Raw genomic sequence first — 57,671 nt, forward strand, 5'->3', positions numbered from 1 at the left:
ATGCGGGAGATGTTGTAGTAGAGCATATAGATGAGAACGGAAATGTACCTTTAGAGAGCCCTGAGGTACTTGACGGAAGAGAGAAACTTGGAGAGAACTATACAACAAGTTCAAAGGTATTTGATAATTACGATCTGATAAGTGTACCAAGTAACGCAACAGGAACATTTATAAGCGGAAGTCAGACTGTAACATATGTGTACAGAAGAAGAGATGCAGGAGATGTAATCGCCCATTACGTAAATACTGCAGGAATACCGATAGAAAGTGATGAAATACTTGACGGAACGAGAAGCCTCGGCCTGCCATATGCAACAGCGGCAAAGGTAATAAACGGATATAGTTTATACCTTGTACAGGGAGCAGAGACAGGAGTATTCAGTTCAGGAAGAATAGAAGTAACATACATCTATAAGAAGGACCCAAGCGTGATAGTAATACCGGGACCGCTAACCCCTGTAACTCCTATAAACCCAAGCCCTATAAATCCGATAAACCCGATTAATCCGCTAACCCCTGTAACACCGGTAAATCCAAGTACACCGACAACACCTACCACACCGACTACCCCTACAACCCCGATAAGAGTGGCAACCCCAAGCCAGATCACAATACCGGGAAGAGATGAGGATGTAGTTATAAGACCTACAAGACCTTTAGCGACACCGTCAATAGCTACAAGCTCAAACACAAGCAGAGGTGGAAGCGGCAGTTCAGGTTCAAACACAACTTCAACTGTAAGACCGGGAAAGGCAACCGTAAACAATAATACAACATCAATGAATGCAATCGAGAAGCCGGTAATCGTAACAGATGAGCCGAAAACTCCACAGCCACAGAAGGCACAACTGAGCAAGGATACAACAAAATCCATTTCAGATACAAGAGTGGCGCTGTCAGTTCCAAAGACTGAAGACAAAGATGCAACTCCGGTTTACGGTTTGATGTTGATTATGTCAAGTGCACTTGCTGTACTATGTATCTTCAAAAAGAGAAGAACAGAATAGTTTTATTTAGATAACATAAGTTATCGGAAGATAAAATCAGGTCCGGAAGAAATACTTTGTATGACTTCCGGACTTTTTGATTGAAATATATTGAAAAAAATATATTTTGTATTATAATTTTAATATAAAGAAAATTCCTGAGGTGAGCGATAACTTTGCCAATTTTGAACCTACATTTTGATTTATGGGATTCCAAATAACCTTCGATGGATGTCAAGCTTCTATAGGTAGAAGGCAGATATCAAGGTGAGGTAACCCACCTAGCTTCGCTAGGCGTCAATAAGCAGAGCCGTCACTTTGGGGTTTAAAAAAGAGTAGTTTTTACTACTCTTTTGTTTTGTATAAAAAAGTATATGGATGGTTTTATGGCAGAGACGCTTACAAGAGATGATATTAAAAAGATAGAGGCTGAGATAGAAGAAAGAAAACTTGTGCTTAGACCGAAACTTATAGAGGCTGTAAAGGAAGCCAGAGCACATGGAGATTTATCTGAAAATTTTGAATATTATGCCGCAAAAAGAGAGAAAAACAAGAATGAGAGCAGAATCAATTATTTGGAGAGAATGCTTAGATTCTGTCATGTATATGAAGATAAGACAAAAGAAGATCAGGTCGGAATTGACAAGGTTGTAGAACTTTATTTTGAAGATGATGACGAGTGTGAAAAGTTCAAGATAGTTACTTCAATCAGAGGAGATTCACTGGAAGGCAGACTCAGTATAGAGTCACCGATAGGTAAGGCCATAATAGGTAAGAAAAAAGGTGACAGAGTACTTGTGCCTGTAGGTGACGGAGGATATTATGTAAAAATAATGTCCATAGAAATAAGCAATGAAGAAGACGAGATAAGATCGTTTTAGGAGGAAAGATGAAGCTTGTAATACAAAGAGTAAATCATGCAAATGTAAAAATAGACGGCGAAGAAGTAGGAAAGATAAATAAAGGTCTTTTGGTCCTGGTAGGTGTAGCTGCGGACGATGATGAAAGAATCGTTGAAAAGTATTTTAATAAACTTATCAAACTTAGAATATTTGAAGATGAAAACGGAAAGACAAACCTTTCATTAAAGGATGTGGGCGGTGAGCTTTTACTTGTATCACAGTTTACGCTGCTCGCAAATTGCAAAGAGGGAAACAGACCGAGTTTTATAGGTGCAGGCTCACCGGATGAGGCAAAGAGACTGTATGAGTATATGGTGGAACTTGGCAAGAAGTCGGATATTCATACAGAATGTGGGGTATTCGGTGCAGATATGAAGGTAAGCCTTGAAAATGACGGACCGTTTACTATAGTATTGGAACTTTAATATGAAAGAACTTTACAAAATTTTACTTGTGGATGATGAAGAAGAAGTCAGAAAAAGCATTATAAAAAAAATCAACTGGGAAGAGGAAGGATTTTTAGTTGTAGGAGATGCCGAAAACGGTGTTGAAGCACTGGAGAAAATAGAAAACTTAAATCCGGACCTGGTATTTACCGATATCAGAATGCCATATATGGACGGACTGGAGCTTATAAATGAAATAAATATAAGATATCCGCTTATAAAGTCAATTATTTTTTCGGGATTTGATGATTTTGACTATGCAAAAGAAGCCATTAAGATGGGCGTAATAGAGTATGTGCTTAAGCCTGTTTCAGCTGTTGAGCTTACTGAGATACTGAGAAAAGTACATAAAAGCATGGATGAGGAACTTGATAAAAAGAGAGATATTGAGAGACTCAGAAGAGGATATCAAGCCAGTATTCCTATACTTAGGGAGCAGTTTTTAAACGGTATTATACATGGAAGTATAAGTGCTTCAGAGATAGACTATGCTATGTCAGAGTACGATATAAATTTAAACAATGCAGACAGATATATGGTGGCAGCAGTTCATATAGATGATATGGACAGCCATATAGTTGATAAGGAACTTATCCCTATATCTGTAAAGGTGAACCTTCTTGAAAACCTGAAATATAAATTACAGGCGGAGGTCTTTTCCATGTATTCGGAAACCAGTATAGTTATATTGACAGGACTGCCGGAGAAGATGTCAAAAAACTATATAATGTCCATACTTACAGAGGCAATACGAGATGTAAACAGAGCCATAGGTGTAAATCTTACCATAGGTCTGGGCATCAGTGTAAAGGATATCACAAATCTCCACAGGTCATATACTCTGGCAAAGGAGGCTCTCGGATACAGAGGTATTGTAGGAAGCGGAGAAGTTATTTATATAAAAGATATGGAGCCTGTAAAGTCCGATAAGTTGAAGTTTGAAGACATTGAAGCAAAGGAATATATCAATATATTAAAATTCGGAAGTGATGAAAGTATAGAAGAGTATGTGGAAAAAATAGCTTCAAAGCTTAAAGAGTCTAAGGTACATTCAAGTCAGTATCAGTCCTATATGATAAATGTTATAAATATTATTATAAGTCTGGTGCAGGATTACGGACTTGAGCTTTCAGTACTTACAAAGACGGCTACAGATTATATAGATCTTTTGGATAAGATAAAGGATACAGGCGGTTTCAGAGAGTGGTTACTTGAGGCAAGCATAAATATTGCTCATAAGATAAGAGAAGATCGAGCCTTCACATCAAAGAAGGTACTTGAAGAGGCAAAGGTCTATATAGAAGAGAACTTTGCGGATATGGATTTGTCGCTTGAAAAACTTTGTAAACATTTACATGTCTCCGTTGCAAGGTTTTCCACAAACTTTAAAAAGGATATGGGGATATCCTATGTAAATTTCCTTACCAATGTCAGATTGCAAAAGGCTGTGGAGCTTTTAAAGACTACAGATGAAAAGACATATATTATAGCGGAAATGGTGGGTTATGCGGATCAGAATTATTTCAGTTATGTGTTCAAGAAAAAGTATGGGGTTTCACCTTCAAAGTACAGACAGCAAGGTTAGTATATGGAAAAAGGGAAATTCAGTTTAAAAAACTTGAGTATAAAAAATTTGAGTATACAAAGCTCTATTTTCATGTACTTTACAGTTACAGCGATTATAGCCATAGCACTTATAAGCCTTATAATATTTCAAAGATTTACAAACAGCTTAAATGCCACCATTATTGAGGAAAACTCAGGCATTGTAGGACAGCTCGGTGAGTCGGTTGATTCATATCTTAGAAATGCCATGAAGGTATCCGATTCCATTTATTATAATGTTATCAAAAATACCGATATATCAAATGATGATATAAAAAAGGGTATGAACCTTATCTATGTCAACAATGATAATATGATAGATGATATAGCTTTGATATCCGGAAAGGGCGAGCTTATAGAATCTATGCCGGCACTTAGATTAAAGGATAACATCAATGTTTTGGAAAAGGATTTTTTTAAAAAAAGTATGGCGGAAAGCGAGTATATTAACTTTTCCATGCCGCATATAAGAGATCTTTTTGACAGAAATGAAAACAGCTATTCTTGGGTGATTTCCCTTTCAAGAGCGGTGGAAGTGACTGATGAGGGTAAGGCTACTCAGGCACTTCTTTTGATAAACCTAAATTATAGGTATTTTGAAGAGATATTTTCAAATGTAAATTTGGGAAACGGAGGCTATGTGTATTTGACCAATGATAGGGGAGATATTATATGGCATCCGAAACAAAATGAGATATATTCGGGAAGATTTAATGAAGACAATAAATATGCCGCCACTTTAAAAGACGGAATAACAGTTGAAAATCTCAGAGGGAAAAATATTACACTCAATGTAAGGACAATAGGATATACCGGTTGGAAGCTTGTGGGAGTTACACCAAGTGCCGCACTTGGTATAGACGGAATCAAGTTCAGATTCTTTGTTCTTTTTGTTGCAGATTTGTTCTTATTTTTATTGGCTATGATAAATGCCTTTATTTCCGATAAGATATCAAATCCTATAAAGAGGCTGGATGGCAGTGTAAGAGAGATAGAGAGCGGAAATCTGGATGTGGAGATAGTACCGAGCGGTTCCTATGAGGTGGAACACCTTGGTAAATCAATTAAAAATATGCTTGGCAGGATAAAGGTGCTGATGTCGGATCTTGTGGCTGAGCATAACGCCAAGAGAAAGAGCGAGTTTGATACATTGCAGTCTCAGATAAATCCGCATTTCTTATACAATACTTTGGATATTATTGTCTGGATGATTGAAAACGAGAATTCCGACAAGGCCGTAAATATTGTAACAGCGCTGGCCAAGTTTTTTAGAATTTCACTAAGTAAAGGAAAGAATATAATCACTGTAAAAGATGAAGTGGAGCATGTAAGAAACTATCTGATGATACAGAATATGCGTTTTAAAAACAGATTTGAATACAGTATAGATGTGGATGAGAAAGTACTTTCTTATTCATCGCTAAAGCTTATGCTTCAGCCCCTGGTGGAAAATGCGATATATCACGGAATGGAGTTTATGGACGGTGACGGTGAGATAGATGTAAAAGTGTTTAAAGAGGATAACAGTCTTTATTTTACGATAACGGACAACGGACTTGGAATGAGTGAAGATATGGTTGAAACTTTGCTGAGTAAAGACTTTGTTCCAAGTAAAAAAGGATCCGGTATCGGTGTAAAAAATGTAAATGAAAGAATAAAGCTGTATTTTGGAAGTGAATACGGGTTGAAAGTTGAATCGGAACCTGATGAAGGTACAAAGATTACAATTCATTTGCCTGCTGTAGTATATGGAGAGAATGATGAAGACAGATAAAATATATATATGGATAATATGGTTTGTATCAATTCTATTACTCTTTGTAATTTCGCAGACAAATTTGATATTAAAAGAAGAAACACCGAGAGTTTATCAGGTATCTTTTATACTTGACGGTGAGGATGAAAGTAAATACGCCAATCTTAAAAAGGGTGTGGATGATGCCGCAAAGAAATACAATATAGACATAAACCTGATTACATTAAATAATATCAGTCAGAAGATGCTTATAGAGTCGGAGGAGGAAAACGGAGCCGACGGTATTATTGTGCTGGCAAAAAATGATTTAAAAATCAATCTTATAAAGTCACCGGTCGTTGTATTAAAGTCAATGGATACGGATGTATTTGACACGGTTAAGATGGGAAGTGCAAATCCAAGCATAAATATCTCAAAGAGGACTATAAATATTGACTATACAGATATGATTGAAAGGCTTTATGCGGCATTTGAAGAAAAGTATGACGGAAGTTCACCGGTTTATGTATTTGTAAATGATTTGAATCTTGCAGGTGTGGCAAAGGAAACAGATTTCTTGAAATCAAAACAATCTTCTAATATAATTCTTGTAGAGGGAGATGAAAAGGGGTTTCGAACGGCAATAGAAGATTTGGTGCACAGTAAGAAAAACGCCTACATATTCTCTCTTGATAAGATAAGCACTGACAATATATGTAAGATACTTGGAGGAAGCAGCGTTTATAAGGAACATATACAAGGGTTTTATTGTATAGGGTCCACCACATTCTTTTTGAATAAATTAAATGACGGTACGATAGATGCGATAGCTACTCTAAATGAGTATGACGAAGGATATTCGGCAGTGGAAATGCTTATGGCGGACTTAAAAAAGACAAATTATATGTCAAATATCGATATGGAAAATATGCTGGTGGATAAGGAAAGTCTGGAAAATGAGGATATAATAAAACAGCTGTTCCCAATCGACTAGCATTGTGGGAGGAAGATGAAAAAACATGGTTTTATAATAAGCATGGCGATTTTTGTAATTGTTCTTGTCGTCGGCTTTATATCTATGATGAGCAGGGTTGCATCGCCTAAGAAAAATGTCATCAAGATAGGACTTTGTCTGTATAGATTTGATGATACATTTATTTCAAATGTCAGACAGGAAATTGAAGAGTATGTAAAGGAATATGAGAAAGAACATGATATAAGGATAAATCTTGAGGTGGTGGATGCCAGAGACAATCAAAATACCCAAAATCACCAGGTGGAGAGATTTGTATCCCTTGACTATGATGTACTTCTTATAAATGTAGTTGACAGATTTGCCGCTTCAAATATGATTGAAACGGCGGTCGGTGCAAACATACCGATAGTATTCTTTAACAGAAAACCGGTGGATGATGATTTAAACAGAGCGGACAATATTTATTATGTAGGTGCAGGACCTAAGGCTGCAGGAATCGAGCAGGCCAAGATAATAATAAATGCATATAATGAAAATCCTTACAGCATAGATATAGACGGAGACGGTGTAATAAACTATGTACTCTTGGAGGGTGAACCGAGTCATCAGGATTCTCTTGTAAGGACAGAATGGGTTATAAAAACTTTGCAGGAGAATAATATTCCGATAAATAAGCTAAACGGCGCTATAGGAAACTGGGAAAGAGCACAGGGATCGGCACTTATGGAGGACTTTCTTAATAAGTACAGTAATATAGACCTCGTTATATCAAATAATGATGATATGGGACTTGGTGCCATAGATGCAATAGAGAGAGCAAATAATATAAAAGGTATAAAGGTTGTCGGTATAGACGGAACAAAGGAGGCCCTTGAAGCAATCAATGAAGGTAAGCTTTTGGGTACTATCGAAAGTGATAAAAAGGAATATGCCAAAGCTGTTGTAGAGATAGTTATGTATGCTATAGGAAAGTCTGAATTGCCTGAGGATATAAAGTCCAAATTAATGGAGAATAGAACCTATGATGTTGGGCAAATTCCCAGGATAAAATAAATTTTTGTATAAAATTCACATTTATTATATATATAAATTGTATATGAAATATTGAAAAGAGCATTGACTTTTATGCTCTTTTTTATTATTATTAAAGTCTAAAGATTAGAACACCTTTCTAACAGGTGTTTTGGGGACCTTTCTTTAAATAATTCTATAGGAGTTTTATGAGGCATATTATAGCGGTGATTGATACGGATATACGCTTTGCCTTAAAATTATCTGATTTTCTTTCTAAGGAGGATAGGATTCCTTTCAAAGCGGTCGCTTACACTTCATTCCAAATGTACAGTAATGAAAGCTCTTCTATGGAGGTAGTGGCATTTATCACAGATATTGACAATGTGGATGAATGTATGGATACAGGCCTTCCGGTCGTTCTCCTGTCAGATGATGCGATGGTAGAGTCTAAATATACCGGTTCTTCAGAACTTTTCTGTTCAATATTCAAATTTTGCGGTGTACATATAATAGTTGATGAACTGCTGGGATTTTTTTCGGGTAATAATTCTTTCGGACTTACTGCAGGTAATAAAAATACAAAAGTCTACGGCATTTATTCTCCGATAAACAGATGTGGCAGAACAAGTCTTTCGGTGGCATTTCATTCTTACTTCTGTTCGCAGGAAAACAGTTCTTTGCTTATTTCATTTGATGAATATGATTCTTTGTTTTCTGTTTTGAGAAAAGAAAACAGTAGAGATCTGTCTGATGTTTTTTACGGTTATAAAACCGGAGATTTAAATTTTGCAAAACTGGGAGAATGTATCAGTAGAGTTGAGGATCTGAATATTGTTCTACCTGCAAGGTACAACGAAGACTTGTTTTATTTATCCGATAATGAACTTACAAAATTTATGAATGATATTCTTTCGGCAAATCTGTTTGAAATTATTGTAATCGACTTTGGAAGTATAGGCCGCAGGTCCATGCAGATTTTGGATATGTGTGAAAAGATATTCTGCCCGGTGATTGGAGAGAATAACAGTCCGGAGATGACAAAGATAAGCGAATTTAAATCACTTCTTGGGCGAAACGGATATGCTGAGATCATTCACAAAATATATGAGATGAGATTGCCGAAGGAGGATATTTCCGCAGATATATTTAATTTTACAAGATTAAAGCGGCGTGAATATTTTTCACAGGTTTCAAAGACAGCTGAGGGCCTATGATTTATTATATAGTGGGCAGTATGTTATTTGCTGCGGCAGTGACGGATATACTTTGGAAGAAAGTTCCGAATATTATTATCTTCGGATATTTCCTTATCGGGGTATATACATTGCATTTAGAGTTTGTATTCAGAGTTTTTATTTCAATTATATTTTTTTCAATTCTTTACAGGCTTAGATTTTTTGGAGCCGGAGATATAAAGTTGTTTTCTTTGGTTATAGGATTTTTAGGTACATATGACGGGGTAAATGTGACTGTTACAGCATTGGTGCTGGCAGGAGCGGGTGCATTACTTTATATGATTTTCAGTAATCAGTTAACAATCAGAATTACAATGCTTATAAACTATTGTATGAGAGTGCTTGCTACCGGAAAAATTGAAAAATATTATGAATACAGAAAAAGTGACAAGCATTTGATACCTGTTTCTCCATATTTTTTGGCAGGCTTTATATTATGGAGGTGCTTTTGTTAAACAGAAAAATAACAGATGAAGAGATTTTTAGAATACAGGTGGTTAAACGTGAAGATGAGAGCGCAAATCAGGGCGAAAGCATTTATGAGCAGCTGAAAAGAGAAATAAGAGATGAGCTCTCAGACCTCAGAAATATAGAGGATGAAGAATTATATGAAATAATAGATCGTGAAATAGTACATAAGGAACATTCTTTTTATATTCCTCTTGAAGAAAAAATAAATATAAGAAATTCTCTTTTTGATTCGTTCAGAAGGCTGGATATACTGCAGGAGTTATTGGATTCCAAAGACATTACAGAGATAATGGTAAACGGGAAAGATGATATATTTGTGGAAAAATGTGGAAAAGTCATGAAATGGGATAAGAGCTTTGTGAGTAATGAGGTTTTGGAAGATATGATTCAGCAGATTGTAAGTAAGGTGAACAGAGTTGTAAATGTGTCTTCACCTATTGCAGATGCCAGACTCTCAGACGGTTCAAGAGTACATATTGTATTGCCGCCAATATCTCTGGACGGTCCGATTATTACAATCAGAAAGTTTCCGGAAGTTATAAGTATGGAGAGAATGATATCATACGGAACAATATCTGAAGAATGTGCAAATTTTTTGGAGATGCTGGTTTGCTCAGGATATAATATTTTTATTTCAGGTGGCACAAACTCGGGAAAAACCACATTTTTAAATGCACTCTCAAGCTATATACCAAAGGGGGAAAGAGTTATTACAATAGAGGATTCGGCGGAATTACAGCTGATGCATATAAAAAATATAGTAAGGCTTGAGACAAAAAATGCGACTTTAAGCGGTGACGGAAGTATCGGCATAGGAGATCTTATAAGGGCGTCACTTAGAATGAATCCCGACAGGATAATAGTCGGAGAAGTCAGAGGAAGAGAGGCGCTTGATATGCTGCAGGCTATGAATACCGGACATGACGGTTCACTCAGTACAGGACATGGTAACAGTGCAAAGGATATGCTCTCAAGACTTGAAACCATGGTGCTAAGCGGTGCGGATCTGCCACTGGCGGCTATCAGATCGCAGATAGCAAGTGCCTTGGATATTTTGATACATCTTGGAAGACTCAGAGAGGGAGAAAGAAGAATGCTTGAGATTTTGGAGGTTTTGCCCTATGAAAATGGGGAGATTGGGCTTAATAAGCTCTATGAGTTCGATATGGAAGAAAAGGTACATAAAAAAGTCGGAGAACTTAAAAACAAACAAAAATTGTTCGCAGCAGGCTATAGATTATAACAGCTACAGATTTAGTGTTTCGGAGTGGCTAAAATACAGCCTTTTAGCCGTATTGGCAGCAGCTATAGGCTCTTATATATTCTATAAAAGTATAATCATATTTTCTTGTCTTTTACCATTCTGTTTTTTATACCCCAATTTAAAAAGAAAAGAATTGATTGCAGCAAAAAAGCGCAGACTTGTAGTGGAGTTTAAGGAAGCGATAATGATACTTTCATCACTTTTAAATGCAGGATATTCATTGGAAAACTCCGTAAAGGAAGCTTTGGTGGAGTTAAGACTTTTATATGTTAAAGATAATCTGATAATAAAAGAATTTGAATATATAAATCAGCTTATTTATATGAATATCAGTGTTGAAAGGGCATTTGACGATCTGGCCTACAGAAGTCACAGCGAAGATATAAGAAGCTTTGCAAAGGTTTTAAGGATTGCAAAAAGAAGCGGCGGTGAACTTGAAAGTATTATCGCACATACGGTTGGTGTTATAGGTGATAAGGTGAGAATAAAGGAAGAGATAATAACCATGACAACTGCAAAGCGGTTTGAACAGAACGTTATGAATATATTTCCGCTTTTTATAGTTTTATATATTGATATAAGCTCACCGGGGTTTTTCAATATTATGTATACAACTATTATCGGAAGAGTCTGCATGAGTATAGGACTTATAGTCTATTTATTTGCGATTTATATCTCAAAGAGACTTTTAAATATAGAGGTAAGCCTATGAAAAAGTATTTGAGGTTAATCTTTTTAAATAATTTAAAATGTTGGCTGATTATAACAGCGAGTTTTGTGATTTTCGGTATCTGCAATTCTTTTTTAAAAGTAAATAAGGTAGAAGATAATTATATCAACAGACCGGGGGTAGATGAATATGATACCGAGATGGAAATAGAGGTTGAAGGTTTACTTGATAAGCCGCAAAGAATAGAGATACCTGTAACAAAGAGAACTTATTCAAAAGATGAGGCAAAGGAGGCTATAAAAAAAGGTCTGGAAGAGATACTTTTAACACTTCCGGGTGAAAATTCTTCATTGCAAAATATTACCTCAGATTTGAATTTGACAAATGAAATAAGCGATTTGGGCCTCAGTGTAAGATGGGATTTCGGCGAGAGTGAACTTATAGATATTTTGGGAAATGTACATAATGAAAATCTCAAAGAAAACAGAAATATTGATATAGAGGTGAGCTTAAGTTATGAAACTTACGAGGAAAGCTATATTATTCCCGTAACAGTATGTCCGAAAATATTATCAAATGATGAAAGGCTTTTAAAGGGGCTGATTGATAAGATAGCGATTGCCGATAAGGAATCAATTCAAAAAGACGGTTATACTCTGCCTGATACTTATGACGGTAAAAGTCTTATATATCACTATGGTGAAGCGTTTAACTTTAATATTATTCCGATTATGGGAATAATTATAGCGATACTTTTATATTTACAGGAAAAGGAGAAAGAAAGAAAAAGCACAGAAAAGAGAAAAAGGGAGCTTATGAAGGATTATCCGGATATAGTTTCAAAACTGATAGTATTTATAGGTGCCGGACTTTCTGTCAGACAGTCATGGGAAAGCATAGTTATAGATTATGAGAATGAGTGTAAAGAGAACAATGAAAGAAGATATGCCTATGAGGAAATGGTAAAGGCTCTGGCAAAACTGAAAACCGGAATATATGAGAATACGGTATACAAGGATTTCGGCAGGAGCTGTGCCCTTAGGCAATATATGAAATTGGCATCACTTTTAGAACAAAACAGAAGGAACGGACTTGCAAATCTGCACAGTCTCCTAAGTATGGAGTCACAAAGTGCATGGGATGAGAGGATAAATTTGGCAAGAAGAGAAGGCGAGGAGTTAAATACAAAGCTGCTTTTACCGCTTTTTATGATGTTACTTATAGTGATGATGATAATAATTGTACCTGCATTGTTGATATTTTATTGATTTGATAAAAGCAATGTGAATTTTATAAAAATAGAGAGGAGTAAGTATGTTGGAGTTTTGGAAAGATTTTATGGGAAATGAAGACGGTGTCGGTGTAGTGGAGATCGTTTTGGTTTTAGTGGTTTTGATAGGTCTGGTACTTATATTTAAAGGAAATATCAGTAAGCTTATGAACAATATCTTCAAGGAAATCAATAAGAAATCAAAAGAGGTATATAATTGAGAAAAAGCGGTTCCGTTACCGTCTTTATATGTCTGATATTTGTCTGTATCAGTGCTTTAATATGCGGGCTTTTGGAGTCTGCAAGGACATCGGGAGCAAGATTTTATTTACAGGTGGCAGGAGACTCCGCAATTGATTCGGTCTTCAGCAGATATCATAGAAAGCTTTGGGAGAATTACAGGATATTCGGTCTGGAAAGTTACAGTGATGAGAATGTAAAAGATATGATGCTTTTATATATGGACCCTTATATAAAAAACAGCGGAATGTACAGGATTCAAAATCCGCACGTGAATTTAAATAAGAAAATATATTTAAATGACAATGGTGGAATGTATCTCGAGCAGGAGATTGTTGATTATATGGGCCTTGGAACTTTTGAATCTATATTTGACAGTTCTCCCGATAAGCTTTGGAAAGATATAGAGGATGCTAAGAGTATGGAAAAGGTTACTTCCGACTATGGTCTTAGTTCAAGAGAAGCAATTGAAGTTGAGAAGGTTTTAAAAAGACTTTCTGAAAATATTTCAGAGCAGGAGAAAATAAGATCTGAAATGAAATCGTCACTTGGTGCAAGAAATCTCACAGAGATAAAAAAGCTTTGTAAGAATCTGAAAAAGGTATTAAAAAAAGTTCCGGATCTTATAAAAAAGTATGAAAATAAAGCCGATAAATTATCGAAGAAAATCGGAGAGATAAAAGAAAAAAATGCAGAAAGCATGTCAAAGCTCTCAGAGAACAACAGAGCATATATTGAAGGAGAAACGGAAAAGTTTAAAGACTACGCAGATAAGGACGGTGAAAGAAGACTTGAGGTGGTAGCACTTGGCGGACTTTCCGAGAGTATGATAAGGGAAATCGAGCATCTGGAAGGCGATATTGAAATACTTCAGGAAAGAATAGCTGAGGCGTCAGATGATGAAGAAGATGAGCACAGTAGTGAAATAAGCGAAGGCTGGGATAATGTGAGTGATGATATAAATTCACTTACAGAAATGAGAATGAACTTCAGGCATGGAATATCTGATGAAGTTAAGGAAGATCAGCTAAAGCAACTGAAAGAACTGATTTCCGACGGCATATTCTCTCTCGTGATTCCTGAAAACAGAGAGGTTTCAAATAAAAGTATAAACAGACTCGCTCTTCCTTCAAATGCTGTCACAGGAGGATATACAGGCAGAAATCTTGCAGAAAGACTTCTTATAAATGAGTATATCGGAACATACTTTGCCGACTTTACAGATGATATAAAGACACCTCTTTCATATGAGCTTGAGTATATATTAAACGGAAAAGACTCGGACAGGGAGAATCTTGAAAACATTGTGGCGGATCTTCTTGCAATAAGAGAGGGATTAAACTATATGCATATCATATCCGATGCCGATAAGATGCAAAGAGCCGGAGAGCTTGCCGAGGTAATCAGCGGTGTGATATGTCTGCCTGAAATAACATTTCTTATCAAGTTTTTGATAATAGCGGTATGGGCTTTGGTGGAATCGGCTATAGATATCAAATGCCTTTTATCAGGGGGCAAGGTACCTATAATAAAGACGAAAGATGATTGGAAGGCGGATCTTGACACGATATTTGAAGTTTTGGAAAACAGGGCTTTAGGCAATAAGGATTCCGAACGTGGTATCAACTATGAGGGATATTTGAAAATGCTTTTATATATAGAAGATCCCGTAAAAAGAAATTTCAGAATGATGGATATAATGCAGCTTGATATAGGTGTGAGCCAAAACGACTTTTTAATGCAGAATATGATATACGGTATTGATGCAAATATAAGCTGTGGAGCAAGAAGAGTATTCAGCGAAATATCATATTTTTCCAAAGAGTTTGCAGGTCTTAATTCAAGCTATGAGATGCAGGTTAAAGTGGAGAAAATATATTGAAGGGAGGTTTTGTATGTCCTCTTATAATGAAAATTTTAAAAATAAAAAAATGAAAGCTCTCCAAGCATGCAGGTATAAGAGGGCGCACAAAGCCTCTCTCAGTGTAGAGGCGGCCATGTGTTTCAGCCTGTTTATTATAGCTATGGCGGTACTTATAATGCCTTTTGATATGATGAACACCAATAGAAAAATCAGAGGAATTGCCGAAGCTGTATGTAAGGATTCCTGTCAGTATGCATATACATATTACCGATTTACGGGTAATGCAAGAGAAGAAGAAAATGAAAATTATGATCATGAAGCTATGGAAAATGTAAAGGGAGTATTTGCAGGTGGAGCAATAGGAAGCTTTGTGGTTGCAAAAATAAATACTGAGGTGAAAGATAAGAATATAAGTAATATTCACGGACTTTTATCAACCTGTATGTCTGACGGTGAGACCATATATATAAGAATAGATTACAAATATTCACTTCCGATAGGGATATTTAAAAATTCAATCAATCAGACTGTGGTAGCTTCAAGAAGAGCGTGGATAGGTGCGGATGGTGGAAAAGAATCCGGAAATTCGGATGATGAAGAATATGTTTATATAGGCAGGAACTCGACCAGGTATCATTTAGATCCAAGATGCCACTATCTTTATAATGATTTACGTTCCGTACCTTTGTCTGAAATAGCTGGTATAAGGAATGATAGCGGAGCAAGGTATCAACCATGTGAAAGATGTGGAAACAGAGCAGGAACAACAGTTTATATAATGCCTTCAGGCACGAGATATCACAGTGATCCGGATTGCAGTGCAATCATAGCTTATGTACAAAGAGTTAAGCTCTCGGATGTGGAGCATTTGGGAGTATGTTCTTACTGTGGAGGTAGACATTGAGTATTGAACTTGTGGAAAAGATGATTTTAATAATATTTTTGCTTATTTTTACATTTCAGGATATCAGAAAAAAAGAGATATACACCTTTGGAGTGGTTTTATTTTACATAATGATCATAGATATTCAGATATATAAGTTTATTATGGGGAGCAGTATAGATATTAAGAATACAGTATTTGGAATATTTAGCGGTTTTTTATTATTGCCACTTTCAAAGTTTAATATCTTGGGAGAGGGAGATGCTCTTGTCTTTATAGGCTGCGGAGCGATTCTGGGTTTAAAAGGAAATATACTTTTGTTTTTTGTATCGGTTTTTATAGTTTCAATATATGCTCTTTTTATGAGCCTATATTACATGGTAAAAAAGCGTAGAATAAAAGGAGTCAGAGTGGCAATGCTTCCTTTTATAACTATGGCAAATTGCATTATATGGTTATGTGTATGAAGAAGAGTTTGAGAGCAAGTTTTACAGTGGAGATAACTTATATTATATTTTTTATATTTATGGGTATCGCTTTTATAATAGGATACAGCATAGATAAACATACGGAAACAGTTGACAGTATTGAGATGCATCTACTGCTTGAGAGATTGGCACATGATGAGGAAAATATGGGATATGATACGGAAAGGTTAAAGTCTTTAGTTGAGTTAAAGGGCAATAAAGCTGTAAAAATAAAGGAACATAAATTTTCCGTAGAAGGAGAGCAGGGAAATCAGAGTATCAGAGTGGCTGTCTATGATCCCGAGGGCTATATAAGAGCGACTACAGCATTGGAGGGGATATATGAAAGACTTAAAGGTCAGTTATCAGAGGAATCTGAAGAGTAATCAGCTTATATTTGAGCCGGAGGAAAGTTTTTTGCTTGAGTTAAAAAGTAAATATGCCTTTGAACTGGGTATGATAGAGCATAACAATATCAAAAATTTCTTGAAGCCTTTTATAAAAAGGCTGAACTCTAAAATAGAGATTTGTTATGATATAAGCTCACTACAGCCGGTATCAAGAATTTTTGAAGTAAAAACATTGAATGCAGAAGAAATAAAATCATTTATTATCGAAATAATAACAGCCACAAAATCATTGGAAGAATTTTTACTTGAAGCATCATCAATAGTACTGGATCCGGAATATATTTTTTCGGATTTGGACCTTAAGAGATTCTCATTTCTATACATTCCAAGAAACGAAGATAATAAGGATGAGATGCAAGTATTATTGGAAAATATTTTAAATAACATCAATAAGGAAGATAAAGACTGTTTGATAACGGTATACGGGATGCTGAAGGAATGTCAAAAAAGAGATTTCACTATAAATGATTTAGAAGAAATTTTGGACTCTAATATAAAGAAAGCGGATAAGGAGCAGGTTACCTTTAAAGAAATAATTCCTGAGAATATTGATGAAAAAGAGAGGAATAAAAATAAATTCAATATCTTCGGAGGCATTTTTAAGAATCAAAAAGTGAAGTCTCAGGATGAGGAATCAAAATTCCTTGAAAAGGTATTTGAGGGTTATGAGTCAAATGTCAATGCCGCATATATAAATGAGGATAAGGCTTTATTTACAGTACCTGATGAAGAAATAGGAAGTACCGTACTGCTCACGGATATAAAGGTAAAAAGTTCGGGAAGATTTTTAAGAACGGTAAACGGAAAGGAAGATATAGAGCTTTCATATTTACCCTTTATTATAGGAAAACAGGAAAGAGTATGTGATTATGTTCTTGATACGGATGGAGTAAGCAGAATGCATCTCAAATTCTTTGAAAAAGATAATGAAATTTATGCAAGAGATCTAAACTCAAGAAACGGAACATATGTCAACGGAAGGAAACTTGAAAATGAAGAAAATATAAGGCTGTATAATGGTGATTCCGTCAATATCTGCGGTATAAGTTATATATTGGAGATATAATTATTCTTGATAGTTTTCGTATCTATGTTATACTTTATAAAATCATTAAGAAAGTTGTTATGGCTTTTTATTTGTAAAGGGAATAATATTGTAAAAGGCTGTATAGTGATGATTAGGAGAAGAAAGTGAAGAACAAGATACGAATAGTGCTATGCTGTATATTTTTATCAATAGCGGTATATGCAGGATATAATATTATTAAGATACAAAGTGAATATAAAAAAGGTGTGGATACCTATAAGGAAATAGATAAGTATACCATAGAGCAGACGGTGGCACAGTCAAGTGATAATACGGAAGAGACTGTAGAGGAAACCGAAGAAGAAAAGCCTTATCCGCAGGTTGATTTTGCAGGATTAAAGTCTATAAACAGTGATGTTATAGGTTGGATTTATGTTCCTGATACGGAAATAAATTATCCGATAGTACATACAACAGATAATGAATATTATTTGGATCATATGGTGGACAGAACCGAGAATCCGGCAGGTGCTATATTCTTAGATACCAGAAACCCAAGTGATTTGAGTGATCTGCACAGCATAATATACGGACATCATATGAAAAACGGAAGTATGTTTGCGGCACTAAAGGGCTATAAAAAGCAGGATTTCTTTGATGAACATAAGAACGGATATTTGATAACCGAAGATGCGGTATATAGAATTGATTTCTTTGCCGGACATGTGGCAAATGTGGAAGAGAACGCATGGCAGCTTGATTTTAGCGACGGTACGGAATTTGATAACTGGATAAAGTCATTAAAGGAAGTATCTGCATTTAAATCAGATGTGAATCCGGAATATGGTGATAAGGTATTTACCCTGTCAACCTGTAGTTATGAGTTTGATGATGCAAGATTTGTACTAAGCGGTAAGCTTACAAAAATTGAATAGCTTAAAAATCAATATAAAGGGTTAAGAGCATAAACTGTTCTTGACCCTTTTTTTAAAAGGTGGTAGTATAAATTAAAATCCTACTAATAAAGTAGGGATAAAGGGATAAAATGAAAAGAGGACTTTATGGATATATTAAATGAAGTAAAAAAGATACATGAAACTTTGGTGGAGCTTAGAAGAGATTTCCATTTACATCCGGAACTCAGTATGAAGGAGTATCGAACAGCTAAAAGAATAGAAGAAGAGCTTGATAAGCTGGGTATAGATCATTACAGAAGTGCCGAAACAGGAGTTATAGGAATTATTAAAGGAACAGGAAAGTCGGAGCCTGCAAAGAATACGGGAGTAGATGAATCTGAGAGCAATATAGGACATCAGGGCAGTACCAGAGAAGGTAAGGACAGAGTTGTGGCACTCAGAGCCGATATAGATGCCCTTCCAATACTTGAAAGAGATGACAGAGTTTATTGCTCAAAAACAGAAGGTGTTATGCATGCCTGCGGACATGATGTTCATAATGCGTCTTTGCTGGGTGCGGCTATAATACTTGCCAATAACAGAGAAAAGTTTGCAGGAACAGTAAAACTTATCTTCCAGCCGGGTGAAGAAATAGGTGCAGGTGCACAAGCTATGATTGCAAACGGTGAAGTAAAAGGAGTTGAAAGAATTTTCGGACTTCATGTAGCTCCCGATTTAAGATGTGGAGAGGTCGGAGTGACTACAGGCATAAACAATGCGTCTGTGGATCATTTTAGGATAGAGATAGAGGGAAAGGCTACTCATGTATCAACTCCTCAGATGGGTATAGATGCACTTTATATAGCAGCACAGACTGTTGTGGCATTACAGGCATTGGTTACAAGGACCACATCACCGATAGACCCTGTGGTTATAGGTGTGGGAATATTAAACTCAGGAACATCTTACAATATAGTGTCAGGCAGCGGAGTTATAGAGGGTACAACAAGAACCACCTCTGCAAAAACCAGACAGGAAGTAAGAGATAAGGTGCAAGAGACTGCTGAAAATATTGCAAAGATTTACGGTGGAAGCGCAAAGGTTATCTGGACAGATTATACATCCGCACTTATAAATGATGAGAGGGTTTCAGAAGAAGTCAGAGGCATTGTAAAGGATATTTTTGGAGAAAAGGCGGCAAAGGTAAGACCAATATCTTTAGGCGGTGATAATTTTGCGGAATTTATTATGGAAATTCCGGGGGCATATGCTTATCTCGGAACTTCAAATGAGAGCATTCCAAACAGTTTGATTCAGCTTCATAATGAAGGTTTTGACGTAGATGAGGACGCTTTGGATATAGGAGCAACACTTTATGCGGAGTATGCGCTAAGGTGGTTGAATGATAAATTTTAAACGAAGATGTGCTTATTTAGGGCGTTTTTAAACTTTTTTTAACAGCGATATTATATTATTATTAAAGATTACTTACAAATAGATAACTTCTTTAATAAATCGTTGACATTTAGTCGCTCAATTAATATAATTCAAAAAATTAACAATTGTGTTAAAAAAGGAGAGACTTTATGCCAAGAATAACATCGCTTTTAAAGTCCATTTGTGGGAAGATTATGTCAATACCTATGAGGCTCACAAAGAAAATGTACAGACAGATGGCTCTGCTCACAATAGGTGGTGCAGTGATCAGTGTAGTTGCATTTTCAAGCAATGGATTTGCAGGAAGCGGAAAAAATGCTGTCAGTGCTAATGTCATAAATTCCGGAGAAAGTGAAAACTTTGAGGATGATATGGAAGACGAGGCAGACGATATTTTGGATAACGCCGGATTAGATAATACAACTGTTGATGAAGATATTGCAAATTTGCCCCGAATAGAGCAAAAGGAGACCGGAAATGAAAAGATGGAAAGACTTCTTGAGGAACGTAGGGTAGCACTTGGATTATCTTCACTTACAGTAGAGGATTATAATAATCTGCTAAGGATTGTTGAAGCTGAGGTAGGTGACAATGATGTCTATGGTAGAACGATAGTAGCCAATGTGGTTTTAAACAGGGTTCGTTCAAGCCATTTTGAAAATACTATAACAGAAGTTATATTCAGCAAGGGACAGTTTTCACCTATAAGGGATAAGAGATTTTTTAAAGTTAAGGTGAGCGAAGCCACTATCAAAGGTGTAAATAATGCACTGATGGGAGAGGACTATTCAAGAGGCGCACTTTACTTTATGGACAGAGCTTATTCTTCAAGCCATGCGGTAGGATGGTTTGATTCATCTTTAACTTATTTGTTTTCTTATGGAGGTCACGAATATTTTAAATAAATTATAGTTGAGCAGGTATGTTTATGGGATTTAAGTTTTACAGTTCCCGATGGTAATAAAAGAGTTACCCGGGGATTGTAAAATTAAGCCTATATACTGCTGTTTGAGCTTTAGCTTTGAAACGATTTTTTATTTGAAAAAATCAAAAAAATGCTTGACATTGCAATGCCGCTCATATATAATGCTGTATGTGTCTGAGAGAGACATGTAAATAATCATCGGGGTGTGGCTCAGTTTGGCTAGAGTACCTGGTTTGGGACCAGGGGGTCGCAGGTTCGAATCCTGTCACCCCGATTTGTTTTCTAAAAACATAATATATGAGTCTGTAGCTCAGCTGGATAGAGCATCGGCCTTCTAAGCCGAGGGTCAGGGGTTCGAATCCCTTCAGGCTCACTGATATGCAGGTGTGGTTCAATGGTAGAACATCAGCCTTCCAAGCTGAATACGTGGGTTCGATTCCCATCACCTGCTTTTTATCATAATATATGATATATTATGGTGGGTATAGCGCAGTTGGTTAGCGCGCCAGATTGTGGCTCTGGAGGCCGTGGGTTCGAATCCCATTACCCACCCTTTAATGGGTCATCGCCAAGCGGTAAGGCACAGGACTTTGACTCCTGCATTCGCTGGTTCAAATCCAGCTGGCCCAGTTATATGGAATTGTTACGTAACACCTAAAGGGTGTTATTTTTAGAATAAGCGGTTATGCTTTGGGAGGTGCTTATGGACATTATGCCGATTTTTGCAGGTATTGTAGGACTTGTTATAGTAGTGGCGGTTGCGGTATCGGCCGGTACGATGGGGGCTGTATTCGGCGTCATAGCGGAAGAAGATGAAGACGATGAGTTTTAAAAAGTGGGGCAGAGATAAAAATCTCTGCTCTTTTTGATTTCCCTTAACTAAATGTTATGGCAAGTATAGAAAATATATATGCATAAAATAAAGAATAGTTAACAGTAAAGTTGAAAAAAGTTTTATTTTAAAGTATTATGATAAGAAAATCTTTTAAAATAAGGAAAGATGGAATATGAAAGCAAATATAACATTGATAAACGGTGACGGTATCGGACCTGAGATAGTAAGAGAAGCAAAAAAGGTTTTGGAGGCTGTATCACAAAAATATAATCATGAATTTATATATACAGATATAGATATGGGAGGATGCTCCATAGATAAATATGGAGTGCCTTTGACAGATGAAGCAATAGAGATTGCAAAGAGCGGTGATGCGGTACTTTTGGGAGCGGTCGGCGGCAATGTAGGAAATTCGAAATGGTATGACGTTGCACCTAATCTAAGACCTGAGGCCGGACTTTTAAAGGTAAGAAAAGAGCTTGGACTTTTTGCAAACTTAAGACCTGCACTTTTATATAAGGAACTTGCCGATGCCTGTCCTTTAAAGACAGAGATAAGCAAAGCAGGTTTTGATATGGTAATAGTCAGAGAGCTTACAGGAGGACTATATTTCGGAGAGAGATATACCAAAGAGACGGATGGTGTAAGAACTGCGGTGGATACTCTTGTTTACAATGAAAATGAGATAAGAAGAGTGGCTAAGGTTGCCTTTGATATCGCTTCAAAAAGAAGAAAGAAAGTGATAAGCGTAGACAAGGCAAATGTACTTGACAGCTCAAGGCTTTGGAGAAATGTGGTCGAAGAGGTGGCAAAGGATTATAAGGACATTACTTTAGAACATATGCTTGTAGATAATGCGGCTATGCAGCTTGTAATGAATCCGGGACAGTTTGATGTAGTGCTTACAGAAAATATGTTTGGTGATATTTTATCGGATGAAGCAAGTATGATTACAGGCTCTATAGGAATGCTGCCAAGTGCAAGCTTAAATGAGAGTAAGCTTGGACTTTATGAACCGAGTCACGGTTCAGCACCCGACATTGCAGGAAAGAATATTGCAAATCCTATAGCAACTATACTTTCGGCGGCAATGCTTTTAAAGTATTCACTTGGTCTTGATAAAGAAGCGGGTGATATTGAAAATGCGGTGGAGAAGGTTTTAAAGGACGGATTCAGAACTGTAGATATTTATACTGAAGGAATGAATAAGCTTAGCACCTCTCAGATGGGTGACAAGATAGTTGAATATATAAAATGATTTCACAAAAGCAGATTGTGATAGAAAGAGGAAATATGGAAAATTTACGCTCAAATAATATGAAGTCGGGTATGCAGCAGGCACCGAGCAGATCGCTTTTAAATGCTGTAGGTATGACACCTGAGGAAATGAGAAAACCTATAATAGGTATTGTAAGTTCATTTAATGAGATAGTACCGGGACATATAAACTTAGATAAAATATCGGATGCGGTAAAACTTGGTGTAGCAGAGGCCGGTGGAATGCCTGTTGTATTCCCTGCGATTGCAGTATGCGACGGTATAGCAATGGGACATATAGGAATGAAGTACTCACTCTGTTCAAGAGATTTGATAGCCGACTCTACAGAGACGGTAGCAATGGCACATCAGTTTGATGCGCTTGTAATGATTCCCAACTGTGACAAGACAGTACCGGGAATGCTGATGGCTGCAGCCAGACTCAATATACCGACAGTATTTGTATCGGGAGGCCCAATGCTTTCAGGAAGAGTTAAGGGAAAGAATACATCACTTTCAAGTATGTTTGAAGCGGTTGGAGCATACGCGGCAGGTAAGATAAGTGAAGATGATGTAATGGAATTTGAGAATAAGACCTGTCCCACCTGCGGTTCATGTTCAGGTATGTACACAGCAAATTCAATGAACTGCCTTACAGAAGTTCTTGGAATGGGACTTAGAGGAAACGGTACAATACCTGCGGTATATTCGGAGAGAATCCGTCTTGCAAAAAGAGCGGGATATGCCGTAATGGAAATGTTAAAGAGAGATATCCGCCCAAGAGATATTATGACAAAAGAAGCATTTATAAATGCACTTACAATGGACATGGCACTCGGATGTTCCACAAACTCCATGCTTCACCTTCCTGCAATTGCGTATGAGGCGGGAGTTGAGCTGAATGTGGACATTGCAAATGAAATAAGTGCAAAGACACCGAACCTTTGTCACCTTGCGCCTGCAGGACATACTTATATAGAAGAGTTAGATGAGGCCGGCGGTATCTATGCGGTTATGAAGGAGATATCAAAGCTTGGACTTTTAAACCTTGACTGTATGACGGTTACAGGTAAGACAGTCGGTGAGAATATAAAGAATGCAGTAAATCTGGATACAGATGTTATAAGACCTGCCGAGAACCCATATTCAAAGGTTGGAGGAATTGCAGTACTTAAAGGTAATATAGCACCTGATTCATGTGTGGTAAAAAGAAGTGCCGTACTTCCTGAAATGCTTAAGCACTCAGGACCTGCAAGAGTATTTGATTGTGAGGAAGATGCAATTGCGGCAATCAAAGGCGGAAAGATAGTACCGGGAGATGTTGTGGTTATCAGATACGAGGGACCAAAGGGAGGTCCGGGTATGAGAGAAATGTTAAATCCTACATCTGCAATCGCCGGAATGGGACTTGATACTACCGTAGCACTTATAACTGACGGTAGATTTTCAGGCGCATCCAGAGGCGCATCAATCGGACATGCCTCACCTGAGGCGGCTGTAGGCGGACCGATAGGACTTTTACAAGACGGTGATATTATTGATATTGATATCAATGCAAATACAATAAATGCCAGAGTAAGTGAAGAAGAGTTTGCAAAGAGAAGAGAAAACTGGAAGCCAAGAATTAATGAGGTAACAGGTTACCTGGCAAGATACAGAAAGCTTGTTTCAGGTGCTCCAAGGGGTGCGGTTTTAACAGTGGACGAGTTATAGGAGGATAGATGGCAAAATTAAGCGGATCACAAATAATAGTTGAATGTCTTTTAGAGCAGAGTGTTGATACCGTATTCGGATATCCGGGCGGCGCAATACTTAATCTATATGACGAATTATATAAAAATCAGGACAGAATAAGACATATACTTACCAGTCATGAGCAGGGTGCTTCACATGCCGCTGACGGATATGCAAGAGCAAGCGGAAAAGTAGGTGTTTGTCTGGCAACAAGCGGACCGGGAGCTACAAATCTGGTAACCGGTATTGCAAGTGCATATATGGATTCAATACCGGTAGTTGCCATCACCTGTAATGTAGGCAATAATCTTCTTGGAAAAGACTCTTTCCAGGAGGTGGATATATCAGGCATTGTAATGCCTGTAACCAAGTACAGCTTTATTGTAAGAGACGGAAACAAGCTTGCGGAGACTATAAGAAGAGCCTTTAAAATAGCTGTAAGCGGCAGACCGGGGCCTGTACTTATAGATATTACAAAGGATGTTACCGGGGACAGCTTTGAATACGAATATAAAAAGCCTGAAAAGGTAATGCCGACTACAAGTGTAAGTGAAGAAGAGATATTAAATGCCGTTTCACTTATAAGAGCTTCAAAGAAGCCATATGTTTTGGTAGGTGGCGGAGCAATCCTTTCAGGAGCAAGCGAAGAACTTAGAACCTTCGTTTCAAAGATAGATGCACCTGTAGCCGACACACTTATGGGTAAGGGAGCATTTGACGGCTCAGACCCGAAATATACAGGAATGGTGGGAATGCACGGAACAAAGACAAGTAATCTCGGAATAACCGAGTGCGACCTGCTTATTGTAATCGGAGCGAGATTCTCAGATCGAGTAATCGGTAATGCTAAGAAATTTGCAAAAAATGCAAAAATCCTTCATATAGATGTGGATGCGGCTGAAATAAGCAAAAATATCAAGGCACATTACAGTCTTATCGGTGATGCAAGATTGATTTTAAGAAAGCTTAACTCAAGACTTGATCCTATGCATCATGATGAATGGGTAGCACATATTGAAAGATTAAATGATATGTACCCTGTAAGAACAAACAAGACCGGACTTACAGGTGAGTACATAATAGAGACCATAGATGAAAAGACTGCAGATGATACAATAATCAGTACTGAAGTAGGACAGCATCAGATGTGGGCGGCACAGTTTTATAAGTTTAAGAATCCGAGAACATTCCTTACATCAGGCGGACTTGGAACTATGGGATACGGACTTGGTGCGGCTATCGGTGCAAAGATGGCAGAGCCTGATAAGACTGTAATAAATATAGCCGGTGACGGATGTTTCAGAATGAATATGAATGAAATAGCCACAGCCACAAGATATGATATTCCGCTTATTCAGGTTATTATAAATAACCATGTACTTGGAATGGTTAGACAGTGGCAGAATTTATTCTATGGAAAAAGATACTCACAAACAGTGTTAAGAGATAAGGTAGACTTTGTAAAATTGGCAGAGGCCATGGGAGCCAAGGCCAAAAGAGTTACTACAAAAGAGGAGTTTGATGCCGCTTTTGAAGAGGCATTAAAATCGAATACAACTTTTGTTATTGAGTGTGAAATTGATTCTGATGAAAAGGTATTTCCGATGGTATCGCCGGGAGCGGCTATATCAGATGCATTTGATGAAAAGGATTTGAAATTAAATCCGGTTAAGTAAACAAGACGGTATTTTGCGAAAAGCAGATTGAAAATATTGTATTATAAGGAGATTATCATGGGTAGAGTATATAATTTTAGTGCGGGTCCCGCAGTACTTCCTGAAGAGGTTTTAAGAGATGCAGCTGCAGAAATGCTTGATTACAACGGTAGCGGAATGTCCGTTATGGAAATGAGCCATCGTTCCAAGGTATATGAAGAGATAATAGAGGAAGCCGAGAAGGATATAAGAGACCTTTTAAATATCCCTGATAATTATAAAGTGCTTTTCTTACAGGGCGGCGGACATACACAGTTTGCAATGGTTCCTATGAACCTTATGAAGAATAAAAAAGCGGATTACATAATCACAGGACAGTGGGCAAAAAAAGCCTTCCAAGAAGCAAAGATGTACGGCGATGTAGTAGCGGTGGCATCAAGCGAGGATGAGACCTACTCATACATTCCGGATTGCTCAGATTTACCTATAAGAGAAGATGCGGATTATGTATATATTTGCGAGAACAATACAATCTACGGAACAAAGTTTAAAACATTGCCGAACACTAAAGGCAAGGATTTGGTTGCAGATGTATCATCATGCTTTTTATCAGAGCCTATGGATATCAGCAAGTATGCTTTGGTTTGGGGAGGAGTTCAAAAGAATATCGGACCTGCAGGAGTGGTTATTGCAATTATAAGAGATGACCTTGTTACAGATGATGTACTTGAAGGCACACCTTCAATGCTCAGATATAAGATTCATGTGGACAACAAGTCACTTTATAATACACCTCCGACATACAATATTTATATTTGCGGCAAGGTATTTAAATGGATTAAATCTCTTGGTGGACTGGCCGCAATGAAGGAAAGAAATGAAGAGAAGGCAAAGATTCTTTATGATTTTCTTGATTCATCAAAGCTCTTTAAAGGAACTGTAAGAAAAGATGACCGTTCACTTATGAATGTACCTTTTATTACAGGAGACAAAGAACTTGATGCGAAGTTTATCAAAGAGGCTGAGGCAAACGGATTTGTAAACTTAAAAGGCCACAGAAGTGTCGGCGGAATGAGAGCCAGCATTTACAATGCCATGCCGAAGGCAGGCGTAGAAAAGCTGGTAGAGTTTATGAAAAAATTCGAGAAGGAAAATGCATAAGGAGATATTATGAGAAAAATACATTGCTTAAATGCTATTGCAAATGTCGGAACGGATATATTTGACGAAAATTATAAGCTTACAGACAATATTGAAGAAGCGGATGCTATTATGGTAAGATCTGCTGCAATGGGTGACATGGACTTCTCAGAAAATCTTCTTGCTATAGCCAGAGCAGGTGCAGGTGTAAACAATATACCGCTTGAGCGATGTGCAGATGCCGGAATCGTGGTATTTAATACACCGGGAGCAAATGCAAACGGTGTAAAGGAACTTGTAATCTGCGGTATGCTTTTGGCTGCAAGAGATGTAGTCGGAGGTATTGAGTGGACAAGAAGTATTAAAGATTCGGATACTATTGCAAAGGATGTTGAAAAGGGAAAGAAAAATTTTGCAGGTGGTGAGATAAAAGGAAAAAAACTCGGAGTAATAGGACTCGGTGCGATAGGTGCCGAAGTTGCAAATGCCGCAGCCTCACTGGGGCTTGAAGTTTTGGGATACGACCCGTTTATTTCCGTAAATGCCGCATGGAGACTTTCAAGAAAGATAAAGCATATAACAGATATAAATGAAATATTCAAAGAGTGTGATTATATTACATTGCACGTTCCGCTCACAGATGATAACAGGGGCATGATAGGAAAAAATTCAATTCCTCAGATGAAGGACGGAGTTGTGATTTTAAACTTTGCAAGAGACCTGCTTGTAGATGATGATGAGATGGAAAAAGCGCTTGAGAGCGGTAAGGTTGCAAGATATGTTACAGACTTCCCGAACACAAAGTCTGCAAGGATGGAAAAGGCTATAGTTATACCTCATCTAGGTGCTTCCACACAGGAGAGTGAGGACAATTGTGCGGTTATGGCTGCAAATGAACTTGTAGACTATCTTGAGAACGGTAATATAAAAAATTCAGTAAATTTTCCAAGCTGTGATATGGGAGTATGTCAGGTAGAGGGAAGAGTCGCTCTCCTTCATAAAAATATCCCAAATATGATAGGTCAAATTACTTCAGCATTTGCAAAGAACGGATATAATATTTCTGATCTTACAAATAAATCAAAGGGCTCAAAGGCATATACCCTTATAGATATAGAAAACAAGGCAAGCGAAAGTCTTATAAATGAGTTAAATGCTATTGAAGGTATTTTAAAGGTAAGAGTTATAAAATAATAATTTAAAAAACGGTAAAGTCATTTCGACCTTGCCGTTTTTGCTTATTATTGAGATAATAAGAGCTATATGTAATGAGGTATTTATGATAGAATTAACTAATCAAGCAAAACGGAGGGTAAGATGGCGGTAGTAAAATCTTTCAAATGTGTCAGACCGGTTAAGGAACTTGCAGAACAGGTGGCATCTTTGCCATATGATGTATATGACAGAAAAGAAGCAAAGGCGGCGGTATCGGGTAAGCCTTATGCATTTTTAAATATTGACAGACCTGAGACGGCTTTTGACGACAGCTTTGACATGTATTCAAAGGAAGCTTATGAAAAGGCAAAAAATCTCTATGAGGAATTTAAAAACAAGGGCATATATGAGAAGGACAATGAAGACGGCTATTATCTTTATGAGTTGACTATGAACGGAAGAAGCCAAATAGGTATAGTGGGACTTGCGAGTGTAGATGATTATTTAAATGATATTATAAAGAAACATGAGAATACCAGAGAAGAAAAAGAAATCGACAGGATAAAACATGTGGATACTGTAAATGCACAGACCGGACCGATATTTTTGGCATATAAGAAAAATGACGATTTAAAAAAGATAATCTCAGAGAATATATCGGATGCCCCTATATATGATTTTGTGTCGGATGACGGAATAGGCCATAGAGTATGGAAGGTGGATAAAGCCTATAATGAGCAGATAAGAGAATGCTTTGAAAATATAGAGTCTCTGTATATAGCTGACGGACATCACAGAGCCGCTTCCGCTGTAAAGGTGGCTTTAAAGAGAAGACAAAATGAAAACAATCCGAATGCGGAGTACAATTATTTCCTGTCTGTAATATTTGATGAAAGGCAGCTGCATATTTTGCCTTATAACAGAATAGTGCTTGATCTTAACAAAAAAAGCGTGGAAGAAGTTATGAGCCTTATAGCTGAAAATTTTGATGTAACAGAGAGTCCTGTACTTGAAGAGATAGGTGACAGAGGCGAGTTCGGAATGCTTGTTAAGGATAAATTCTATATTTTAAGTGCAAAGAAGAAAGTACTTGATTCGGTATCGGGTGACGTTATAAAGAGTCTTGACGTGTCAATATTGCAGGATTTGGTACTTGAACCCATATTCGGAATAAAAGACCCGAGAACGGATGAAAGAATAAAATTTGCAGGCGGAATAAGAGGAGTAGGATATTTAAAGTCAGAGATAGACAATGACAGAGGCAAGGTTGCATTTTTGATGTATCCTACATCAATGGAGGAGTTATTTGCTGTAGCTGATGAAAATAAGCTTATGCCTCCGAAATCCACATGGTTTGAGCCTAAGCTCAGAAGCGGAATTTTTATACATGAAATTTGATGAAAATTATCATATCATTTTGCCGACAGATAAATATGAGGATATGGTAAGACTTTGGATGCATTCTGACGGAGGTAAGATATTTAGACAGAAGCTTAATGATTTTGCTGGGCAGATGAATGTTCACTTTAATATGGTCAGGATAAAAAAAGTAAAGACTATATGGGGGAGTTGTTCTTCAAAGAAGAATTTGAACTTTAACTTTAAGCTGTTCTTCTTACCTGAGGCATTAATTGACTATGTATTCGTACATGAACTTGCACATCTAAAACATATGAATCATTCCAAAGCTTTTTGGAGTGAGGTGGAAAAGCAGATACCTGATTACAAGAAAAGAAGAGAAGAACTGAAAAGATATATTTGATATGGAGTAAGATATGACAAAAGAGGAATTTTTGGACGGACTGATGAAAGCTCTGGCTTCCACAGGTTCACAATCTCTTATAGCAGAAAATATAAGATTTTATTCATTATATATTGATGATGAGCTGTCAAAGGGAAGAAGCATAGATGAAATCATGGAAGAACTGGGAGAACCGAGGCTTATTGCCAATTCTATAAAGGTTGCAGCCGGATATGACGATGTATTTGTAGGCATTGACAATGAGACATATGAAAATACAGCCTCAAAAACCGGAAACTATGAAGAGAATGAAAACTATAGTGACAGAAAAGATAAAAGCTTTAAAACGTATAATTTTTCAGGTAACAGCCTGATAATACCTATAATTATTGCGATAGCGGTTTTAGTAGTGATTGTAGCTGTGGTTGCTGCGGTATTTTCATTTTTGGCACCTGTATTACTTCCTGTTATAGGAGTACTGCTTTTGGTGGCTTTAATAAAGGGGATTTTCGGAAAAGGAAATTATAAATTCTAAGTTGTTACAAAAGTGTTACAAAAATTAACTTTTGAAATAAAATCGAAATATAAAATTCGGTTGCCAAAATCCGGAATATCTTTGTTATAGTTGATAAAAACAAAAAATATAAATATTTATTTCAAACGAATAATTACTTCTTAACAACTTTGATAGATTTTAAAAACTTCAAAATGGACTTTTATAGGATAAAACTTGTAAGAGATTAACAAATAAAGGTTATAAATACGATGTTTACATGGTATTTATAACCTTTTTGCCATTATAAAAAGGTATAGGAAAAAAATATTAAAGCTTGAATAAAAAGCTTGACATATTCTCTTAGTGAGTTTATACTAAGTTTCGTAACATTTACTTAACAAACATAAATCGTTTGTAATTATTAAAGATTTAAATGCCGGACGGACCGGGTTTAGCATAGAAGAGATTTAAGGAGCCGAAAATGAAGAACACAAAAAGAATTATAATTGGAATATTATCAGCATTGACTATCAGCACAATTTCACCTGTTACATCCTTTGCAACAACATCAGTTAGAAAAGTTGCAAACTTTCATGAGGAAGTGTTGAGAGGACCGGCTCTTAAAAGCGGTACATATATAGTTACAGTACAGGCAAATACACTTGATATATATAAGAGCATGACATCAAACGATACAATCGGTAAGGCAAACAAGGGTGACGTATTCCAGATACTTGAAGATATGGGTGGCGGATACGCAAAAGTTTCATATAATGATGTAGAAGGATATATTTCTATAAAGGATGGAGACACTTCTATAGATGAGATGGATTCAGCGGAAGAGGCTGCCGCTTCAGCAACAAAGAGCATAGTTCAGGCTACAGCTTCAAATAAGAGAGAAGAGATTGCAAACTTTGCAAAGACTTTTGTAGGCGGTAGATATATCTACGGAGGAACAAATCCTTATATAGGCGCAGATTGCTCAGGATTTGTAAAATATATTCTTGCAAATGCTGCAGGTGTTTCACTTCCAAGAACATCTTCAGAGCAGTCAACCAGAGGTACTACAGTTGCAAGTGCAGACCAGCTTCAGCCGGGTGACCTTCTTTTCTACGGTTCAGGCAGATCTGTAAGCCATGTTGCTATGTATATCGGAGACGGTAAGGTGGTACATGCTTCATCTTCAAGAACAGGAATAATTATTTCAAACTATAACTACAGACCTGTAATTCGTATGGCTAATGTTATAGGATAATGTTTGTATAATAAGAACCGGCTACCCATTGTAAAAGGCTTTGGGTAGCTTTTTTCGTCTAAATTTAAGAAAGAGATTCATATTTTTACTAATGTTATTGTAGTATTAACCAATTCTTTGTGTTAAACTATGCTTATGAAAGATAAAAAGAAAGAGTAGGCGAGGAAAGGTTATGATTGAACTTGGTTTAAATGAGAGGGAAGGTCTGTCTGAATTGGCAACAGATGATATATTGGTCAGGCTTGCACTTGCCGGCAAATGCGGAAAAGTATGGATACCGGCCACAGGCACAGCTTCATACTGTGTTATAAAGGTATATCACTATATGTATATAGTAGGAGTTACTCCAAAGAAGGACAGAGCTGTTTCCTTGTGGGGAACTATTGCAAGACATGGAGAAGGAGCCTATATAATTCCAACTTCGGAGTCATGGATAGACTGGCTTGTAGAAAATATAGATTGCAGATATAGAAATTTCTCAAGATATCTTTTAGCTTTTAAAGGTGTTGAGAACAGAGCACTGTTGGAAGAGTTAAACGGGGCGCTTGAGGAAGGTTTGAATATTGATAATGTCAGACCGGATGATTATGATGCCTTGTTAAAGGATATGTGGAGCGAAGATTTCGCCGCATGTTTTGACAACAGAGATGAATTTGCCAAAGATGCGACAGGATATATGGTATATAAAGACGGAGTCGCATTAAGCGGTTGTGCGGGTAGAGCATACGGCGACGAATTTATGGAGCTTGTATTTGCTACAAATCCTGAGTACAGGAGAAGAAATCTTGCTCTGACAGCAGCATCAAATGTATCGCTTTATCTGGACGATGAAAAGATAAATCCCTATATAGATGTTAGAAATCAGCACTCTGTAGAGTTGGCTTCAAGACTTGGATTTGAATTTATAAAAGAATATCAGGTATACCAAATTTATAACACAGAGGATGAAATTTAAGTAAAAAAACTATAGAATATAGGGGTGGCGAAAGTCATCCCTATATTGATGTAAAAAGGTGGTAGTATGGACAAGATAAGCCTTGCAAAACGTCTTAATAATAATAAGAGAGGCTATTTGATAATTAATGCAAATCAGGGAAAGCATAAGATTGCATTGATCGGGGATGTGAAAAATGAGTATGATACTCTTGCGAATTTATCAAGTGAAATTTTAAAGAACTCACTTGTAATCGGATTTGCAGAGACCGCAATAGCGATAGGTGCCTCTCTTGCAAGCAGTGCGGGGGCCTTTTTCATGCAGACAACCAGAGAAAATATATGCGCTCAAAATGAGTATATACATTTTACAGAGGCACACAGTCATGCTATGGAGCAAAGACTGGTACTTGCGGATATGGAAAAGATATATGGTCAGGTAGACAGAATAGTATTTGTTGAAGATGAGATCACCACAGGAAATACTATATGGCATTGTATAGAGGAGATAGAGAGCATATTTAAGGGTGGAAAAAAATATGCCATAGCACCTCTTACAAACACATTGTCAGAGGAAAGAAGAAAATTCTTTAAAGAAAAGAATGTGGATATAGTCTATATAAGAGATATAGATAAAGAAGGCTTTGAAGATGAAGTGGTTGATACTTTGACCAATGGTGATGTGTACACAATCAACTCTACACCAAGGAATGATGATGTAAAAATAATAAATTTCAAGACAGATATCAGGACCAGAAGACTTTTAAATATAAAGGATCTGGATGCAGAGACTGATAGGCTTGGAGAGTTTTTAAAAGAAAAGATTGATCTAAAGAATTTGTTGAAAGATAAAAAGAGTGTCACCGTACTTGGGACTGAAGAATTTATTTATGTCCCGATAAAACTGGCAGAGTATATAGACACTTTTTCAGATGCAGATGTATATGTGCACTCATCCACAAGAAGCCCCATTGAGGTGTCAAGGTTAGAAGATTACCCTCTTCATACCAGATATGAGGTCAGAAGTATATACGATAAAAACAGACAGACCTATATATACGATTTGAAAGAATCGGATGTATTCTTTCTTGTTACAGACGGAAAAGAAGCGGAGGGAGAGGCTGATATCTTGGAGGCAATCAGAATTTCCGGAAATAAAAATATATATTTGATCAGGTGGGATAATGAAGAGTAGTTACAAAGAAAGCGATGTAAATTTTCTCTTAAAGGATGTTACAGGACTTGTAGAGCCATTGCCAAGTTTGGATAGGGAAAAGCTTATACAATCAGGAATGCATTACAGTGAAATGTTGCCGATAGAATATATACCCACCGAGGAATATATGAAAATATATTTTGATTCATTCAAGGTCTTCGGACAGAAAATGGCGGATGCTCTTGCATCTTTGGCAGATAAAGTAATAGAAAAAAGAGGGAAAGATGTAGTTTTAGTCTCTCTGGCAAGAGCCGGTACCCCGATAGGAGTGCTGCTTAAAAGATACATAAAATGGAAGTATGAAACCGATGTGGCACATTATTCGGTTTCCATAATAAGAGACAGAGGCATTGATGACAATGCTATGAAGTATATACTTGCACGTTACAAAGCAAAAGATATCCTGTTTGTTGACGGTTGGATAGGTAAGGGCGCAATACTTAAAGAACTAAAAACAGCCTGTGAAAATTATGAAGGGGTATCTGAGGAACTGGCAGTGGTATCGGATCCTGCAGGTGAAACTGAGTTGGCAGGTACTTATGATGATATCTTTATTCCAAGCTCCGCACTTAATGCTACGGTATGCGGACTGGTCAGCAGAACATTTTTAAGAGATGATATAATCGGTAAAGATGACTTCCACGGTGCTATATACTATAAGGAATATGAAGAAAATGATTTGAGTTATCATTTCATTGACAATATAGAAAAGCTCTTTAAAAAAAATGTAAAGGACGAGAGCATTAGAGGAGCAAGAGGAATTATTGAAGTAAAAAAGCAGGCGGAAAAATACGGTATAAAGGATATAAATCTTATAAAACCGGGCATAGGTGAGACTACCAGAGTGCTTCTTAGAAGAGTTCCGTGGAAGATACTTATAGATGAAAGATATAAAGATGATAAAGAACTTAGACATATAATAAAGCTTGCCGGTGAAAGAGAAAGTGAAATAGAATATACATGCTTAAATAATTATAAATGCATGGGAATAATAAAGAAAATGAAGGACATTTAAAAAATGTGTGAGTTGGAAAGACTCACACATTTTTAATATTTTTTTACACCGAAGTACTGCGCAAGTAAGATAACTTCCATCGCCCAACTGTAATGAATCTTCGGCTCATTTATTCTGGTATTGTTAACATTGGGACAGGAACGATACATTTTCTTGTCATCAAGTACACTTAAAGCATCATCATAGTCAATACTGGGAACTTTATAGGCATCGTTTACCACAAGTATCTGTTTCGGATGCACAACCGTTTTACCGACAAAACCGTTTAATTTATCAAGCTCAATTTCCTTTCCCAGACCTTCCTGCCAGCCGATACCGGCATAGTATTCATAGGCAGGTGCCGATATTATATAATCACTTGAAAGAGCTGAAATAATGTCGGACAGAAGTCCTGCAACCGGACCGCTTTGATATATGCTCTCATCAACTCTGTGCCTGACGCAGAGTATATTGAGTATACTGCCTGCCGCAACCAGAATATTTAAAACATAGTCCTCATAGGTGGCAAGTTTTTCTTTAATTGCATACAGATAATTATATCTGTTTCGAAGGTCAAGAAGTGATACGCAATCAAGCTCAGGTAATATATACACAGGAGTGGAAAGAACCGAATTTATTCTTTGCATTTCATAAATATATATATCGGCATTTGATACGGAAAAATCGGGTAAAATAAAGCCGGTAATCATATCCAGTAAGCTGCCGAATTTTTTATATAAATGGGCTATATGTGAGGTGGAAAGCACTTTTATAAACAGTTTGGGTATATAGAATTCTCTCTCTTTTTTTGAAACAAACAGTTTATCCAAGGTCTTTATAAGTAAATTCTCAGCTTTATCCGCTTCGGCATCATTGCTTGCCATGTCAAATGAAAAAGCTAAAGAAAATGGAATATTAAATCTTTCAAACATTATATCGTCTATAATACCCGTGTTATTTGCATCGGTATAAAGCAGTGCGCCCACGCTATAGTAAATACTGGAATCTTTCATGACTAACCCCTGTCAAAAAATATTGAATATAGGCTTATATTTTTCGCTAATATTGATATAATTATACCATATAATATATAATAAAAGAAAGACAGATTTTAATGGAGCAAGTATGCCAAAATACAGATTGAATCCTATAAATATAAACAGTATTACAGAGTTTGGAAGAGTAAGGGGTAACAGAGCAGGTGAAATAAGAAACACCTACATGGTAAAGTTTACAGGTGCAAATGCAAATACAAATAAGGAAATAAATGAATTAAGAAAATATTTGAAATCTGAGATGAAGCAGGGAAGGATATACTATAAATATCTTGACTCGCCGGATATAAAGGGTGATTGTATGGAGCAAAAGAGGGCTTATGAAGCTTTTATATCCACATGTCATTTTGATACGGCTTTAGTAAGACAAAATAATATAAGCGAAGATGAGCTTATAGAAGCGGTAAAGGAAATGCAAAAACTCCTGCAAAAGTACAAGAAGAATATTTCTGATACAATAGAAAAAAATATAATGGTAAAGCTCTTATATTGGCTTGAAAATAATTTTTCAGATATCAAAATAAACGGAGATAAGAATATAAAGGTAGTAGCGGAGAATATACAAAAGGAATCGGAAATCTATTTTTTTATTTTTCTTAATTTACTCGGTATGGATGTATGCCTGCTGCAGTACTCAAAAGATATCTCTGTAATGGATGAATATTATTACACAAAAAAACTTGGTGATTTTTATGACGGCAAGATGATATATGAACCGGATGAACCTACACAAAATCATCAGATACAACAGCCTGCCGATACCGGAGCAAACGGAATGAATGCAGCACCGGTAAATACCGGAGGCGAAAGAAAAACGGTTACCATAAGTCTGGAATCCACCAGAAGAAAAGACAGAGATTCTAAAACTAAAGCGGTTAGTGTTTCACCTGCAGTCGCACCGGTTAACAATCAGCCGAATACAGGTACAAGGTCTTCGGGGAGCGCTCAGATACCGGCGGTAAATGTGAGCAGAGATAGAGAGTTAAGCTATGTGGAGCTTGCAAGACTGTCAACATCAATTGTAATGATAGCTGTATTTGACAACCGTAAGAAGCTTCTTGGTACAGGCTCGGGTATAATGATCGGAAGAGACGGTTTTATACTTACCAATAATCATGTTATAAGAGGCGGATATTATTTTGAGGTAAGAATAGAAGATGATGAGAGAATATATGAGACAAATGAGGTTATAAAATATCATAATCATCTGGACTTGGCAATAATAAGAATTTCAAGAGTGTTAAATCCGTTGAGGCTGTATAGCGGAAAAGAAAGTCTTGTAAGAGGGCAAAAGGTAGTGGCAATAGGAAGTCCTCTGGGTCTTTTTAATTCGGTTTCAGACGGTATTATATCAGGCTTTAGAAATATAGATAATGTGGATATGATACAGTTCAGTGCACCTACATCGCCGGGGTCATCAGGAGGAGCGGTACTGAACATGTACGGAGAGGTAATTGGCATAAGCACTTCAGGTTTCAGTGAGGGGCAAAATATAAATCTGGCTGTACCGTATGATGCAGTATATAATTTTACGAAGAGCTTTATAAGATAAGAAAAGTTTTGACTTGAAAGGGGATGAATGCATGTTATTGCATCAGAAGATAAAAGGGCTTGAAGACTTTTTTAAAAGGCAAAGTGAAAGAAAGCCGAAGGGAGTATATTTTTACAGAGTAAATTCCTATGATGAAACAATACTTGAATTTATCAGAAAATACTATGAATTGGCCAAGAGAGAAGGGGCAATCATAGATAAAAATATAGAAAATCCTACTGCGGACAATATAGCATATTTTAATGAAATAATCGGAGATAAATATGTTCACGGACCGGGATTTATGGCGGAGGCTTTAAAAAAATGGCTTCCGAGAATTAAAGATTATCAGAGGGCATCCATAGCCGACGGAATCTATGATACCTTGGAAGTTTTAAGGCGTCAGGGTAAGAATATAGATATCTTGAAGAATAATTTTATAAGGATAATGTGCTGGCTCTACTATAATTTTTACAATATTATGGAAAAACTCGGAAACGACGATGTACCTAAGATTATATTCTGGGGGAATGTAAATTTTTCAGAGCTGTCAACTTTAAAAATACTTTCAAATGCCGGTGCGGATATTATTCTGGTTCAACCGGGCGGTGATTCAAAGTATATGGCAATAGATCCGAAGTCCGAATACTCTATAGATTTGGGAATGGGAAGTGAGAGCTTTCCGGCAGGATTTGATTTGCAGTGGCTTTTAAAGCAGTATGAGGAAGATAAAAGTAAAAAGCTTTTGTACAGCAATAAATCAAATGCCGTTGCCAATACAAATGCATGGCTTAGCGGAGATCTCTTTGAGGATCTAAAGAATACAAGAAGAGGCGAAAATACAAGGTTTTTCTACAATATGTTTGCAAGAATAAACGGTTGTGACAATAGAAACACCTATGTAAACAATCTGTATTTGCTGTATCAGGATTTGAAAAAATCAAACAGAAGCATAAAGGTGATAAACAATAAAATCACAAATCCGAGTGTGGACGAGATTTCAAAAATAAAAAGAGGCAATTATGCCAATGAAAATCAGCTTATAACGGATCTGAAGAAAAATATCAATCTAAAGAGCAATACCTTTGTGGATGTGGCAAGGGATGCCTTTGTGGATACCATGATAGAGACAGGTAAACTGATGAATATGGATCTCAATAAAATGATGAATAAGGGAATATATATTCTATGCTGGTTCCAAAGATATATACCGGATCTGCTTGGAAATACCGATATTCATTCACCTGCTCCCATACTTATATACTTCGGAAATGTGGAAACCGATACGGAGAGTCTGTTCTTAAATATGGCGGCAAAGTTGCCGATAGATGTAATTATCTTTAATCCGGAAAAGAAAGAGGATAAGCTTACCGGAGAAAGATTATATGAGGTACATTTTGAAGAGACTTTGAAAGTAAATGAATATCCTACAGACGGAAACAATCTTTCAATGGGTACAATGGCATATAATGCCGAAAGAGATCTGGATACTATGATGTATTCGGATACCGGAATGTACAGAGATATGCAATTTTCCAAGGCCAATATTATAAAACTTTCAACTACTTATGAAGAAATAGGTATTTATTGGAAGCAGGAGGCGAGGTTTAGACCGAATTTTTCCACAGTCGATGATGTTGTAAATATTCCTGTAATGTTTGCCAAGATATCAGGTGTGGCAAACTCGGATACGGATACATATTTTAAAAATATTAAAGATCTTCTGACAGATACGACATTGATATATAAGAATGAAAATATTTATGATAGAAACTGCACTGTGGCAGCCGGTGTACCGTCTTTTTTTAAGAACGGAAGACTTGACAGAGAGGGCATAAAGCATTCACAAATCTACAAATACGACTATTTAAGAGCTGAGACTCAGGATTATATTCTTGATAAATTATCGGAGCTTTTAAGAAGGAAGACTATAGCGGGAACAGGACAAAATGGTACAGAATACAAGATAATTACAATTGTTTTAGATTTACCTAAGGAAATTTTAAGATTTATACAAAGCTTTGATTTTACAAAATGTCCGCCAAAGCTTATAATAGTAAATACAACGGAAACAGTTATTTCGTTGGAAGACAGCATAATTGTTGCTTTTTTGAATCTGATAGGATTTGATATAGTATTTTTTATACCTACGGGATATGACAATGTAAATAAATACTTTAACAATCAGATAATGGAAGAGCATATAATCGGCAATTATCTTTATGATATAGCCATACCGGATTTCAATAGACTGAGGTCTGTGAAGGAAAAGAAAAAATCGTTTTTTTCAAGACTTTTTGGTTAATGAAAACTAATATTGAGCCTTTGTGACATTTTGGAACAGGGCATAGGAGGAAAGATGGGACTTGATTTTTCAAAAGCAAAAACCGTAGAAGCTGAAGCGGTGACAAGTGATGTTGCAGAGAATGAAGCATTACCTACCGTTCAAACCTTTGATATTGCAGTAGAGTCTGCAAAAATCAAGAATGAATTGGCGGATTCGGCAGAGGTTGATGCACTTGTAAGCAAGATAGAACTTGACAATCTTGACAGTATTGTTACATTTGGTGGCGAGGTTGCTACAGAGATATCAAAATCTTCAGATTTGGTACTCAACAGTATGAACATCGCTCAGATTGAAGAAACTTCAAAGATGTTGGGTGTCCTTACCAATATCATGAGCAAATTCGATATTGAAGAGATCAAACAGGAACCGGGTCTTTTTGACAAACTATTCGGCGGTATAAAAAAGCAGCTGGATAAGATAATGACAAAATATCAGACCATGGGCGGTGAGATTGACAAGGTGTATGTGGAGCTTAAGGGCTATGAGGGTGAGATCAAAGAGACCAATAAAAAGCTCAATACCATGTTTGAATCAAATGTAAATTATTATCATGATCTTTTAAAATATATCATGGCAGGTGAGCAGGGATGTAAGGAACTGGAAGGTGCTATAGCAGAGAGAACTGCCGAGATGGAGCGTACAGGTGATAAGTCAATGCAATTTGAGCTTACAACTCTCAACAATGCACTTATGATGCTTGAGCAAAGAACACAGGACTTAAGAGTGGCTGAGAATGTAGCTATGCAGACTATTCCTATGTTAAAGACTATGGAGTTCAGTAATATAAATCTTATAAGAAAGATAAATTCGGCTTTTATTATTACATTGCCTATCTTTAAGCAGAGTCTTGCACAGGCTATTATGCTCAAACGTCAGAGATTACAGGCTGAGGCATTATCTGAGCTTGATAAAAAGACCAATGAAATGATATTAAAGAATGCCACAAATACTGTTGAGCAGGCAAAGCTTACAGCTCAGATGGCTTCAGGAAGTTCTATAAAGGTGGATACTTTGGAGAAGTCTTGGAGAACTATTGTAAACGGTATCGAAGAAACAAAGAGAATTCAGGACGATGCCAGAAGACAAAGAGTTGAAGATAAAGCTAAACTTGAAAATATTAAAAACGAATTTTATAAGAAATTCGGTGTATAATAAAGGAGGATTTTATGCCAATAAATTTATCTAAAGGACAAAAAGTAGATCTTACAAAGACAAATCCGGGACTTAAGAAAGTTATCGTAGGTCTTGGATGGGATGTAAATGCATTTGATTCAGGTGCGGACTTTGACCTGGATGCTGCGGCATTCATGGTAGATGCAGGTGGAAAATGCCCTACAGAAAAAGATTTTATTTTCTACGGTAACTTGGCTCATCCGTCAGAGAGTGTTACTCATATGGGTGATAACCTTACAGGAGAAGGTGACGGTGATGATGAGCAGATTAAGATCGATCTTTCAAAGGTACCTGCAAATATTGAGAAGATTGCATTTACAGTTACTATATATGATGCGGATTCAAGAAGACAGAACTTCGGTCAGGTTTCAAATGCTTATATCAGAATTTTAGATGAAGTGACCGGCGCTGAAATCATCAGATATGACCTTGGTGAGGATTTCTCTATCGAAACAGCGGTAGTTGTAGGTGAGCTTTACAAGCATGCGGGCGAGTGGAAGTTCAATGCTATTGGAAGCGGATTCGGTGGCGGACTTGCCGCACTTTGCAATCATTACGGTATAGCGGTAGCTTAAGCCCTATACGCAGACATTAGGAGGATATATGTCTATCAGTTTACAAAAAGGACAAAAGGTAAGCCTGTCAAAGGAGAATGCAGGTTTAAAGAGAATAGTAGTCGGACTCGGATGGGATGAGGCCCCAAAGGGAGGAGGAGGATTTTTATCATCACTCTTTGGCAGCGGTCAAAGCCAGGAAGGCAATATAGACTGTGACGCATCAGCTTTTCTTTTACAGGGAGGCAAGATAGTAAATAAAGGTGATGTGGTTTATTACGGAAACCTTCGCCACTCTTCAGGCACCGTTATGCATATGGGTGATAACCTGACAGGTGCGGGTGACGGGGACGACGAGCAGATAACTATCGATCTTGAAAACATACCTGCAGCTTATGACAGAATCGTTATTGTTGTAAATATTTATCAGGCGGTACAGAGACGTCAAGAATTTGGAATGATCAGAAATGCATTTATAAGACTTGTAGATGCTTCAACCAATAAAGAGATTCTTAAGTACAATCTTACAGAAAATTATTCAGGAATGACTGCAATGATCTTCGGTGAGGTATACAGACATAATGGTGAATGGAAGTTCTCAGCTGTAGGACAGGGAACCACAGATCCGGGTCTTGGGGAATTGGCAAGTAGATATATGTAATAAATATTACGGGAGAGAGCGGCTGCTTTCTCCCCAAAATTTTGAAAGAGGAAATTATATGAAATTTACCGGTTTGACTGAAAAGGAAGTTGAAAAGTCAAGGCAGGATCATGGCTCAAATGTAATACCTGATTCGGAACCTACCACATTTTGGCAGGAGTTCAAGGAGACATTCAATGATCCTATGATCAGGATACTTCTTGCTATCGCAGTACTGATGATAGTGATGTTTTTCTTTGGCTATGCTGAAATTTATGAGCCGCTTGGAACTATTATTGCGGTAATAATAGTAGCCATTGTATCTGCAAAGACAGGTGTGGCAAGTGATACAAAGTATCGTGAGTTAAAGGACAACACAAAGAAGGATACTTGTAAGGTCTACAGAAACGGTCTTGTAACTGTTATAGATGTGGATGATGTAGTAGTAGGAGACTTTGTACTTTTACAATCGGGAGATAAGATACCTGCTGACGGTATTTTAATAGACGGAGATTTAAGAGTAGACAACTCAGCCCTAAACGGTGAGGCCGAGGAGTGCAAGAAAACTGCAGCAAAAGAGGGATTTGAGTTAAAAGAGGATATCACAGGTGATACATTTGTGGATGCTCATTCACTCTTTAGAGGTGCTGTAGTATTTGACGGAGAAGGTGTTTTAGAAGTTAAGAGAGTCGGACTTAAGTCAATGATGGGTAAGATGGCTCTTGAAATGAACGAAGACGATCCTGATTCACCACTTAAGGTAAAGCTTGGAAAGCTTGCGAATCAGATATCAATTTTCGGATATGTGGGTGCTACAGTAATAGCGATACTTTACTTTGCTTATTTTATAGTAAGAGCGGGGGGATTCGGCAACTATTTTGCTCTTGGAGCACAGACAATCGTGCAGGATCTTATAAGAGCTGTTACTCTTGCAATAGTTATTATCGTATGTGCCGTTCCTGAAGGATTGCCTTTAATGATATCCTTGGTACTTATGCAAAATACCAGCAGAATGCTTGATCATAATGTACTTGTAAGAAAGGCGGAAGGTATCGAGACTGCAGGTTCACTGAATATACTTTTCAGTGATAAGACAGGAACTATTACAAAGGGAAGTCTTGAAGTAGTGGATTTCTTCCTTGCAAACGGAAACTCTATTGCTATACCTGACTTAAGTGACCACAGCAAAGTAAAAGGTCTTATAGATATCGCAATCGGTAAGAATACTCAGTCATTGTTTGATGACAGAGGCGTGGTAATAGGTGGTAATGCAACAGATCAGGCATTGATGAAATTTATAGGACATGCTACTTTTGATGCATTACAAAATGAAAAGAGTCTGGTAGTAGGAGCACATCAGGGATTTAACTCAACAAATAAATTCAGCCAGGCAAGAATAGATTCTCTTGATAAGACATTCTATAAGGGTGCGCCTGAGAGACTTCTTGCAAAGGCTAAGAAGTTCTTAGATGAGAACGGAGAAGTAAAGACAATTGATAAGGCTGTTCTTGACAGAAAGATTGACGAGCTTGCAGCAAGAGCTATGAGAGTTTTGGCATTCGGATATTCACAGAAGGCTCTTGTAGAAAATACTATAAATGATGATATAGTTATCATAGGTCTGGTAGGTATCAGAGATGATGTAAGACCTGAGGCTAAGGATGCTATAGCTGAGGTTATGGGAGCAGGTATCCAGGTAGTAATGATTACAGGTGACAGACTTGAAACAGCTATTGCTATCGCAAAAGATGCAGGTCTTATACAATCTAATTCAGACAGAGCACTTTCATCGGCAGAACTCAATGAAATGAGTGATGATGAAGTAAAGAAACTTATACCTCATATCAGAGTTATCGCAAGAGCTCTTCCTACAGATAAGTCAAGAATGGTAAGACTTTGCCAGGAGATGAACCTTGTTGTAGGTATGACGGGAGACGGAGTAAACGATTCACCTGCACTTAAGAGAGCAGATGTAGGATTTGCTATGGGTAACGGTACAGAGGCTGCCAAGGAAGCAGGTGAGATAGTAATTCTTGATGACAACTTCAGATCTATAAAGGACGCTATACTCTATGGTAGAACTATCTATCACAATATCCTTAAGTTCTGTAAGTTCCAGTTGGTTATAAATGTTACTGCGGTTATAGTAAGTGCTATTGCCCCGTTCTTCGGAGTGGAAGAGCCGCTTAAAGTAACTCACCTTCTGTTTGTAAACCTTGTAATGGATGGTCTTGGCGCAATAATGCTTGGAAATGAGCCGGCTAAAGAAAGCTATATGATGGAAAAGCCAAGAAGAAGAGATGAGAATATCATCAGCAAAAATATGGCTGTTCAAATTTTAAGTATGGGACTCTGGCTTACAGTACTCAGCTTTATATATCTTAAGGTTCCGTTCTTTGCAAATCTGTTTGACGGAAAAGAGGAAGAACTTCTTACAGGATATTTTGTACTCTTTATAGCAAGTGCACTCTTTAACGGATTTAATGTAAGAGATGAAGGCTTCGGAATATTTAAGGGACTTAATGAAAATACAGGCTTCCTTAAAGTGTTCTTTGCAATCATCATAGTACAGGCGCTTATCGTAAATGCAGGTGCCATACCTTTTGCACCATTCCAGTTTATCGGAAAGATGTTTAGCTGTGTACCGTTTAGTATACAGGGATGGATAGTAATATTCATACTTGCATTCACAATGATACCTGTAGATATACTCAGAAAAGTTGTAATGAAAACATATAAGGATGCTTAATAAGTAATATGGGGCTGTCGCTTGCGACAGTCCTTTTTTATTGGAATATAAGTATATCCGTTATTGTATTTTAGACATATATACGGTAAAATGAGATTATTATATACAATCTAAATTCTAAAAGTTCTAAATTTCAAAAATGATCAAAGAATAATCCAACAGTAAAAATTTTTGGTATAATAAGGAGGAGATATGCAAGATAAGGATGTAACAGAGAAGATGCTTGAAAAGTACAATGACGTTTTTGCGGATATTCTAAATGTACTTTTATTTGGCGGTAGAAACGTGGTAGATGAAGCCGCGCTTAAGGATGCATTGCCGATGAGTATGCTGAAGATTGACGGCAGGGTAAGATCACAGGAAAGAGATATAGCAAAGTATTGGCATAAAAACAAAATAAATGTAGCATTATTCGGACTTGAAAATCAGACAACAGCGAATAAAATTATGCCACTTAGAGTATTTGGATATGATGGGGCGGAATATGTAAAGCAAAGCAGAAAAGAAAACATTGACAAGGCAAAGTATCCGGTGATTACTTTGGTTCTGTATTTGGGATATGAAAAGAGGTGGAACTATCCAAAAACACTTTTTGAAATACTGGATATAGATGAAGAAATAAAGCCATATGTAAATGATTTTAAGATAAACTTATTTGAGATAGCTTATTTAGATAAAGAAAAGATAGACTTATTTAAAAGTGATTTTAGGATACTGGCTGATTACCTGTATCAAATGAGAAAAAACAGAGATTATATAGCTGATGAAACTGCCATTGCCCATGTGGAAGAACTTCTAACATTAATGTCTGTAATGACAGGCGATAACAGATTTGAAGAAACTATAAACGAATTGAAAGGGAAGGAGAAAGTTAATATGTGTGAAGTGCTGGATAGAGTAGAGGCCAGAGGCATTGAAAAAGGAATAGAAAGAGGCATTGAAAAAGGAATAGAAAAAGGCATTGAAAAAGGTAGGGTGGTAGGACGACAGGAAGGTGTTATAAGCATACTTGCATCTTTGGTCAATGACGGAATACTAAGTATTGATGAGGCTGCTGTCAGAGCAAATATGAGTGCCGAAGATTTTGAGAAATTTATAAAGTGATATTTCTAAACACAATTTGTATACAATCCTTACCGACTTTACTTTTTGTTCATTTTTTGTTAAAATTAAAATGTTGTTTTGAACAATGAAAATTGAATAAGGAGGTGCTTTTATGTCACAACTGGGAAGTATAATAATAGCGGTATTACTCTCAATAGTTGTTGTGGCGCCTCTAAGTTGGAGTTTAGCGATTGCTCATCGTAAGAAGTCATATGAAGATAAGATCGGATCAGCAGAGATTAAATCCAGAGAAATAATAGAGGAAGCCTTAAAAACAGCCGAGACAAAGAAACGTGAAGCTCTCTTGGAAGCGAAAGAAGAGTCAATAAAGACAAAAAATGAGCTTGATAGAGAGGTGAAAGAAAGAAGGGCAGAGTTAGCCCGCTATGAGAAAAGAGTACTTAGTAAGGAAGAGAACTTGGACAAGAAGCAGGATTTACTTGAAAAGAAAGAAGAGAGTGTTCTTGCAAGAGAAGAGAAGATATTAGCAAGGAGCAAGGAAGTTGAATCCCTGTATGATAAGGGAATCGCCGAGCTTGAGAAAATATCCGGACTCACAAGTGAACAAGCTAAGGAATTTTTGTTACAATCAGTTGAAGATGAAGTAAAACATGACAAGGCAAAGCTTATTAAAGAGCTTGAAAATGTCGCAAAGGATGAAGCCGAGAAAAAGGCTAAGGAATATGTGGTTACTGCGATTCAAAGATGTGCAGCAGACCATGTGGCTGAGACGACAGTTTCAGTAGTTGCGTTACCGAATGACGATATGAAAGGTAGAATCATAGGTCGTGAGGGTAGAAATATACGTACACTGGAACAGCTTACAGGAGTGGAGCTTATCATTGACGATACCCCTGAGGCGGTAGTTTTATCCTGTTTTGATCCTGTAAGAAGAGAAGTGGCCAGAGTAGCACTTGAAAAGTTGATTGTTGACGGTCGTATTCACCCTGCAAGAATTGAAGAGATGGTGGATAGGGCAAAGAAAGAAGTTGACGGTATTATGAGAGAGGAAGGCGAGAATGCGGCACTTGAGGTTGGTGTTCACGGCATACATCCTGAGCTCATAAAATTACTTGGAAGAATGAAATTTAGGACCAGTTATGGTCAGAATGCTTTAAAACATTCTATTGAAGTGGCACAGTTGTCAGGACTTTTAGCAGCAGAAGTTGGAGTGGATATTAGATTGGCGAAGAGAGCCGGTTTACTACATGATATTGGAAAAGCCATCGACCATGAGGTGGAAGGTTCACATGTACAGATTGGTGTGGAACTTTGTAAGAAGTACAAGGAACATCCGGTTGTAATCAATTCTGTAGAATCACATCATGGAGATGTTGATCCGGATTCACTTATTGCATGTTTGGTACAGGCGGCAGATACTATTTCCGCAGCAAGACCGGGTGCAAGAAGAGAAACACTGGAGACATATACTAACAGACTGAGTCAGCTTGAGGAAATCACTACATCATTTGACGGAGTTGAGAAGTCATTTGCTATCCAAGCAGGACGTGAAGTAAGAATCATGGTATTGCCTGAGAAAGTAAGTGATGACGATATGGTTATTTTAGCCAGAAACATCTCAAAGAGAATAGAAGAAGAGATGCAATATCCGGGTCAAATAAAAGTAAATGTGATCAGAGAATCAAGAGTGGCAGATGTTGCAAGATAATAATAGGGCGATAGCGAGTAGCTGTCGCCTTTTTTAATGTAAAATTATAAATTTTGATTGTAACCTTTTGGTAAGTATTTTAAAGAAAATATCATATAATAGTAATTGACTGAAACTAGAATATAGTATTTAATAGTATGGAGAGAATATTATATAAACATATAGATATGAGTGAAAGGAAATATATGAAAAATTTCGGGAAAAAATTTGCCGTAGCGGCAATAAGTGGAATAATAAGTTTGGCGGCTTCTATAACTGCATTTGCGGCATCGGGAATCAAGTCTGTAAAGATAAATATAAAATCTGATGCTATTACAGTAGGTAAAGACAGGGATATAAACGATATTACGGTAAATGTATCAGGAAGCAATTACTACATTGACGGTGTCGATTTTATGGATATGGGTACTACCTGGGAGATTACAGATACTCCTAAGATTACAGTACATTTGTCTGCAAATGAGAATTATTACTTCAGTGTTTATAAGGCTGAGGACTTTAAAATAACAGGTGGAGAGCTTATAGAGGCGAGAAGAGAGAACAGTTCAAATGATTTATACGTAGATGTACAGTTACCGGCGTTGATAAATCAGGTATCACCTATAGAAACGGTAAATTTAGGTAGTAACGGTCAGGCTGCATGGAGCATATCACAGGGGGCTTCAGGTTATCAGGTGAAGCTTATAAGAGATAATACATCTACAGTCGGCGGAGTACAGAGTTTTACTACAAACAGTGCAAACTTTAAGTCACTCATGACAAAGTCAGGTACATACACATTGAAGGTTAGAGCTGTAAACGGTGACGGTACAAAGAGCAGTGCATGGGTATCATCAAGCACAGTAACAATAAGTCAGGCTGAGGCTGCAAATAATTACAATGAGAGTAAGAATGCTACAACACTTCAAGGCACATGGCAGAGAAATGCTACAGGTTGGTGGTATGCATTCTCTGACGGTACATATGTAACTTCATCATGGAAGCAGATAGGCGGTGAATGGTACTACTTCAATGCTGACGGGTATATGCTTGTGGGATGGCAGAATATTGGTGGCAACTGGTACTATATGGATCTTAACAGAGGAAACATGCTTTCAAATACCACAACACCTGACGGATACTTTGTAAATGAGTCAGGCGCATATGTTGCAAGATAATAAATAATATAGTGTATATAAAAAGAAACTCCGAACTGTAAGACAGTTTAGAGTTTCTTTTTAAGTTAATGTAAATTTACTTTAATATCGACAAATCTTTTTGAGGTATTTAGATTCCCTTTACAACAAAGCTGAATTTCAAATTACCTTTACCCTTTATCAGGTAATCTTCAAGAGTAGGTGCACCCCAAGTATCATCGCCTCCGATACCCATCTGTGCAAGATTTACACGAAGTACAGTCTTTGTGACAGGCGGCAATTCAAAGTCATGTCTTGCCTCTTCAATCTCACTCGGAGTATAGGCAAGAGCTGAAACATTAATACAATTTCCTGCAACTATAAGGCCTCGTCCCTTCTTATCGGTAATCTTTGCAAATCGTACATGAGATTTATTTCCACTCTCCTGTGGTGAGAGATATTTAGCGAGCTGATCCGCTACCTTTCCTTCGAAAAGATCGATCTTTGCGCCCGGAAGTCTGTCGGAGTAAGTTTCCATAGGACCTGCACCATACCATGAAATATTTTCATATTCAGGCTTTAACTTAAACATTGTACCGAACTCAGGTAAATCATATTGACCTGTTTCACTCTTATAGTCCATATTTATCTTGATGCTGCCGTCACCAAACACTTCATATTCCACAGTTAGCTCATCGGCACATTCAGGCAGGGCGTATTTATAAGTTACAGATACATAAGTATCATATTCCTTTATAACAGGTCTGAATGCAGGCCAATAAGTACTGTCTTCACGTGGAACTTTTGTAGTGGCATAAAGTGAAGCCGTTTTCCATTTGGAATATCTGAAAGGCATACTGTTGCCGTAATCATTGTCTGTAGGCGGTCTCCAGAAATTAGGTCTGGGTATAGCTTTAAGCAGCTCCTTTCCGGCATATCTGTAGGACACAAGTCCGCCGAAATTCTGAGAGAACAGAGCTTCAAAATTATCACCCTTTATTCCGAAGTTTACAACTCCCATTGTGAGCTTAAACGGTTTTCTCTCACAAAGCGGTGTATCACAAATAACAGTCTCATCAAATTTTGAGAAAAGAGCATCATATGCCTTTTTACCTTCTCTTAAAACAACTTCCGTAAATGAAACTTCGCCAAGGTTATATAAGGTATCAATATCAAAAACGGCCTTAACACCTAAAACAAGCTCATCGCCATATATATTAAAAAGCTTTCCGGCCTTTTCTTTGATATTTAGAGAATGCTCAGTCTTTGACAATCCTTCACCTTTTAAAGAAAAACTTCTTTCATATAAAGTTTTTCCGAATTTCTTTATATAAATAACAAATTTATAGTCATTCAAATCTCTGAAAAGATTTCTGTTGTGTACATATAATAAGTCTTTGTCAAAGTCTATCTTTAAATCAACAGGTCTGTAATTATATCTTACCGCCTGAATTTTAGGAGATATATCTCTGTCGCCTCCGTATACTATACCGTTTCCGCTGAAGTTATAGTCGGTAGGAGAGTCATCAAAATCTCCTCCGTAGTACTGAGTATCATTGCCGAAAGGATCCTTACCGGTAATGCTTTGATCGATATAGTCCCAGATAAATCCGCCTTGGAAAAGCTCCTCTTCCCATGCAAGCTCGGTATAAAGTTGCATACCTCCACATGAGTTACCCATTGCATGAGTATATTCACATTCAATAAAAGGTTTGTCTCTATGAGTTTTCAAAAATTCCTTTACATCAGCTACCTTGGCATACATTCTGCTTTCGATATCTGAGGTATCATTGTAACGACGGTCATTGAAAACACCCTCATAATGAACAAGCCTGCTTGAATCTTTTTGCCTGAAGAATTCGCTCATCTCATATATATCGCTTCCTCCATAGCTTTCATTTCCACATGACCAGATAAGTATGGAAGAGTGGTTTCTGTCTCTCATATACATGGAGTTTGCTCTGTCAAGTAAAAGCGGCATCCACTCCTTCTTATCGCCGGGAACTACCATATCATAGTCGGAAACACCGCTAAGAAGTCCGTCCCAGCTACCGTGAGACTCAAGATTACATTCATCCATAAGATAGATGCCGTAGATATCACATAGCTCATATAGTGCAGAGCAGTTTGGATAATGGCTTGTTCTTATAGCATTGATATTGTTTTCCTTCATGGTAACTATATCTTTTTTGACTTCCGCATAGCTGATTGCACGACCGGATTTAGAACTGAAATCATGTCTGTCCACACCGGCAAACACGATTCTTTTACCGTTGACAGTCATTATATTAGATGAATTTTTTTCAAATAATCTAATACCGATTTTTACAGAAGTTACTTCAAGTAAATTATCACCGTCATATATTTCGATATACAGAGTATAAAGATTTGGAATTTCCGCACTCCAAAGTTTTGGCTCATTTATCTCAAATAAAACATTATTTTCACCGGAAACCTGATCCTTATCAAGCTCTGATACAAGAGTTTTATCAAAGAAACATTTAAACTCATTAGACTTTAAAGTCATATCAAAAGCGTCATATAATCTGAGTTTGACTTTGGCACTTTGGCTTAGAGTCAATGATATATTAAGTTTGACTTTATCAAGATTCTTATTTTCAAATATCTGGTTTACACCTATATCTTCTAAATGACATTTAGGTTTTGCATAGAGACAGATATCTCTAAAAATTCCTGAGAATCTGAAGAAATCCTGATCTTCAAGCCAGCTGCCGGAACACCATTTTGTAACCTGTATTGCAAGTTTGTTCTCACCCTTTACTATATATTTACTTAAATCAAACTCGGAAGGAGTAAAACTGTCTTCACAGTAGCCTATATAATGACCGTTTAGCCATACTGCGGCCGCACTCTCAACACCTTCCATTCTCAAAATAATGTTCTTTCCGGCAAAGCTTTCAGGTAATGTAAAGTATTTTACATAGCTTGCAACAGGATTAAAGTCAATAGGAGACTGCCCTGATTTAAGCTCCTGTCTACCGTCCCAAGGGTATGCAACATTGGCGTAATGAGGTCTGTCATAGCCCTCCATTTGTATATGTGCCGGAACTCTGATATCCTCCCAGTTTTTGCAGTCAAAGCTTAAAAGCTCAAATCCGTCAGGAGTGGAAGCAGGATTGATTGAGTAGTCAAATTTCCATACACCGTTCAGATTGTAGTATAGGGAAGACTCACCCTTTATAAGTTCATTCCTATTTGCAAATAACTTATGGTCTGAATGTGCCGGAAGTCTGTTTTCCTCAAAAACAGTAGGTTCTAAAATGTTTTTTAAGATATCTTTATTCATTTTTACCTCTCTTAAAATTATATTTTATCAATAAAAGGTATGAAATCTTACCACAGTTTATCCTGTGTCAGGTTTCACACCTTTTAAAAAGAATACGTATATTACTTTACCGCACCTGTAATTCCTTCAGCAAACTGCTTCTGGAGCACGAAGAATATGATAACTGTAGGTATACTGCAAAGAAGTACCGCAAGCATAAGTACACCGTAGTCGGTTACATAGCCTTCCTTTAAGTTGGCCACCAACATAGGCATTGTAATGGATGTTTTTTCAGTCATTATTACTTTTGGCCAAAGATATGAGTTCCATGCACCCATAAATGTAATGATGGCTGCTGAAGCATATGTAGACTTCATGGTAGGGATAAAAATTCTAAGGAATATATTAAATTCATTTAATCCGTCAAGTCTTGCAGCTTCAAGAATATCATGTGGGAATGATCTGGCACTCTGTCTAAAGAGCATTATCAAAAACGGGGTGGACAGTGTGGGAAGTAAAAATCCTAAAGTTGAGTTTAAAAGTCCCCATTTTGAAAACATCTGAAAGAGCGGGATCATAATAGCCACAAAAGGAACCATCATAGCCAACAAAAGTATAGCCATAATAGCGTCCTTTGCCTTATCATGATAGATTTCAAAACCGTATCCGGCAAGTGAGCAAATAAATAGTGCCAATATAGTCATCATTATAGAGTATTTAAATGAGTTTATCATAGCACCGCTGACATCACTTGCACCAAGCAGGTTTGAAAGGTTTTTAAAGAGATAATTACCCGGAAGGAGAGCACCTCTTATTACATCTATGCTGGTATGAGTAGCACTGACCGCCATCCAATATAGCGGGAAAACCGATATAAGTGAAACAATGGTCAAAAATACATATTTTGCAACAGTTCTTATCTTAGTCACGCTTATCACCTACTTTCATCTGTATTGTGGCAAGTACTGCCACCAAGATCAAAATAAAGAATGACATGGCGGCTGAATAGCCGAAATTAGGTACATACTTAAATGAAGAGTTATAAATATAATGAGACATTGTGATAGTTGCATTTGCCGGACCGCCACTTGTAAGATTGACAGACTCATCAAACAACTGCAATGTACCGTTTGTTGACATGATAGCTGTAAGTAAAATCATCGGCTTTAAAAGCGGGATGGTTATTTTTCTGAGTATCTGGAAATATGTTGCTCCGTCAATCTTTGCCGCTTCATATATGGAGTACTCTATATTTTGAAGTCCTGCAAGATAGAAAACCATATTGTAGCCTGTCCATCTCCAAAGCAGAGCAATTATAATAACAATTCTTGCTGCAAAAGGATTTGAAAGGAAATTATAACCGGTATGTAAAATTCCAAGATTTACAAGAACGGTATTTATATAACCGTCCACTGCAAAAAGTGATCTGAATATAATGGCATATGATACAAGAGATGTAGCACATGGTAGAAAAATACAGGTTCTGAAAAGCCCTTTAAACCTTAAATGCTTATCATTTAATAAAGATGCCAAAAGCAGGGCAAATAAAAGCATTATAGGTACCTGAACGATCAGGTATATAAAGGTGTTTTTCAAAGACTGCATAAAGATTGCATCAGCAAACATTCTCTTATAATTTGTCAATCCGGCAAAAGATATTTTTGCACCCACACCGCTTTGCATAGATAAAATTATGGCCCTTATCATAGGATAGAAACTCATAACGGCTATAAGCACGGTGGCAGGGGTCAAAAATATCCAACCTGATATATTTTGTTTTTGTGAGAGTGAAAGTTTTTTCTTATTCCCCATAAATTTCTCCTTCGATTAAACAAGGGGCAGACTTGACTATGGCCAAACCTACCCCCTGACAAAATCTTAAAAATTATTTACCCATTGCGAAATTAACAGTGTCCTGTACAGTTTTAAGCTCGCTGTCAACATCAGCACCGGCAATGATATTTGTTGCCGCAGCAGCTACAGCATCTCTTGCTTCATAGTAGTAAACACCTGTATTATTCTTTGGTGTCTTTGAGGCAAAGTCTGTAAGTAAGCTGTAAACCTGCTGTCCGCCAAAGAACTCTACCTTTTCTGCATAAGCTTCTGTACCGCCTGCAGGTAACCATGTAGCCAATGCACCGCTTGGAAGAATATTGTCATAAAGCTCTGTGCTTCCTGCAAATGTCTTTGCAAGGAAATCAACTGCCAAATCTTTCTTCTTTGAGCCGGCATTTACAGCCCAGCTTGAACCACCGTTATTTGAATAGTTTGTCTGCTCGCCTACACCTGCAAGTTTTGGAAGATTTGTTACAGCCCACTTTCCTGACTGATCCTTGGCAGCTCTTATAGAACCCATAATCCAGCATCCGTTGATAGTTCCGGCTACGGTCTCGGTATTCATTGTAGTGATATACTGATCCCAGTCGTTTACAAGGATCATAACACCTGATTCCTTAAGCTTTTTATATGTCTCAAGAGCCTTCTTCAATGTTTCGTTTCCTACGATATTCGGGTCACCCTTGTCATCAAAGAGTGAAGCACCTGTAGATTGAAGGATAATCATTATAATATCTGCTTCATTTGCCTGACATGAGAGCAATGGCTTTCCGGTCTTAGCAAGTACATCCTTACCGATCTCTATATATTTGTCCCAGTCGATATCTGTAAGATCGGCTACAGTATAGCCTGCCTGCTCAAGGATATCTGTTCTGTAAGCTGCGATAACTGTACCGTTATCAAAAGGAACACCGTAGTTTACACCATTTACGGTTGAGTAAGCCAATTTACCCGGTGCAAACTGTGTAAAGTCAAAAGCCTTTGTTTCAGTCAAGTTTGCAAAAACATCAGGGAATGAAATCTGATTCTTCCAGAAAGCATTATCCTGCATAAGGAAAATATCAGGTAATGTAGATAAATCACCTGCAACACCTGCAGTGTTGAGCTTTGTCTGTAAATCAGCCCATGGAGTTTCAACTACATTGAGTTTGAAATCAGGGTGATCTTTTTGATAAACCTTAGCTGCCTCATTCATCGCATTGATATTGAATGCAGGATCCCAACACCATACTGTAAGAGTATTGTCATCTGCAGCAGTTGCCGCATTATCTGCAGCCTGTGAACCGCTTGTTGAAGCTTCTTTGCCACCGCCACATCCTGCAAGTAAGCCGGTGCACAATGCACCTGCCATAAGAACACTTAAAATTTTCTTTTTCACAAAAAGTCCTCCTTATCGTTACAATCAGTTGAGTTGGCTATATAAAGTGGGTTGAAAGCCTGTAAAACTCAACCTGAATTGTCATCATTTTCAGAAATTATACAATATTGTGAAAATAATTGTCTATGGTAGTTTTATACTATTATAAAAGATATAATTGTTTATATTGTATATCAAAAAAAGTAAAAACAATAGAATGAGCTAAAATAATTAAGTAAATAAGAAATATGTATTTAATACATAAAAAAGCTCTTTGAAAATTGAAAAAACTTTCAAAGAGCTTCAGTATTTGTAATTATAGAATATTAAGTAGATGCTTTGTCAGTTTTGCATAAAATTTCTAACTGAACTGTTTTATCAAATTAATGATATTATCAACACCGTTTGTGGCATCCGAGTTTGACATAGCATCTATATACTTTTGTCTGTTTTTATAAAGTTCTGATATTTCCGCGGCAAGTGAAATATTTGAAAGTGCCTCTTCATCTATTACTTTAGAATAACCGGCATTTTCAAAAGATTCGGCATTTAATATTTGATCGCCTCTTGAAGCGGCACCTGAGAGCGGTATCAAAAGATTCGGTTTTCTGAGTGCCAAAAGCTCGCATATTGTATTTGCACCTGCTCTTGAAACGACCACATCGGCAAGAGCAAAGAAATCCTTCAGCTCCTTATCCACATATTCATATTGAAGATAACCGGATCTTCCCATAAGCTTTTCGTCTACATTACCCTTACCGCAGATATGTATTACATTAAACTCTTTTAATATATCATCAAGAGATTTTCTGATTGCCGTATTTACTATAACGGAGCCGAGACTTCCTCCTATGATAAGAAGAGTCGGTTTCTTATCAAATCCTGTCAGTTTAAGAGCCTCTTCCCTGTTACCGCTTAAAAGCTCTTTCCTAATAGGCGAACCTGTAAGTACAGCTTTTCCCTTTGGAAGATACTGTAGAGTCTCCGGGAAATTGGTACAGACTTTCGTAGCAAACTTGGTTGCTATTTTATTTGCAAGTCCCGGTGTAATATCAGATTCATGTATGATAACAGGAATCTTTAAAAAAGCCGCAGCCATAACTACAGGAACACTGACAAAGCCTCCTTTTGAGAAGACTATATCGGGTGCATACATTTTTATGATTTTCTTTGCTTCAAAAAGTCCTTTTACCACTCTGAAAGGATCACTGAAGTTTTTCAGGTCAAAGTATCTTCTGAGCTTTCCTGAAGATATACCTTCATATGGAATATTTTGAGCCTTTATAAGGCCTTCTTCCATACCGTTTTTACTGCCTATATATTTGATATCAAATCCGGCTTCTTTTAATGCAGGCAAGAGAGCAATGTTCGGTGTGATATGTCCTGCGGTACCGCCACCTGTTAATATTATTTTTTTCATATTATTTCCATTCTTTATGTTATAATTAAGCCTATATATTAAGTATAATTTAACAAGTATAAATATTCAAGTGAGGAGAATGCAATGATTGGTATAATCGGTGCTATGGAAGAGGAAATTTCAAAGTTGAAAGAAATTATGGAAAATAAAGAGACAAAAGTCATAGCCGGTATGGAGTTTGTACAGGGAAAGATAAGTGGAAAGCCTGTTACCGTAGTACGCTCAGGTATAGGTAAGGTTAATGCGGCGGCATGTACTCAGATACTGGCGGACAGATTCGGAGTGGGAACGGTGATAAATACCGGAATTGCCGGTTCACTGAAGAATGAGATAAATATAGGAGATATAGTGCTCTCCACAGATGCCGTAATTCATGATATGAATGTTGAAGGCTTCGGATATCCGAGGGGACAGGTACCGAGAATGGATGTATTTGCATTCCCTACAGATGACGGTTTAAGGGTACTTGCAAAGAAAATCTGTGAAGAAGAGCTGAAAGATATTTCTGTTTTTGAGGGCAGAGTCTTAAGCGGTGATATATTTGTGTCAGATAAAGAAACCAAGGAAGATTTGAAAAACACTTTTGGCGGATGCTGTACTGAAATGGAGGGTGCCGCAATAGCACAGGTTGCATATTTGAACGGAATGAAAGCGCTTATAGTCAGAGCCATATCCGATAAGGCGGATGACAGTGCAAGTAT

The 57,671-nt window shown here is 37.2% G+C and carries 50 protein-coding genes, 5 tRNA genes and 1 other RNA gene (1 of these 56 running past the window's edge); 50 read left to right on the forward strand and 6 right to left on the reverse strand.

Annotated elements, in window-relative coordinates:
- The 40 genes from HMPREF1140_RS01885 to HMPREF1140_RS02065 form a co-directional block, all read left to right on the forward strand.
- Positions 1-1,007 (forward strand): MucBP domain-containing protein (locus HMPREF1140_RS01885; protein ID WP_009662266.1); only part of this gene is annotated, 1,007 nt, incomplete at its 5' end.
- Positions 1,008-1,138: 131 nt separating this feature from the next.
- Positions 1,139-1,315, forward strand: a non-coding RNA gene (gene ssrS, locus HMPREF1140_RS13165) — 6S RNA.
- 57 nt (positions 1,316-1,372) lie between these two features.
- On the forward strand, positions 1,373-1,867 hold the full coding sequence (greA, locus tag HMPREF1140_RS01890; protein ID WP_009662241.1) for a transcription elongation factor GreA: 495 nt from the start codon (positions 1,373-1,375) through the stop codon (positions 1,865-1,867).
- Positions 1,868-1,875: 8 nt separating this feature from the next.
- Complete coding sequence (gene dtd / locus HMPREF1140_RS01895) at positions 1,876-2,313, forward strand: D-aminoacyl-tRNA deacylase (RefSeq protein ID WP_007594754.1); 438 nt, start codon at positions 1,876-1,878, stop codon at positions 2,311-2,313.
- A gap of 1 nt (position 2,314) precedes the next feature.
- Positions 2,315-3,919: a response regulator gene (locus HMPREF1140_RS01900; RefSeq protein ID WP_009662239.1), complete on the forward strand. Its 1,605-nt coding sequence runs from the start codon at positions 2,315-2,317 to the stop codon at positions 3,917-3,919.
- A gap of 3 nt (positions 3,920-3,922) precedes the next feature.
- Positions 3,923-5,713, forward strand: coding sequence for a sensor histidine kinase (locus tag HMPREF1140_RS01905; RefSeq protein WP_009662283.1), 1,791 nt, complete (start codon positions 3,923-3,925; stop codon positions 5,711-5,713).
- Positions 5,700-6,668, forward strand: a complete 969-nt coding sequence (locus tag HMPREF1140_RS01910; RefSeq protein WP_009662263.1) for a hypothetical protein — start codon at positions 5,700-5,702, stop codon at positions 6,666-6,668. Before HMPREF1140_RS01905 ends, HMPREF1140_RS01910 begins: the two co-directional genes overlap by 14 nt.
- A gap of 15 nt (positions 6,669-6,683) precedes the next feature.
- Positions 6,684-7,703, forward strand: a complete 1,020-nt coding sequence (locus HMPREF1140_RS01915) for a galactose ABC transporter substrate-binding protein (protein ID WP_009662244.1) — start codon at positions 6,684-6,686, stop codon at positions 7,701-7,703.
- 167 nt (positions 7,704-7,870) lie between these two features.
- Complete coding sequence (locus HMPREF1140_RS01920; RefSeq protein ID WP_009662270.1) at positions 7,871-8,878, forward strand: ATPase AAA; 1,008 nt, start codon at positions 7,871-7,873, stop codon at positions 8,876-8,878.
- A complete protein-coding gene (locus tag HMPREF1140_RS01925) occupies positions 8,875-9,354 on the forward strand; it encodes a prepilin peptidase (RefSeq protein ID WP_009662279.1) in 480 nt (159 codons plus the stop codon). Before HMPREF1140_RS01920 ends, HMPREF1140_RS01925 begins: the two co-directional genes overlap by 4 nt.
- The gene (locus tag HMPREF1140_RS01930; RefSeq protein ID WP_009662264.1) at positions 9,348-10,613 is read left to right on the forward strand and encodes a CpaF family protein; all 1,266 of its coding nucleotides are present in this window, start codon (positions 9,348-9,350) and stop codon (positions 10,611-10,613) included. The genes HMPREF1140_RS01925 and HMPREF1140_RS01930 overlap by 7 nt, the downstream gene beginning before the upstream one ends.
- 154 nt (positions 10,614-10,767) lie before the next feature.
- Positions 10,768-11,346, forward strand: a complete 579-nt coding sequence (locus HMPREF1140_RS01935) for a type II secretion system F family protein (protein ID WP_242822853.1) — start codon at positions 10,768-10,770, stop codon at positions 11,344-11,346.
- A complete protein-coding gene (locus HMPREF1140_RS01940; RefSeq protein WP_009662235.1) occupies positions 11,343-12,572 on the forward strand; it encodes a hypothetical protein in 1,230 nt (409 codons plus the stop codon). The genes HMPREF1140_RS01935 and HMPREF1140_RS01940 overlap by 4 nt, the downstream gene beginning before the upstream one ends.
- Before the next feature lie 46 nt (positions 12,573-12,618).
- Entirely contained in the window at positions 12,619-12,795 is a 177-nt protein-coding gene (locus HMPREF1140_RS13170) for a Flp1 family type IVb pilin (protein WP_009662271.1), read from the forward strand.
- Complete coding sequence (locus HMPREF1140_RS01945) at positions 12,792-14,696, forward strand: DUF5702 domain-containing protein (RefSeq protein ID WP_009662254.1); 1,905 nt, start codon at positions 12,792-12,794, stop codon at positions 14,694-14,696. The genes HMPREF1140_RS13170 and HMPREF1140_RS01945 overlap by 4 nt, the downstream gene beginning before the upstream one ends.
- Before the next feature lie 13 nt (positions 14,697-14,709).
- Complete coding sequence (locus HMPREF1140_RS01950) at positions 14,710-15,582, forward strand: hypothetical protein (protein WP_009662275.1); 873 nt, start codon at positions 14,710-14,712, stop codon at positions 15,580-15,582.
- Positions 15,579-16,028, forward strand: coding sequence for a prepilin peptidase (locus tag HMPREF1140_RS01955; RefSeq protein WP_009662253.1), 450 nt, complete (start codon positions 15,579-15,581; stop codon positions 16,026-16,028). Before HMPREF1140_RS01950 ends, HMPREF1140_RS01955 begins: the two co-directional genes overlap by 4 nt.
- On the forward strand, positions 16,025-16,414 hold the full coding sequence (locus HMPREF1140_RS01960; protein WP_035619730.1) for a hypothetical protein: 390 nt from the start codon (positions 16,025-16,027) through the stop codon (positions 16,412-16,414). The genes HMPREF1140_RS01955 and HMPREF1140_RS01960 overlap by 4 nt, the downstream gene beginning before the upstream one ends.
- The gene (locus tag HMPREF1140_RS01965; RefSeq protein ID WP_009662255.1) at positions 16,371-17,504 is read left to right on the forward strand and encodes a DUF6382 domain-containing protein; all 1,134 of its coding nucleotides are present in this window, start codon (positions 16,371-16,373) and stop codon (positions 17,502-17,504) included. Before HMPREF1140_RS01960 ends, HMPREF1140_RS01965 begins: the two co-directional genes overlap by 44 nt.
- Positions 17,505-17,629: 125 nt before the next feature.
- Positions 17,630-18,400: a class B sortase gene (gene srtB, locus HMPREF1140_RS01970; RefSeq protein ID WP_009662232.1), complete on the forward strand. Its 771-nt coding sequence runs from the start codon at positions 17,630-17,632 to the stop codon at positions 18,398-18,400.
- Between the two features lie 126 nt (positions 18,401-18,526).
- Positions 18,527-19,777 carry a M20 metallopeptidase family protein gene (locus HMPREF1140_RS01975; protein ID WP_009662229.1) on the forward strand — a complete coding sequence of 417 codons (1,251 nt, stop codon included), beginning with the start codon at positions 18,527-18,529 and terminating at the stop codon, positions 19,775-19,777.
- Positions 19,778-19,947: 170 nt separating this feature from the next.
- Positions 19,948-20,703, forward strand: coding sequence for a cell wall hydrolase (locus tag HMPREF1140_RS01980; protein ID WP_009662257.1), 756 nt, complete (start codon positions 19,948-19,950; stop codon positions 20,701-20,703).
- Between the two features lie 219 nt (positions 20,704-20,922).
- A tRNA-Pro gene (locus tag HMPREF1140_RS01985) sits at positions 20,923-20,997 on the forward strand.
- Positions 20,998-21,022: 25 nt separating this feature from the next.
- Positions 21,023-21,096 (forward strand) — tRNA-Arg (locus HMPREF1140_RS01990).
- Positions 21,097-21,103: 7 nt separating this feature from the next.
- Positions 21,104-21,174: transfer RNA gene (locus HMPREF1140_RS01995), tRNA-Gly, on the forward strand.
- A gap of 27 nt (positions 21,175-21,201) precedes the next feature.
- Positions 21,202-21,275: transfer RNA gene (locus HMPREF1140_RS02000), tRNA-His, on the forward strand.
- Positions 21,276-21,281: 6 nt separating this feature from the next.
- A tRNA-Gln gene (locus HMPREF1140_RS02005) sits at positions 21,282-21,353 on the forward strand.
- Positions 21,354-21,426: 73 nt separating this feature from the next.
- Positions 21,427-21,555 (forward strand): hypothetical protein, encoded by a 129-nt coding sequence (locus HMPREF1140_RS13820; protein ID WP_009662261.1) that lies wholly within the window; start codon positions 21,427-21,429, stop codon positions 21,553-21,555.
- A 175-nt stretch (positions 21,556-21,730) separates the two neighbouring features.
- The gene (leuB, locus tag HMPREF1140_RS02010; protein ID WP_009662243.1) at positions 21,731-22,816 is read left to right on the forward strand and encodes a 3-isopropylmalate dehydrogenase; all 1,086 of its coding nucleotides are present in this window, start codon (positions 21,731-21,733) and stop codon (positions 22,814-22,816) included.
- 35 nt (positions 22,817-22,851) lie between these two features.
- Positions 22,852-24,528, forward strand: a complete 1,677-nt coding sequence (gene ilvD / locus HMPREF1140_RS02015) for a dihydroxy-acid dehydratase (protein ID WP_035619735.1) — start codon at positions 22,852-22,854, stop codon at positions 24,526-24,528.
- Positions 24,529-24,536: 8 nt separating this feature from the next.
- Positions 24,537-26,225, forward strand: coding sequence for a biosynthetic-type acetolactate synthase large subunit (gene ilvB / locus HMPREF1140_RS02020; RefSeq protein WP_009662237.1), 1,689 nt, complete (start codon positions 24,537-24,539; stop codon positions 26,223-26,225).
- A gap of 57 nt (positions 26,226-26,282) precedes the next feature.
- A complete protein-coding gene (serC, locus tag HMPREF1140_RS02025) occupies positions 26,283-27,365 on the forward strand; it encodes a 3-phosphoserine/phosphohydroxythreonine transaminase (RefSeq protein WP_009662280.1) in 1,083 nt (360 codons plus the stop codon).
- A gap of 9 nt (positions 27,366-27,374) precedes the next feature.
- Positions 27,375-28,538, forward strand: coding sequence for a phosphoglycerate dehydrogenase (locus tag HMPREF1140_RS02030; protein ID WP_009662240.1), 1,164 nt, complete (start codon positions 27,375-27,377; stop codon positions 28,536-28,538).
- 123 nt (positions 28,539-28,661) lie between these two features.
- Positions 28,662-29,897, forward strand: coding sequence for a DUF1015 domain-containing protein (locus tag HMPREF1140_RS02035; protein WP_009662277.1), 1,236 nt, complete (start codon positions 28,662-28,664; stop codon positions 29,895-29,897).
- On the forward strand, positions 29,887-30,261 hold the full coding sequence (locus tag HMPREF1140_RS02040; protein WP_009662234.1) for a M48 metallopeptidase family protein: 375 nt from the start codon (positions 29,887-29,889) through the stop codon (positions 30,259-30,261). The genes HMPREF1140_RS02035 and HMPREF1140_RS02040 overlap by 11 nt, the downstream gene beginning before the upstream one ends.
- A 13-nt stretch (positions 30,262-30,274) precedes the next feature.
- Positions 30,275-30,775 (forward strand): HAAS signaling domain-containing protein, encoded by a 501-nt coding sequence (locus HMPREF1140_RS02045; RefSeq protein ID WP_009662252.1) that lies wholly within the window; start codon positions 30,275-30,277, stop codon positions 30,773-30,775.
- A gap of 442 nt (positions 30,776-31,217) precedes the next feature.
- Positions 31,218-31,991: a C40 family peptidase gene (locus HMPREF1140_RS02050; protein ID WP_009662281.1), complete on the forward strand. Its 774-nt coding sequence runs from the start codon at positions 31,218-31,220 to the stop codon at positions 31,989-31,991.
- A 172-nt stretch (positions 31,992-32,163) separates the two neighbouring features.
- Positions 32,164-32,946, forward strand: coding sequence for a GNAT family N-acetyltransferase (locus HMPREF1140_RS02055; RefSeq protein WP_009662246.1), 783 nt, complete (start codon positions 32,164-32,166; stop codon positions 32,944-32,946).
- A gap of 66 nt (positions 32,947-33,012) precedes the next feature.
- Positions 33,013-34,119, forward strand: coding sequence for a phosphoribosyltransferase domain-containing protein (locus HMPREF1140_RS02060; RefSeq protein ID WP_009662250.1), 1,107 nt, complete (start codon positions 33,013-33,015; stop codon positions 34,117-34,119).
- Positions 34,109-35,155 (forward strand): cysteine protease StiP family protein, encoded by a 1,047-nt coding sequence (locus HMPREF1140_RS02065; protein WP_009662262.1) that lies wholly within the window; start codon positions 34,109-34,111, stop codon positions 35,153-35,155. Before HMPREF1140_RS02060 ends, HMPREF1140_RS02065 begins: the two co-directional genes overlap by 11 nt.
- A gap of 32 nt (positions 35,156-35,187) precedes the next feature.
- On the opposite strand, the gene HMPREF1140_RS02070 is transcribed toward HMPREF1140_RS02065, so the two are convergent.
- Positions 35,188-36,147: an HpcH/HpaI aldolase/citrate lyase family protein gene (locus HMPREF1140_RS02070; protein ID WP_009662258.1), complete on the reverse strand. Its 960-nt coding sequence runs from the start codon at positions 36,145-36,147 to the stop codon at positions 35,188-35,190.
- 112 nt (positions 36,148-36,259) lie between these two features.
- Between HMPREF1140_RS02070 and HMPREF1140_RS02075 the strand changes: the two genes are divergently transcribed.
- The 9 genes from HMPREF1140_RS02075 to HMPREF1140_RS02115 all read left to right on the forward strand — a co-directional run bounded on the left by HMPREF1140_RS02075 (position 36,260) and on the right by HMPREF1140_RS02115 (position 49,113).
- Positions 36,260-37,741: a S1C family serine protease gene (locus HMPREF1140_RS02075; protein WP_009662238.1), complete on the forward strand. Its 1,482-nt coding sequence runs from the start codon at positions 36,260-36,262 to the stop codon at positions 37,739-37,741.
- 31 nt (positions 37,742-37,772) lie between these two features.
- The gene (locus tag HMPREF1140_RS02080; protein ID WP_009662274.1) at positions 37,773-40,025 is read left to right on the forward strand and encodes a YceG family protein; all 2,253 of its coding nucleotides are present in this window, start codon (positions 37,773-37,775) and stop codon (positions 40,023-40,025) included.
- A gap of 54 nt (positions 40,026-40,079) precedes the next feature.
- Positions 40,080-41,219 (forward strand): toxic anion resistance protein, encoded by a 1,140-nt coding sequence (locus HMPREF1140_RS02085; RefSeq protein WP_009662242.1) that lies wholly within the window; start codon positions 40,080-40,082, stop codon positions 41,217-41,219.
- A 14-nt stretch (positions 41,220-41,233) separates the two neighbouring features.
- A complete protein-coding gene (locus tag HMPREF1140_RS02090) occupies positions 41,234-41,815 on the forward strand; it encodes a TerD family protein (protein ID WP_009662259.1) in 582 nt (193 codons plus the stop codon).
- Positions 41,816-41,843: 28 nt separating this feature from the next.
- The gene (locus tag HMPREF1140_RS02095) at positions 41,844-42,455 is read left to right on the forward strand and encodes a TerD family protein (protein ID WP_009662233.1); all 612 of its coding nucleotides are present in this window, start codon (positions 41,844-41,846) and stop codon (positions 42,453-42,455) included.
- 58 nt (positions 42,456-42,513) lie between these two features.
- Positions 42,514-45,183, forward strand: coding sequence for a calcium-translocating P-type ATPase, PMCA-type (locus HMPREF1140_RS02100; protein ID WP_009662245.1), 2,670 nt, complete (start codon positions 42,514-42,516; stop codon positions 45,181-45,183).
- A 192-nt stretch (positions 45,184-45,375) separates the two neighbouring features.
- Positions 45,376-46,287 carry an Rpn family recombination-promoting nuclease/putative transposase gene (locus HMPREF1140_RS02105; RefSeq protein ID WP_009662247.1) on the forward strand — a complete coding sequence of 304 codons (912 nt, stop codon included), beginning with the start codon at positions 45,376-45,378 and terminating at the stop codon, positions 46,285-46,287.
- Positions 46,288-46,399: 112 nt separating this feature from the next.
- A complete protein-coding gene (gene rny, locus HMPREF1140_RS02110) occupies positions 46,400-47,956 on the forward strand; it encodes a ribonuclease Y (RefSeq protein ID WP_009662260.1) in 1,557 nt (518 codons plus the stop codon).
- A 185-nt stretch (positions 47,957-48,141) separates the two neighbouring features.
- Positions 48,142-49,113: a cell wall-binding protein gene (locus HMPREF1140_RS02115; RefSeq protein ID WP_035619737.1), complete on the forward strand. Its 972-nt coding sequence runs from the start codon at positions 48,142-48,144 to the stop codon at positions 49,111-49,113.
- A gap of 109 nt (positions 49,114-49,222) precedes the next feature.
- Here HMPREF1140_RS02115 and HMPREF1140_RS02120 read toward each other — a convergent pair whose 3' ends face one another.
- The 5 genes from HMPREF1140_RS02120 to HMPREF1140_RS02140 all read right to left on the reverse strand — a co-directional run bounded on the left by HMPREF1140_RS02120 (position 49,223) and on the right by HMPREF1140_RS02140 (position 56,970).
- Positions 49,223-52,378, reverse strand: coding sequence for a glycoside hydrolase family 2 TIM barrel-domain containing protein (locus HMPREF1140_RS02120; RefSeq protein WP_009662249.1), 3,156 nt, complete (start codon positions 52,376-52,378; stop codon positions 49,223-49,225).
- A 101-nt stretch (positions 52,379-52,479) separates the two neighbouring features.
- On the reverse strand, positions 52,480-53,286 hold the full coding sequence (locus HMPREF1140_RS02125; RefSeq protein ID WP_009662231.1) for a carbohydrate ABC transporter permease: 807 nt from the start codon (positions 53,284-53,286) through the stop codon (positions 52,480-52,482).
- Entirely contained in the window at positions 53,279-54,169 is an 891-nt protein-coding gene (locus tag HMPREF1140_RS02130) for a carbohydrate ABC transporter permease (RefSeq protein ID WP_009662268.1), read from the reverse strand. The genes HMPREF1140_RS02125 and HMPREF1140_RS02130 overlap by 8 nt, the downstream gene beginning before the upstream one ends.
- Before the next feature lie 73 nt (positions 54,170-54,242).
- Positions 54,243-55,571 carry an ABC transporter substrate-binding protein gene (locus tag HMPREF1140_RS02135; protein ID WP_009662273.1) on the reverse strand — a complete coding sequence of 443 codons (1,329 nt, stop codon included), beginning with the start codon at positions 55,569-55,571 and terminating at the stop codon, positions 54,243-54,245.
- A gap of 340 nt (positions 55,572-55,911) precedes the next feature.
- Entirely contained in the window at positions 55,912-56,970 is a 1,059-nt protein-coding gene (locus tag HMPREF1140_RS02140; RefSeq protein ID WP_009662230.1) for an undecaprenyldiphospho-muramoylpentapeptide beta-N-acetylglucosaminyltransferase, read from the reverse strand.
- An 84-nt stretch (positions 56,971-57,054) separates the two neighbouring features.
- Here HMPREF1140_RS02140 and HMPREF1140_RS02145 point away from each other — a divergent pair, with 84 nt between their 5' ends.
- A protein-coding gene (locus tag HMPREF1140_RS02145) for a 5'-methylthioadenosine/adenosylhomocysteine nucleosidase (RefSeq protein WP_009662282.1) crosses the window boundary here: on the forward strand, positions 57,055-57,671 show its 5' portion. 97 nt of this gene lie beyond the right edge of the window; the window shows 617 of its 714 coding nt (coding positions 1-617); the start codon lies at positions 57,055-57,057; its stop codon lies off the right edge, out of view.

The organism is Lachnoanaerobaculum sp. ICM7 (assembly GCF_000287675.1).
Taxonomy (GTDB): domain Bacteria; phylum Bacillota; class Clostridia; order Lachnospirales; family Lachnospiraceae; genus Lachnoanaerobaculum.

Excerpts from the sequence above, each read along its gene's own strand:
- greA (WP_009662241.1), top strand. The coding sequence starts at position 1,373 with ATGGCAGAGACGCTTACAAGAGATGATATTAAAAAGATAGAGGCTGAG.
- dtd (WP_007594754.1), top strand. The coding sequence starts at position 1,876 with ATGAAGCTTGTAATACAAAGAGTAAATCATGCAAATGTAAAAATAGAC.
- HMPREF1140_RS01900 (WP_009662239.1), top strand. The coding sequence starts at position 2,315 with ATGAAAGAACTTTACAAAATTTTACTTGTGGATGATGAAGAAGAAGTC.
- HMPREF1140_RS01905 (WP_009662283.1), top strand. The coding sequence starts at position 3,923 with ATGGAAAAAGGGAAATTCAGTTTAAAAAACTTGAGTATAAAAAATTTG.
- HMPREF1140_RS01910 (WP_009662263.1), top strand. The coding sequence starts at position 5,700 with ATGAAGACAGATAAAATATATATATGGATAATATGGTTTGTATCAATT.
- HMPREF1140_RS01915 (WP_009662244.1), top strand. The coding sequence starts at position 6,684 with ATGAAAAAACATGGTTTTATAATAAGCATGGCGATTTTTGTAATTGTT.
- HMPREF1140_RS01920 (WP_009662270.1), top strand. The coding sequence starts at position 7,871 with ATGAGGCATATTATAGCGGTGATTGATACGGATATACGCTTTGCCTTA.
- HMPREF1140_RS01925 (WP_009662279.1), top strand. The coding sequence starts at position 8,875 with ATGATTTATTATATAGTGGGCAGTATGTTATTTGCTGCGGCAGTGACG.
- HMPREF1140_RS01940 (WP_009662235.1), top strand. The coding sequence starts at position 11,343 with ATGAAAAAGTATTTGAGGTTAATCTTTTTAAATAATTTAAAATGTTGG.
- HMPREF1140_RS13170 (WP_009662271.1), top strand. The coding sequence starts at position 12,619 with ATGTTGGAGTTTTGGAAAGATTTTATGGGAAATGAAGACGGTGTCGGT.
- HMPREF1140_RS01950 (WP_009662275.1), top strand. The coding sequence starts at position 14,710 with ATGTCCTCTTATAATGAAAATTTTAAAAATAAAAAAATGAAAGCTCTC.
- HMPREF1140_RS01960 (WP_035619730.1), top strand. The coding sequence starts at position 16,025 with ATGAAGAAGAGTTTGAGAGCAAGTTTTACAGTGGAGATAACTTATATT.
- HMPREF1140_RS01965 (WP_009662255.1), top strand. The coding sequence starts at position 16,371 with ATGAAAGACTTAAAGGTCAGTTATCAGAGGAATCTGAAGAGTAATCAG.
- HMPREF1140_RS01975 (WP_009662229.1), top strand. The coding sequence starts at position 18,527 with ATGGATATATTAAATGAAGTAAAAAAGATACATGAAACTTTGGTGGAG.
- HMPREF1140_RS01980 (WP_009662257.1), top strand. The coding sequence starts at position 19,948 with ATGCCAAGAATAACATCGCTTTTAAAGTCCATTTGTGGGAAGATTATG.
- HMPREF1140_RS13820 (WP_009662261.1), top strand. The coding sequence starts at position 21,427 with ATGGACATTATGCCGATTTTTGCAGGTATTGTAGGACTTGTTATAGTA.
- leuB (WP_009662243.1), top strand. The coding sequence starts at position 21,731 with ATGAAAGCAAATATAACATTGATAAACGGTGACGGTATCGGACCTGAG.
- ilvD (WP_035619735.1), top strand. The coding sequence starts at position 22,852 with ATGGAAAATTTACGCTCAAATAATATGAAGTCGGGTATGCAGCAGGCA.
- ilvB (WP_009662237.1), top strand. The coding sequence starts at position 24,537 with ATGGCAAAATTAAGCGGATCACAAATAATAGTTGAATGTCTTTTAGAG.
- serC (WP_009662280.1), top strand. The coding sequence starts at position 26,283 with ATGGGTAGAGTATATAATTTTAGTGCGGGTCCCGCAGTACTTCCTGAA.
- HMPREF1140_RS02030 (WP_009662240.1), top strand. The coding sequence starts at position 27,375 with ATGAGAAAAATACATTGCTTAAATGCTATTGCAAATGTCGGAACGGAT.
- HMPREF1140_RS02035 (WP_009662277.1), top strand. The coding sequence starts at position 28,662 with ATGGCGGTAGTAAAATCTTTCAAATGTGTCAGACCGGTTAAGGAACTT.
- HMPREF1140_RS02040 (WP_009662234.1), top strand. The coding sequence starts at position 29,887 with ATGAAATTTGATGAAAATTATCATATCATTTTGCCGACAGATAAATAT.
- HMPREF1140_RS02045 (WP_009662252.1), top strand. The coding sequence starts at position 30,275 with ATGACAAAAGAGGAATTTTTGGACGGACTGATGAAAGCTCTGGCTTCC.
- HMPREF1140_RS02050 (WP_009662281.1), top strand. The coding sequence starts at position 31,218 with ATGAAGAACACAAAAAGAATTATAATTGGAATATTATCAGCATTGACT.
- HMPREF1140_RS02055 (WP_009662246.1), top strand. The coding sequence starts at position 32,164 with ATGATTGAACTTGGTTTAAATGAGAGGGAAGGTCTGTCTGAATTGGCA.
- HMPREF1140_RS02060 (WP_009662250.1), top strand. The coding sequence starts at position 33,013 with ATGGACAAGATAAGCCTTGCAAAACGTCTTAATAATAATAAGAGAGGC.
- HMPREF1140_RS02065 (WP_009662262.1), top strand. The coding sequence starts at position 34,109 with ATGAAGAGTAGTTACAAAGAAAGCGATGTAAATTTTCTCTTAAAGGAT.
- HMPREF1140_RS02070 (WP_009662258.1), bottom strand. The coding sequence starts at position 36,147 with ATGAAAGATTCCAGTATTTACTATAGCGTGGGCGCACTGCTTTATACC.
- HMPREF1140_RS02075 (WP_009662238.1), top strand. The coding sequence starts at position 36,260 with ATGCCAAAATACAGATTGAATCCTATAAATATAAACAGTATTACAGAG.
- HMPREF1140_RS02080 (WP_009662274.1), top strand. The coding sequence starts at position 37,773 with ATGTTATTGCATCAGAAGATAAAAGGGCTTGAAGACTTTTTTAAAAGG.
- HMPREF1140_RS02085 (WP_009662242.1), top strand. The coding sequence starts at position 40,080 with ATGGGACTTGATTTTTCAAAAGCAAAAACCGTAGAAGCTGAAGCGGTG.
- HMPREF1140_RS02090 (WP_009662259.1), top strand. The coding sequence starts at position 41,234 with ATGCCAATAAATTTATCTAAAGGACAAAAAGTAGATCTTACAAAGACA.
- HMPREF1140_RS02095 (WP_009662233.1), top strand. The coding sequence starts at position 41,844 with ATGTCTATCAGTTTACAAAAAGGACAAAAGGTAAGCCTGTCAAAGGAG.
- HMPREF1140_RS02100 (WP_009662245.1), top strand. The coding sequence starts at position 42,514 with ATGAAATTTACCGGTTTGACTGAAAAGGAAGTTGAAAAGTCAAGGCAG.
- HMPREF1140_RS02105 (WP_009662247.1), top strand. The coding sequence starts at position 45,376 with ATGCAAGATAAGGATGTAACAGAGAAGATGCTTGAAAAGTACAATGAC.
- rny (WP_009662260.1), top strand. The coding sequence starts at position 46,400 with ATGTCACAACTGGGAAGTATAATAATAGCGGTATTACTCTCAATAGTT.
- HMPREF1140_RS02115 (WP_035619737.1), top strand. The coding sequence starts at position 48,142 with ATGAAAAATTTCGGGAAAAAATTTGCCGTAGCGGCAATAAGTGGAATA.
- HMPREF1140_RS02120 (WP_009662249.1), bottom strand. The coding sequence starts at position 52,378 with ATGAATAAAGATATCTTAAAAAACATTTTAGAACCTACTGTTTTTGAG.
- HMPREF1140_RS02130 (WP_009662268.1), bottom strand. The coding sequence starts at position 54,169 with ATGGGGAATAAGAAAAAACTTTCACTCTCACAAAAACAAAATATATCA.
- HMPREF1140_RS02140 (WP_009662230.1), bottom strand. The coding sequence starts at position 56,970 with ATGAAAAAAATAATATTAACAGGTGGCGGTACCGCAGGACATATCACA.